The following is a 57,671-nucleotide window of genomic DNA, read 5'->3' as shown; positions in this document are numbered from 1 at the left end:
AGCCGCGATGGCCGCCGCCAGCCCGTCGACGGTGAGCCCACCCGGTTCGCGACAGTGCGTGCCGTCGAACTCGGAGGGGTCGAGCACGTCCAGGTCGACATGAAGATATACCGGCCGTCCCGACACGGCGTCGCGCACCGCGGCGGGATCGGCGGGTGGTGGCACGTGCCGCACGAGACCGTCGGCCACGACCCGGCGTTCCTCCGGGTCGAACACGCGGGTGCCGATGAGCACGGCGTTGCCGGGCTCGACGGCCGGACTGGCGTCGAAGTCGCGGTCGACGACGCGGGCAGGCCCCGCCCCGGGTATCGACCGGCCCGACACCGTACTGCCGGGCGGAGCCGCGTCGGCGGGCAGGACCGCGTCGGCGGGCGGAGCCGTGTGGCGGCCCGACCTCCCGCACAGCGCACCCAGCACCATGCCGTGGAACGCGCCGGACGGCGTGTTGTCGGCGGTGTTGCAGTCCGCATGCGCGTCGAACCATGCGACGGTCAGCTCGGGCCCGTATCGGTGGCGCGCGACTCCCACCGGAACCAGGTCGACACCGCAGTCACCGCCCACCGTCAGCACCGGTCCGCCGGGCCCGAGCGCCGTCAACACGGCATCCCGGTTCCGCACCAGAGCCCGCCGATTGCGCACACCGTCCACAGTGGCCGTGGCGTTCGGAACAACGGGCACCTCGTGCACCTCCGCGCCGAGGACGTCCCCGGCGAGGGCCGCGAGTGCGCGACAGCCGGCGGGAAGCTGTCGTGCGGCATCGACGGAGATCGCTCCCTGCCACTGCGGCACGGCGCGAATCTCCACAGGTGCGCGAGCTTCCACGGACGGTTCCTGCCGCCCCGCCCCGGTTGCCGGCGTCGCCGAACTCATCGCGCACCGGCGCGGTGCTGCCGCGGTGAGATCCCGCGGTGCCGTTTGAACGCGGCGCTGAAGGCGAAGGCGTTGGCGTACCCGACCGTGCGGGCGATCGCCTCGGCCGTGTCGTCGGTGCCGCGCAACAGATCCGCGGCAACGGTGATGCGCCAGTCCGCGAGGTACGACATGGGCGGCGTGCCCACCAACTCGGCGAACCGGCGGGCGAACGCCGCACGGGACACGCCGGTGCGGGCTGCCAGCGCGGCGACCGTCCACGGTGCACCCGGCTCGTCGTGTATCAGCCGAAGCGCCTCACCCACCACGGGGTCTCCCTGGGCACGGAACCAGCCGGGAGCGTCGCCGTGTTGCCCGCCCAGCCACGTCCGCACGGTCTCGACGAGGGCGAGGTCGAGCAGCCGGTCGAGGACGGCCTGCTGCCCGGGCCCGGGTTCGTCGAGCTCGGCGATCAGCAGGTCGAGCACCGGGGAGGCGATGTCGGCGGCCCGCACCAGCGCCACCGCCGGCAGCGCGGCCAGCAGCCGGGCGCCGACGTCGCCGGTGACGCTGTAGGTGCCGGTGACGAGCACGGAGGAATCCGGCGACTCCCGGCCGGACCAGGTGCGCAGGAACTCCTCCGTGAGATCGGTTCCGTCCACTGTGGTCAGCCGGTTGCCGGGGCAGACGACGACCGACGGCGGCGTGTCCACCTCGTCGGCCACGACGTGCGGCGCGGGGCCTTTGACGACGGCGACCTGCCCCTCGTCGATCCGCACGGGCCGCGCGACCCCGGGTTCGCCTCCCACCTCGGGCTCGCGCTCCTCGTCGGGCACGAGCCAGGCGTGGCCGCGCGTCACCGTCACGAGTGCGAGCCGCGATCCGTCGGCGATCCGCAGCGCCCACGGCGGTTCGAGCACGGTCCGGCAGAAGGCGGCCGACCGTGCCCTGACTCCCGCCAGCAGATCGGCCAGAGCATCCATACCGACCAGCGTAGACGATCCGGCATGAAAGCGAGCGGTTCGAGCATGGAACGTCTCGCTCGACGCGACGACCGTGGACACCGTCAGCACCTGAGCCCGACGACCGATCGGAGACCACCATGTACGCCATCACCGGAGCCACCGGACACGTCGGCGGCGCCGCCGCCCGCACGCTCCACGCCCGCGACCTCCCCGTCCGGCGCGTCGTCCGCGACCCCGCCAAGGCGGGCGCGGCCGACGCCGTCGCCGACCTCACCGACCCGGCCGCCCTGACCGAGGCGTTCCGGGGCTGCGACGGCGCGTTCGTGCTCATTCCCCCGCTCCCGAGCGGTTCCGACACCGAGCACCGGCACATGGCCGACACCATCGCCACCGCCGTCCGCGACAGCGGGGTCGGCCACGTCGTCGCACTGTCGTCGTGGGGTGCCCAGCACGAAAGCGGCACGGGGCCGATCCGCTGGCTCCACCACCTCGAACAGGCACTCGGCGGAACCGGGGCCGTCGTCACCGCGGTGCGGTCGCCGCACTTCCAGGAGAAGGTGGAGGCGACGCTCGGCGCCGCAGCCGAAGGCGGGATCCACCCGGTGTTCGGCGACTCCGCGGACGTTCCCACCACGATGGTGGCGACCCGGGACATCGGCCGGGTCGCTGCCACAGCACTCGCCGACCCGCCCGCCACGAGCGAGATCGTGCACCTCGACGGACCCGAGTACACGGAACGGCAGGTGGCCGAGAAGCTCGGGGCCGTACTCGGGAAGCCGCTCGACGTCGCCCTGCTCGCGGCCGAACTGGCGGAGATGTACGACGCCGAGGCCCGCGGACTGTTGCAGCCCGCGGGCGACCGGCAACACCGGTGCGTCACCGAGCTCGGCGACACCCTCGCCGCGCTCGCGTGACGCACCGGCGAGCGGTCAGTCGAGGACGATCAGCAGGTCGCCGCCTTCGACCTGTTGCACCGGGTTGATGGCGAGCCGCCGCACCGTGCCACCCGTGTGCGCGGTGATGGCGGCCTCCATCTTCATCGCCTCGATGGTCGCCACGGTGTCACCCGCCTCGATCACGTCGCCGTCGCCCACCTGCAACGTGACCACACCGGCGAACGGCGCGGCGACGTGATTCGGGTCGTTCTTGTCCGCCTTCTCCGCGGCGGGCACGTCGGTGGCGACGGAGCGGTCGCGCACCGGGATGGGCCGCATCTGACCGTTCAGTGTGGACATCACGGTGCGCATGCCGCGGTCGTCGGCCTCGCCGATCGCCTCGAGCGCGATGAACAGCCGCACACCGGGCTCGAGGTCCACCGTGTACTCCTCCCCCGGGCGCAGGCCGTAGAAGAAGTCCTTGCTCGGCAGCACGCTCGTGTCGCCGTACGCCTCGCGGTGGGTGTCGAACTCCTTCGTGGGCCCGGGGAACAGCAGCCGGTTGAGCGTCGCCCGCCGGTCGGTGCCCAGCGCGGCCCGGTCCTCGTCGGACAGCTCCGATTCGGACTTGGCCTCCGCGCGCCCCTCCAGGGCCTTGGTGCGGAACGGCTCCGGCCAACCGCCGGGCGGGTCGCCCAGCTCGCCACGCAGGAACCCCACGACCGAGTCGGGGATGTCGAACTTTCCGGGCTCGGCCTCGAACTCGGCGGGATCGACGCCCGCGCCGACGAGATGCAGCGCCAGGTCACCGACCACCTTGGACGACGGCGTGACCTTGACGATGTGCCCGAGCATTCGGTCGGCCGCGGCGTACATCGCCTCGATGTCCTCGAACCGGTCGCCCAGTCCGAGCGCCTTCGCCTGCGTACGCAGGTTCGACAGCTGACCGCCCGGGATCTCGTGGTCGTACACGCGGCCGGTCGGCGAGGCCAGACCCGCCTCGAACGGGGCGTAGATCTTCCGCACGGTCTCCCAGTACGGCTCGAGATCACCGACGGCGCGCAGGTCGAGGCCGGTGGGCCGGTCCGAGTGGTCGGTGGCGGCGACGATCGCCGACAGCGACGGCTGCGACGTCGTGCCCGCCATCGACGCGACCGCCCCGTCCACCGCGTCCGCGCCGGCGCGGATCGCCGCCAGGTACGTGGCCAGCTGGCCGCCCGCGGTGTCGTGGGTGTGAATGTGCACCGGCAGGTCGAACTCCCGGCGCAGCGCGGTCACCAGCTGCTCGGCGGCGGGTGCACGCAGCAGGCCCGCCATGTCCTTGATCGCCAGCACGTGCGCGCCCGCCTCGACGATCTGCTCGGCCAGCCGCAGGTAGTAGTCCAGCGTGTACAGCTTCTCGCCCGGATCGGACAGATCCGACGTGTAGCACAGCGCCACCTCGGCAACCGACGTGCCGGTCGCGCGCACGGCGTCGATCGCGGGCCGCATCTGCGAGACGTCGTTGAGCGCGTCGAAGATGCGGAAGATGTCGATGCCGGTGTCGGTCGCCTCCTGGACGAACGCGTCGGTGACCTCGGTGGGGTACGGCGTGTAGCCGACGGTGTTGCGCCCGCGCAGCAGCATCTGCAGGCACACGTTCGGCATGGCCTCCCGCAGCAGCGCGAGACGCTCCCACGGGTCCTCGGCGAGGAACCGCAGCGCGACGTCGTAGGTCGCGCCGCCCCAGCACTCCACCGACAACAGTTGCGGCAGCGTGTGCGCCACGGTGGGCGCGATCGCCGTCAGATCCTTCGTGCGCACGCGCGTGGCCAGCAGCGACTGATGGGCGTCACGGAAGGTCGTGTCGGTGACGCCGACCGTGCCGGAGGAGCGCATCCACTGGGCGAACCCCTCGGGGCCGAGCTCGGTGAGCTTCTGCTTCGACCCCGCAGGCGGCGCGCCCTGCGGCGGCGCCGGGACCTTCGTCTCCGGGTCGACCAGCCGCGGACGCTCGCCGTGCGGCTTGTTGACCGTGACGTCGGCGAGGTACGTCAGCAACCGGGTGCCACGGTCGGCCGAGTGACGCGCGGTGAGCAGGTGCGGCCGCTCCTCGATGAACGCCGTGGTGACCCGGCCCGCCTGGAAGTCCGGGTCGTCCAGCACGGCCTGCAGGAACGGGATGTTCGTCGCGACACCCCGGATGCGGAACTCGGCCAGCGCACGCCGCGCTCTGCCGACCGCGGTGTCGAACGTCCTGCCCCGGCACGTCAGCTTGACCAGCATCGAGTCGAAGTGCGCGCTGATCTCGGTGCCGGAGAACGCGGTGCCGCCGTCCAGCCGGATGCCCGACCCGCCCGGCGACCGGTAGGCGCTGATCATGCCGGTGTCCGGCCGGAAACCGTTGGCCGGATCCTCGGTCGTGATCCGGCACTGCATCGCCGCGCCGCGCAGGTAGATCGCCTCCTGCGACAACCGGAGGTCGGCCAGGCTCGACCCCGAGGCGATGCGCAGCTGCGACTGCACCAGGTCGACGTCGGTGACCTCCTCGGTGACCGTGTGCTCGACCTGGATCCGCGGGTTCATCTCGATGAACACGTGGTTGCCGCTGCGGTCGACGAGGAACTCGACGGTGCCAGCGTTGCGGTAACCCATCTGCCGGGCGAGCTTCACCGCGTCGGCACAGATCCGCTCCCGCAGGTCCGGGTCGAGGTTCGGGGCGGGCGCGAGTTCGACGACCTTCTGGTGCCTGCGCTGCACCGAACAGTCGCGCTCGTAGAGGTGGATGACGTCGCCGCGGCCGTCGGCCAGCACCTGCACCTCGATGTGCCGCGGCTCGACGACGGCCTGCTCGAGGAACACGGTCGCGTCGCCGAAGGCCGACTCCGCCTCGCGGGACGCGGCCTCGATCGCCTCCCGCAACTGCGCCGGGTCCTCGACGCGCCGCATACCGCGGCCGCCACCGCCCGCAACGGCCTTGACGAACACGGGGAACGTCAGCTGCTCGGCCGCCGCGGCCAGCTCGTCGACGTCGGCCGACGGGGCCGAGGAACCCAGCACCGGCACGCCCGCCTCGCGCGCGGCCGCGACGGCGCGCGCCTTGTTACCCGTGAGTTCGAGCGTCTCGGCGTCCGGGCCGACGAACGTGATGCCCGCTTCCTCGCACGCGCGCGCCAGGTCGGGGTTCTCGGACAGGAAGCCGTAACCCGGGTAGACGGCGTCGGCACCGGCACGCTGCGCGGCGCGGACCACCTCGTCCACCGACAGGTACGCCCGTACCGGATGCCCCGGTTCGCCGATCTCGTAGGCCTCGTCGGCCTTCAGCCGGTGCAGCGAATTGCGGTCCTCGCGGGGAAACACGGCCACCGTCCCCGCACCCAGTTCGTAGGCGGCGCGGAACGCGCGGATGGCGATCTCGCCACGGTTGGCGACGAGCACTTTGCGGAACATTCCCGGTCCTTCCGTCCCTCGGATCGGTCCCGGAGCACGTTACCCGCTATCTCCCGCCTCGTGGGAGCTCCTTCCCACAAGGCGGGAACGTTGGGCTGAGTCGCGTGTCCCCAAGGGCACCGCGGTGAGACTAGGACTTCTCCAGGTATTCGGCCCGTTCGGAATCGATGACCTCGGCGACCATGCGGGCGAGGCCGGGGCTGCCCGACAGCTCCGGGTCCACGTCCACGACCTCCTGCGCGACCGTACGTGCGCGCGCGATCACGTCCTCGTCGTCGAGCAGCGACAACAGCTTGAGCGCCGACTTCGTGCCCGACTGCGCCGCACCGAGGATGTCACCCTCCCGGCGCAGCTCCAGGTCCAGCTTCGACAGCTCGAACCCGTCGGTCGTCGACTCCACCGCGGCGAGCCGCTGCCGCGTACTGGTGCCGTCCGGCACCTCCGTCACGAGCAGGCACAGCCCCGGCTCCGACCCCCGGCCGACCCTGCCGCGCAGCTGGTGCAGCTGGCTCACGCCGAACCGTTCGGCATCCATGATCACCATGACGGTCGCGTTCGGCACGTTCACGCCGACCTCGACGACCGTCGTCGCGACGAGCACGTCGACCTCCCCTGCGGCGAACGCGCGCATCGCCGCGTCCTTCTCCTCCGTCGGCTGCCTGCCGTGCAGCACGCCGATCCGCAGGCCGTGCAGCGGGCCCTCCTCGAGCATCGGCACGAGGTCGAGCACGGCGATCGGCGGACGGCGATCGCCCGTGTCGCCCGGCGGTTCGTCCCCGATCCGCGGGCACACGACGTACGCCTGCCTGCCCTTGCCGACCTCCTCGGTGATCCGCTGCCACGCCCGGTCCAGCCACGACGGCTTCTCGGCGACGGGCACGACGGTCGTGGAGATCGGCGACCTGCCCGACGGCAGTTGGCGCAACGCCGAGGTCTCCAGGTCGCCGTAGACGGTCATCGCCACGGTCCGCGGGATCGGCGTCGCCGTCATGACGAGCACGTGCGGGCTGGTGCCGTCGGCACCGCGGGTGCGCAGCGCGTCCCGCTGTTCGACCCCGAACCGGTGCTGTTCGTCCACGACGGCCAGCGCCAGGTCCGCGAACGTCACGTGGTCCTGGATCAGCGCATGCGTGCCCACGACGATGCCCGCCTCGCCGGACGCCGCCTCGAGCAGCGCCTGCTTGCGTTCCTTCGCGCTCATCGACCCGGTGAGCAGCGTGACCTTCGTCGCCGACTCGGCCGCGCCGAGTTCGCCCGCCATGCCGAGATCGCCGAGCAGTTCCCGCAGTGACCGCGCGTGCTGGGCGGCCAGGACCTCCGTCGGCGCCAGCATCGCGGCCTGCCTGCCCGCGTCGACGACCTGCAGCATCGCCCGCAGCGCCACGATCGTCTTGCCGCTGCCGACCTCGCCCTGCAACAACCGGTTCATCGGGTGGGCGGTCGCCAGGTCGCCTGCGATCGCCTCGCCGACCTCCCGTTGCCCCTCGGTGAGGTCGAACGGCAGCCGCGCGTCGAACGCCGCCGCAATCCCGCCGTCGACCCGCGGGCACGCGGGCGCCGGATCACTCACCTCGGACTGCCTGCGCTGCGCGAAGATCAGCTGGATCGACAGCGCCTCGTCCCACTTGAGCCGTTCCCGCGCGGTGTCCAGCTCCTCCTGACTCTCCGGGCGGTGGATCCGGCGCAGGGCCGTGTCGAGGTCGGCGAGCCCGTGCTCGGCCCGCAGCACCTCCGGCAACGGGTCGTCGACCGGGTCGAGCGTGTCGAGCACCTGGCGCACCGCACGCGAGACGGCCCACGACGTGATCCCGGCCGCCGCCGGATACACCGGGATGATCTGCTTGACGAAACTGTCCACGGTGGACGAACTGTCGTCGTCCTCGTCGAACAGCTCGTATTCCGGATTGGACAGTTGGAGATTGCTGCGGAACGCCGACACCTTGCCCGCGAACAACCCGCTCCTGCCGGGCCGCAGCTCCTTCTCCCGCCACTCCTGACCGAAGAAGGCACACGACATCCGGCGCGTGCCGTCCGTGAGCACGACCTCGAGAATCTGCCCCCTGCGGTTCTTCATCGGACGCCGCTTCGTCGACTCGATCCGCGCCAGCACCGTCGCGTACTCGCCGATTTCGAGGCCCACGATGTCGGTGAGCTCGCCCCGGCGCGCGTACCTGCGCGGATAGTGCCGCAGCAGATCGGCGACCGTGTGCAGGTTCAGCGACGCGGCGAGCGCCTTCGCCGTCTTGGCGCCCAGCACATCGGAAAGCCTGCCGGCCATCGTCGTCATGTCACTCGCCTGCCCGTTCGTCGCCCTGCCCGTTCGCCGCCCTGCCCGTCGGGACCCTGCCCGCCGGGGCCCGTCCGTCGGGACCGTCCGACGCGACCCTGTTCGTTGCGGCCCCGTCCCCACGACCGCGTCGGTGTTCCCGCCTCCGGAGTCCGGTTCACTCCACGCCCATCAGCAGCACCGCGTCGGCCTGTCCACCGTAGTAGCACACCAGTTCGACCTCCGGATGACCGACGCGCAGCCGCTCCGTCAGTACGTCCTCGACGTCGGCCGGTGCGTCGAGGCCGGTGAGCACGGTGACGAGTTCCCCGCCGACGGCCAGCATCCGCTCGAGCACGTCGATCGCCGCGTCGAGAACAGCGCCGGGCTCCCCGATCCGCACAACCTCGCCGTCGACGAGCCCCAGCACGTCGCCGGCCCGCACCTGACCCACCCACGTGAGCGCGTCCTCGCCCGCGACGACGATGTCGCCCCGCCGAGTGGCTGCCGCGGCCTCCGCCATGGCGACGACGTCGGCACTCGCCCTGCGCTCGGGATCGTGCACCGCCAGCGCCGCCAGCGCCTGTGCCGGCGACGCGCAGGGCACGACGACCACGTCCCGCTCCGCCAGCACGGGATTCCCCACCGCACGTTCGGCCGCCGCCGTCAGGTCCACGTCGCCGGGCACGACCGTCACGTGTTCGGCGGCGGCCTCCCCGACGAGACCGAGCAGCTCCTCCGTCGTCGGCTCCGCACCGGGGGCCACGGCCAGCACCGGCACTCCCTCGCCACCGACCAGCTCGACCACCCCGTCCCCGCGGAGCACGGCCACGACGGCACGATCGGCGGCGGTGCTCTCCGGTGGCGCCGGCGTCATGAGCGGTTCGACCCGTACCCGGTGCGGTCTGCCGTGGCGGAGACCCGCCTCCAACGCGGCCCCGATGTCGTCGCAGTGGACGTGCACGGCGTGGTTGCCCGATCCGTCCCCGGCCACGGTGACACTGTCGCCGAGTTCGGCCAGATCACGGCGCAGGGCCGCCAGCGCGGCGTCCTCGCCGGCGGGGTCGAGGTCGGCGAGCAGATACATCACCTCCCACGCCTGCGGCGCGGGCAGTGCCGACGTGGCGGCAACCCGGCGGTGCGTCGCGGCGGCCGCCTCCCCCGCGACCACGGCGGCGAGCGCGTCCAGCACCGCCACCAGTCCCCTGCCGCCCGCGTCGACGACCCCCGCCGCCGCCAGCGCGGCCAGCTGCCGCGGCGTCTCCGACAGCGCCTCGGCAGCGGTCACGGCGGCGGTGCGCGCCACGACGTCGAGTGTCACCGGGGTGGCGTCCGTGGGTGTGGCGGGGTCGGCGCCGGCAGCCGTGGCGGTGTCGTCGATGGGCGTGGCAGCGGCCGCGGCGGAGTCGGTGGGGGTACCGGGGCCGGTGCGGGCATCACCCGCGATCGCGGCCACCGCCGTGCCGACGGCGTGCAGCACGCTCAACATCGTCCCCGCGACGGGCCGGGCGACGGCTCCGGTGGCACGTGCGTCCGCGTGCTGCAGGGCCGCGGCGAGGGCCCGGCCGTCGAGCGCCGTGGTGTCCCCCGCCGACTCGGCGAATCCGCGCAGCACCTGCGACAGGATCACCCCGGAGTTGCCGCGCGCCCCCGCGACCGCACCACCGGCCAGCACCCGCAACGCCTCACCCGCGCACGCGACCTCGGGCCGCTCCGTGAGAGCGGTGTGCGCGGCGGTGATCGTGTGGAGGAGGTTGGAACCGGTGTCCGAGTCGGCGACCGGGTACACGTTGATGCCGTTGATCTCGGCGCGCAGCTCCTCGAGGCTCCGTACGCAGGCTCCCGCCCACGCGCGCACGGCCGCCGCGTCCAGGGAGTGCACCGCGTATCCTCCTGCAGGGAAAAGGTGGGTTCGACGCGAGCGTATCGACCCGGATGGAGTCGCGGAGAACGCACCGGCTACCCTGGTCGAGATGCCCGGCATGCCCGGGCGGATTGTGTTTACCTACTTTCTCGAGGAGTGTTCGACGTGGCTGCCGTGTGCGACGTCTGTGGCAAGGGGCCGGGCTTCGGCAAGTCGGTCTCGCACTCTCACCGGAAGACCAACCGCCGGTGGAACCCGAACATCCAGACCGTGCACGCGAAGCTCGGGCTTTCCCAGAAGAAGCGTATGAACGTGTGCACTTCCTGCCTGAAGGCCGGCAAGGTCGTTCGGGGCTGACGCCTCAGAAGACGAAACTCTCGGAGCCCCGGGGATCGGCTGATCCCCGGGGCTCCGTGCTGTGCGCATCCCCTGCACGCCGGCCGTGTTGCGGATTCCGGGGCCCGTGTTGCGGGTCCCGGGGATCGTGTTGCGGATCGAGGACACCGTGTTGCGGGTTCAGGGGATCGTGTTGCGGATTCCGGGGGCCGTGTTGCGTCCGCAGGTGTCCCCCGCCGCCACCCCGAGAGTGCGGCACCGAGCCTGGACACAGGACGTCGAGTGCCTGCGCTCGGCACCCCGTGGCCTGCACTCGGCACCCCGGCATCGTCACCGCACGGAGTCGGCCACCAGTGCGGCGCCCAATACTCCGTAGACGGTCGCCGAGAGCCGCTCGAACAGCGTGCGCACCCGCGGCCGCGCCAGCACCCGGTCGCGGACCGCCCCCGCCAGCTGCCCCGTGACGAGATCCACAACCAGGCCGACCAACTGCAACAGGAGCCCGAGCACGAGCAGCTGCAACGCCGGATTCGCCGCGGCGTCACCCAGGAACTGCGGCAGGAACGCGGTGAAGAAGAGCAGGATCTTCGGGTTCGACAGGTTCACCAGGAAGCCGCGCCGGAACGCCCGCGGCTGCGGCGGAGTATCCACCGCGACCGGGTCACCCGCGGAGCGCCACGTCGTCCACGCCAGATAGCCGAGGTACCCGGCTCCGCACAGCCGGATCACATCGCCGACCTGCGGCATCGCGGCGAGGAGCGCACCGAGGCCGAGCGCCGTCAACACGACGTACACGCTCACCCCGACGTTGACCCCGAACGCCGCCCGCGCCGCCGCACGCCGACCGTCGCGGAGACCGGTGGCGACCATGAACGCCATGACCGGCCCCGGCATGACCATCAGCAACACGACCGCGCCCAGGAACGCGGGCAGCACCGCGACGTCGATGTAACCGGAGAACATGACCGAGAAGGCTACCCAATCGGGTGATCACGCGAGAGCACATGACCACACCACCGGCCCGGAAACCGCAACACGATCCCCTGAACCCGCAACACGGGCCCCGGGATCCGCAACACGATCCCCTCGATCCGCAACACGGCGGTCCTGTGCAGGACGCGCGGGTGGTTACGGGAGTCGCCAGTCGACCGGGTCGGCGCCCTGCGCCTGGAGGAGTTCGTTGGCGCGACTGAACGGCCGCGATCCGAAGAAGCCGTTGTGCGCCGACAGCGGGCTCGGGTGCACCGACTCGACGCACCGCTCGGCGCCGATGAGCGGCTTGAGCTTGCGCGCGTTGCTACCCCACAGGATCGCCACGAGCGGTTGATCACGGGCGGCGAGCGCGCGGATGGCCTGTTCGGTGACCTGCTCCCAGCCCTTGCCCTGGTGCGAGTTGGGTTTGCCCGGCTGCACCGTGAGCGACCGGTTCAGCAACAGCACGCCCTGCCGGGTCCACGGCGTCAGATCACCGTTGGACGGCATCGGATGCCCGAGGTCCTCGCAGTACTCCTTGTAGATGTTGACGAGACTCTTCGGCAGCGGCCGCACGTCCGGGGCGACGGCGAAGCACAGACCGATCGGGTGTCCGGGCGTCGGATACGGGTCCTGGCCGACGATCAGCACGCGCACGTCGGCGAGCGGCTGCTGGAACGCGCGCAGTATGTGCTCCCCCGAGGGCAGATAGGTGCGTCCCGCGGCGATCTCGGCGCGCAGGAACTCCCCCATCGCACCGATGGTGTCCGCGACCGGCGCGAGGGCCTCGGCCCAGCCCGCCTCGACGACATCGGTCAGCTCGCGTCCGGAAGTACCCGTGGAAGTCACGGCCCGGACTCTAGCGCGCCGGTGAATCCGGTCCCACGGTCAGTCGAGCCTGCGCAACTCGGCCCGATACCGCTTCGCCCGCTCGACGTAGCCGTCGACGATACGGGCGATCGCATCGGCCCCCAACGAGGTGTTCTCCCGCGTCCTGGCCGGTACGCCGAGCGCGATGTGCCCGGTCGGCACGTGCCCGCGGTACGACACGACCGCTCCCGCGCCGACCACACCGCCGTCCTCGACGATCGTGCCGTTCAGCACCACGGAACCGGACGCCAGCAGACACCCCGTGCCGATCGTCGCGCCTTCGACGTGGACGTTGTGCCCGATCGCCGATCCCGGGCCGAGGACGGTGGGCTGGCCCTTGGCGACGTGGACGATGCAGCCGTCCTGGATGTTGGAGCGCGCGCCGACCTCGATGCGGTCGTTGTCGCCGCGCAGTACGGTCTGCGGCCAGATCGACGCCTCGGCGCCGAGCCGCACGTCGCCGATCAGTGTCGCGTCCGGGTGCACCCACGCGTCGGGATGGATGTCGGGTTCGAGATCGCCGAGCGCGTAGATCGCCATCCGCGTTACTCCAGTTCCTTCGCCATGCACACGCTGATCGGGTCCTGGGCGTACACGCCGAACTTCTCGATCTCGTCGTAGCCCGAGGAACGGTACAACGCGATGGCCTCGGGCTGTTTGTACCCGGTTTCGAGGACGATGCGGCGGCACCCGTGCTCGGCCGCGGTGCGTTCGAGCGCGGCCAGCATGGCGCGAGCGTGACCGCGGCCACGCTCACCGTCGACGACGAACATGCGCTTGATTTCGGCATCGCCCGCGCGCAGTGACCCTTCGTCGGTGGCGTGCGCGCGCCACCCGCCGCAGGCGACGGGGACGTCGTCGCGGTAGCCGACGAGGAAGATCCCCTGCGGGGGCGCGAACTCCGCCGGGTCGACGGGCGTCACGTCGGGGTCGCCGTAGCGGCTGACGTACTCCTGCTGCACGAGGTCGATCAGCTTGGTCGAATCGGGATGGTCGAAGGCGAGCACGTGTATGTCCACGGGCTCCATGTAACCCGATTCAGCGCCAGTGTTCCCAGCCGATATCGCCGTCGTAGGGTTTGCCGTCGACGGTGACGCCGGTGTCGGGCATCAGCACGGTGCCGATCTGCCGCCAGCCCTGGGGAAGGTCCACGAACGACGGGAAGGTCGCGACGAGCGCGTGATCCTCCCCACCCGTGAGCACCCACCGCAGGGGATCGGCGCCGAGCGCGCCCGCGACGTCGACGAGCTTGCGGTCCACCTCGAGCGACTCGGACGTGATGTCGATGCCGACGCCGGACTCCTCGGCGAGGTGCGCGAGGTCGGCGAGCAGGCCGTCGGAGACGTCGATCATCGCCGTGGCGCCCGCGTCGGCCGCCGCGGGACCGGCGGTGTAGGGCGGTTCCGGCGCCCGCTGGGCGTTGACCACCCCCACCGGCGAGCGGAAACCCCTGCCCAGGACGGCGAGTCCGGCGGCGGCCCAGCCCAGCCTGCCGCACACCGCGACGATGTGTCCCGGCCGCGCACCCGAGCGCGTCACCGGCGCGCGGCCGCCGAGGTCGCCGATCGCGGTGACGCTGACGACCACCTGGTCCGACCGCACGACGTCGCCGCCCACGACGCCCGCGCCCACGCGCGCGGCCTCCGCCGTCAGCCCGTCGGAGATGCCGGTCGCGACGGCCGCGTCGGTGTCGGGCGGACAGCCGAAACCGACCACCAGCGACGTCGGCGTCGCGCCCATGGCGGCGATGTCGGCCAGGTTCACCGCGGCGGCCTTGTGGCCGACCTGCTCGGGACTGGACCAGTCGAGGCGGAAGTGCACGCCCTGCACCAGCACGTCCGTGCTGATCACCACACGCCCGTCCGGTGCCGACACCACGGCCGCGTCGTCGCCGGGTCCGACGACCGTGCCGACGGGAGGCTGCTGCCTGCCCGTGACCTCGCGGATCAGGCCGAACTCGCCGACGTCGGCGACGGTGCCGCCCACGGTCCGCCCTGCTCCGGCATCCGCGGCTCTGCCGCTGTCCCTGCCCTCCACACAACACCTCCGGTGCCCCACCTGCGGTACGTTGCGGCGACGTTACCTATCTTGGGCCCACGGGGGCCGAAACGGACGAAGGGACGCGCCGTGGTGCACGCATACATCCTCATCCAGACCGAGGTCGGCAAGGCCGCGTCGGTGGCAGCCAAGATCGCCGAACTGCCCGGAGTGGCCAGCTCCGAGGACGTCACCGGCCCGTACGACGTCATCGTCCGCGCGGAGGCCGACAACGTCGACGACCTCGGCCAGCTCGTGGTCGCCAACGTCCAGAACGTCGACGGCATCACCCGCACCCTGACCTGCCCGGTGGTGCACCTGGCCCAGTGACGGGTTCCGCCGGCGACAGACCGCCGGGTGATCCGCACCGGGGACGACCGACACCGAGGACCGACATCACCGCATGACCGACAACTCCGACACGCCCGGCCGGGCGGACAGGTCCGGCGACGACGCCGACGTCACGTCCGACGACACCACATCCGGGGACGCCGAGTCCGGGGACGCCGAGTCCTCGGACTCAGCACCCTCGGACACCGCACCCTCGGACGCAGCACCCGCGGATTCAGCAGTCTCGGACGCAGCAGCCTCGGACTCGCCCGGCACGGATACCGACGACGCGGGGACCGCCGATGTCGGCACGTCCGGCACCACCGACACCGGCGCACCGCCCCGGAAGGTGCTCATCGCGGCCGTGGCGCTCGCCGTGGCCCTGGTCGCCGGCGTCGGAGCCGTCGGACTGTTCGGCCGGGACGCCGGGTCGGACACCGGCGGTGACGCGCAGGCCGGCGGCGACACGGGGCCGCTGCCGCTCGTGTCGATCCCCGCACCGGAGGCCGGAAGCGACGCCTGCCGCCGAATGCTCGAGGCCGTACCCGAGGAGCTGACGTCGTCGGGCCGGACACTGGAGCGGCGCGAACTCGCCGAACCCGCACCGCCCGCCGCCGCGGCCTGGGGCCGCGACAATCCGGTGGTGCTGCGGTGCGGCCTCGACAGGCCCCCCGAGCTGACACGCACGTCCTCGCTACGGCAGATCAACGGCGTGCAGTGGCTGCACGTGCCGGACGAGTCCGGCCCGAGCGCCACCTGGTACGTCGTGGACCGGCCCGTCCACCTCGCGCTGACCGTTCCCGAGGGCACGGGAACCGGCCCGCTGCAGCGCATGTCGGACCTCGCCGACGAGCACCTGAAGCAGGTCTCCCCCTTCTGAGGATTCGCCGCGAGCGGCGCGCCCGCGGCGAATCACCCCGCACCTGCGGCGAATCGCCTCGACGTGCGCCGGCCCCTGCGCCTCGGCCCGGGGGCCGGCCGGCCCCCGCATACCCGGCTCGGCGCGGGCCGTTCCGGGCGACCGACTCCCCGCAGACCGGTTCGGCGCAGGCCGGTTCAGCGCAGGCCCGTGCCGCGGGCGATCGCCGTGTCGACCAGAGTGGACAGCAAGGTCGCGTAGTCGACGCCCGTGACGGCCCACATCTTCGGGTAGGCCGACGTCGTCGTGAAGCCAGGCATCGTGTTGACCTCGTTGATGACGAGCTCGCCGGAGTCGGTGACGAAGAAGTCGACGCGGGCCAGTCCCTGGCAGTCCAGCGCACGGAACGCCTCGACCGCGGCCGCACGCAGCCGTTCGGTGACGTCGTCGCCGAGCTTGGCGGGAATGTCGAGTTCGGCGTCCTCGCCGAGGTACTTGGTCTCGAAGTCGTACCAGGCGTCGGCGTCATCGGCGAGCACGCGGATCTCCGCGGGCAGCGACGCCTCGACGCGGCCGTCGGGGAATTCGAGCACGCCGCATTCCACCTCGCGGCCGGTGACCCCCGCCTCGACGAGCACCTTCGGGTCGGTCCTGCGGGCCAGCGCGATCGCGTCGTCGAGCTGCGACCAGTCGGTGACCCGCGTGATGCCGACCGACGAGCCCGCCCGCGCCGGCTTGACGAACACCGGAAGCTCCAGCCGTTCCCGCTCGGACTCGTCGAGGGTGGACTGTCCACGGCGGACCGTCGCATACGGACCGACCGGTAGCTCCTCGGCCGCCAGCAGCTTCTTCGCGAACTCCTTGTCCATCGCCGCCGCGCTGGCGAGCACGCCCGCACCGACGTAGGGAATGTCCGCCATCTCCAGCAGCCCCTGGATGGTGCCGTCCTCGCCGAAGGCACCGTGCAGCACGGGGAACACGACGTCCACCTCGGACAGCACCTCGGACTCACGGCCGGGTTCCACGCTCACGACGCTCTTGCTCGTCGGGTCGCCCGGCAGCACGAGCGCACGGCCGTCGTCGACCGACGGCAGCTCGCGCCCGCGGATCTCGAGGGTCTTCGGGTCGTCGGTGCCCAGCACCCAACCACCCTCGGGGGTGATGCCGACGGGCACGACGTCGAACCGTTCCGGGTCCAGGTTGTCCAGCACGCAGCCTGCGGACACGCAGGAAATCGTGTGCTCGCTGCTGCGGCCGCCGAACACCACGGCCACGCGCGTCTTGCGGCTACTCATGACGGATCACCCTACCGGTGCCTCATCCGGGTCAGTTCAACGAGCGTCGGCACGCATTCGGCGAGTTCGGACCGTGAACACCCCGCGTAGCCGACGAGTACACCGTGTGCCGTCGGGGCGGTCGCGAAGTGCCGTGCGAGGCCGTCCAACAGCACACCGCGGCGTGTGCCCGCCGCGATCCGCTCCCGTTCCTCCTCGGCCGACGACAGCGGCACCACGAGGTGTGCACCCGCGTCGTCGCCGAGCACCGGCACCCCCGCGGTGGCGAACGCGTTCACGAGGATCGACCGCCGGTCCGACAGCTCCCGCCGCAACCTGCGCAGATGTCTGCCCAGGTCGCCGTGCCGAGCGAGCTCGACGACCACGTGCTGGCCCGCGGGCGACGGACGGGTGCCGGTCAGTTCACGATGTTCCAGTACGGCCCGCGTCACCGACGGCGGCGCGACCATCCACCCCGCACCCAGCGTCGGCGTGAGGATCTTGCTCGTGGTGCCGAGGTGCACGACGACGTCGGGCGCGAGCGAGGCCAGCAGCGGCAACGGGGCCACGTCGTAACGCAGCTCGCCGTCGTAGTCGTCCTCCACGACGAGGAAATCCCGCTGCCTGGCCAGTTCCGCGAGCTCGACACGACGGGATGCGCTCATCCGGCAGCCCATCGGGTACTGATGCGCGGGCGAGCAGTACACGACGCGCGCACCGGGCGGGATGCGGTCGGTGCGCATCCCCTCGTCGTCCACCGGCACACCGGCCACCCGCATGCCGGCACGGGAGAACGCCTGCACGGCGCGCTGATACCCCGGTTCCTCGACGGCGACGAGGTCACCCGGCGACAGCACGGCGGCGGCGAGTTCCACCACGGCGGCCGTCGTTCCTCCGGTGGCGAGCACCGACTCGGTACCCGCATCGAGACCGCGGTGGCGCAACAGGTGCTCGGCGACGACCTCTCGGTACTCCCCCAGCCCGGTCCTCGACAGGTACACGGCGGGAGGCGTGTCCGACGCCGCCCGCCACGCCCGCCGCCACGCCGACCGGTCCAGTCCTTCCGCCCACGGCACGCCGGGCAGCAACGCGAGCCTGCCCGAAGGGGGCTCGTCACGCGGGGCCACGGACCGGTGTTCGGGCCGGGCCGTCGGCGGCGACGTCGTGACGTAGGTGCCCGAACCGTGCTTGCCGACGATCCAGCCCTCGGCGTGGAGCTGTTCGTACGCGGCGGCCGTCACGGTGCGGCTGACGCCGAGCCTGCCCGCGAGCGCGCGTGTGGACGGCAACCGGTCCCCGCCGCGCAGATGCCCCGACGACGCCGACTCCCGCAGCGCATCGGCCAGCTGCACGGCCAACGGCACACTCGAATCGCGGTCCAGCGTCATCGGCAACGCCGTCTCACGCTGTGGCGCCGTATCGCGTTGCGGCGTCGCCTCGACGTGCGTCACACCGACTCCCTCACGGTGACTCCCTCACAGCGACTCCTCCACCCGGAGCCGCGAAGTGGCCTTCCGAATCTGTTCGACTGTGGACATTTCACCATGCCAATCCGGTCGGCGATGGTGGGCCTCATGCCGACCTCTCCGCAACCGTCCACCACACCCTCGCCCACCACACCGCCACCCGCAGCGTCGCCGTCCCCAGCTCCGTCATCCGCAGCGCCGTCATCCCCGGCGCAGCGGTCCGGCACACCGCTGTCCTCCACCGAACGCAGCACGCTGACCCGCAAACAGGACCGGGGCGTCGCCGACCGCGGCGAGTTGCACGCCGTGCTCGACGCCGGACTGCTGTGCCACCTCGCGCTCGTGTCCGGCGGCTCGCCACTGTGCGTGCCGACCGGGTACGGCCGCGACGGCGACACGCTCTACCTGCACGGCTCCACCGGCTCCGGCAACGTGCGCACCGCCGCACGCGGCGTGGACATCTGCGTCACGGTCACGATTCTCGACGGAATCGTCTACGCGCGCTCGCTGAACAACCACACGATGAACTACCGCTCGGCCGTGGTGCACGGGCGAGCGCGCGCGGTGACCGAGGACGCCGAACGCGATCGCGCGCTGCAGGTGATCAGCGACCGGCTCGCGCCCGGTTCGTGGGACTACGCGCGCAGACCGGATGCGAAGGAGCTGGCGGGCGTCGCGGTACTGGCCCTCGACCTGACGGAGGCGTCGGTGAAGGTCCGCGGCGGCGACCCCGCCGAGCAGCCCGCCGACGTCGACCGCGACGACGTGTGGGCAGGGGTGATCGACGTCCGCACGGTGTTCGGCTCGCCTCGCGCCGCGTCGTACGTCCCGGCGGACCTGCCCGCGCCACCACACGTCGCCGAACGCCCCGCCCCACGCTGACCGTGCCCAGGCGCCGTCCGAAACGCAGGCGCCGTCCGGAACGCAGAACTCGCCCGTCCGAATGCAGGACACACGCGGAAGGAGTGCAGGACACGCGACGAGGGGCGTGCGCGTCAGCCGGGTTCGGCCACCAGGCCGGTGCGCGCGTCGGCCCGGACCGGGCGGACTGTGCGCCCCTCGAAGCGGTAGACGTGCACGCTGATCGCCGGGTCCGGACCCTCGTTGCGCACATGGTGCGCGTATCCCGGGCCGAACACGCGGGACTGGCCCTCGCCGAGCGTGTGCACCTCGGTGGCCGGTCGCCCGCCGGCACGGCTCTTCGCGGCACCGTCCACCGAGCCGGGTGCGGTGCCGTCCACGGTCCGGCGCGCGACCGTCTCGGTGAGCATCCCGGACACGACGGTGAACGCACCGGTGGCCGTGCCGTGGTCGTGCAGACCGGTGTGCTGACCGGGAAGCCAGCTCAGCAGCCACACCTCGTCACCGTCGACACGGTCGATCAGCGTGGCGAACCGCTCGTCCGGGTCGTAGCGCAGCAGAGTGCGCCAGCGGTCACGGTCGAGTGCGTAGTCGCGGGCGATGCGCACCGGGTGACGTGCGACGCCGGCGGCGGACTCGGGCAGGGCGACGGTGTTCTCGGGAACGGCGAACATGGGAACGCGGACATCCTTGCTGTCGAAAAGGGGATCGTCGAAAGACGTCAGAGCGGTTGCGGGTGCGGCGTCGAGTACGGCGTCGGCTTCACCGGCAACAGCGACAACAAGGCGCGCAACACGTACCGCGACGACCGATGAGCGGTCGCCGTGGGGCGGATACGTTCTGCGTCAGCACGTACGCAAGAAAACCAGCCGGACAGTGGAGCGTCAAGGCGATTCCACGGAGCGAACCGGTGTGCCCGCGCTCACATGCGCTCGGGCTTCTGCTCCCGTCCGAGGAGTTCCGCGCCGACGGTCACGGGGTCGCTGCCCTCGTGGCACACGCGGTACATCGCGTCGGTGATGGGCATGTCGACCCCTGCGCCGTGGGCCAGGTCACGGATCGAACGGCACGACATGACGCCCTCGGCGACCTGTCCTCCCACCGCCTCCTGTGCCTGCTCGATCGTCTCGCCCCGGCCGATGCGCTCACCGAAGGTGCGGTTCCGCGACAACGGGGACGCACACGTGGCGACCATGTCGCCGACCCCAGCCAGGCCCGCGAACGTCATCGGGTCGGCACCGAGCTTCACGCCCAGACGGGCCGTCTCGGCGAGCCCGCGGGTGATGAGGGTCGCGACCGTGTTGGCGCCGAAGCCCAGGCCCGCCGCGATGCCGCACGAGAGCGCGACGACGTTCTTGCAGGCGCCCGCGAGCTCGCTGCCGACCACGTCGGTGTTGGTGTACGGGCGGAAGTACGACGTGAACGCCGCCTCCTGCACCGCGACGGCGCGTTCGTGGTCGCCGCACGCGAACACCCCTGCGGCCGGCTGTCCCGCGGCGATCTCCTTCGCCAGGTTCGGCCCCGCCACGACGACGACGGAATCCTCCGCGACCCCGGCGATCTCGCCCACCACCTGGCTCATGCGCTTGAGCGTGCCCAGCTCGACGCCTTTCGCCAGGCTGACGAGGATCGTGTCGGCGGGCAGCAGCTCGCGCCAGCGGCCGAGGTTGTCGCGCAGGCTCTGACTCGGCACGGCGAGTACGACGGCGTCGGGGCCGTCGAGCGCGGCGGCGGCGTCGGACGTCGCGGTGAGATTGCCCGGCAGCGTCACACCGGGCAGATAGGCGGAGTTCGTGTGCTGCCCGGCGATCTCGGCGGCGACCTCGGGCCTGCGTGCCCACATCGTGACGTCCCGGCCCGCGTCGGCCAGGATCTTCGCGAACGTCGTGCCCCACGACCCGGCGCCGAGCACCGTGACGGTGCGCACGGCGGGCCGCGCGGATCCGGACGCGTCCGCGCCGGGGCCGGACGGCCGCTCAGGCATCGCTGCCGGCCTTCGCGGGCGGCTCCTCACCACGGACGTCGGCCAGCAGCGTCGTGACCTCCGCCATGAGCAGGTCGGTCACCTCGCGCAGCACGTCCGGTGTCGGCTCCTTCTCCCGGTAGGCGCTCAGGTCCACCGGCTCGCCGACGACGTGCGTCACCGTCTTCCTGGGCAGCGGCCGGAACTTCTTCGTGTAGCCGTTGAACACCTCCTGGGTGCCCCAGCGTGCGCACGGGACGACCGGGACGTCGTTCGCCAGCGCCAGCCGGGCGACACCCGTCTGCGAGCGCTTCGGCCAGAACTCCGGGTCCTTCGTGATCGTGCCCTCGGGGTAGATCACGATGACCTTGCCGTCCTCCAGCGCCTGATGCGCCGCCCTGAGGCTGTCGCCCGCCGAGCTCGTGCCGCGGGCGACGGGGATGGAGCCCGCGCCGGTCATGATCTTGCCGAAGATCGGGACCCGCACGAGGCTCGCCTTGGCCAGGAACCGCGGGACCCGCTTGGCCCGGTGCACGAACACCGCGTCGACGGCCGGATCCAGGTGGGAGACGTGGTTCATCACCAGCAGCACCGGACCGCTCCGGGGAATGCCCTCGGAATTCCGGTACACCCGCTTGCTCAGGTACGCCAACGGGTAGAACAACGCCGCCGCGGCACCGACCCAGAAGCCGCCCTTCTCGCGATCCGCCAAGACTCCTCCTCGCACACGTCCACGCTTCGGCGCTCGATCCTCCCACAGGCGCCGGACCACGAGAGATGCGAGAAGATGGCCGATGTGACCGTCACACTCCTCGTGCCGATGAAGCCGCCTCACGTCGGCAAGTCCCGGCTTCGCGGAGCGCTCGCCCCTCCCGTTTCGCCTGGTTCGCCGGACCTCGCAGGCCTGCGAGCCACCGGGACGCACACGTCGCTGGTGCTCGCGCTGGCCCGTGACACCGTGTCGGCGGCGGTCGACACGCCCGGCGTCGACCGCGTGGTGGTCGTCACAAGCGACGTCGACGCGCTCGCGGCCCTGGCCGAGCTGGGCGCCGACGTCGTCGACGACCGCGGCGCCCCGGACCTCAACGCCGCACTGTGCACGGGCGAGCGGCTGGTTCGTGCCGGTGTCACCGCGGGCGCGGCAGGCCCCGACGGCGCAGGAACCGACGGAGGCGCGACACACGGAGGCGCGACACACGGGGCTTCCGCCGCGGCAGGGGCGGCGGCGAGGGGCGACGAGTGCGACGTCGTGGGGGCGTTGCAGGCCGACCTGCCCGCGCTGCGCACCGTCGACCTCGCCGCGGCGCTCGCCGAGGCCGACGGTCGCCGCGCGTACACGGCCGACCGGCACGGCACCGGCACGACGTTGTTGCTCTCGGCGCCCGGGCAGCCGCTCGCGCCCGCCTTCGGCCCCGGTTCGGCCCGGGCGCACGCACGCTCGGGAGCGACGGCGGTCACGGCCGCCGCGCCGTCGCTGCGCTCGGACGTCGACACCCCGGCGGACCTGCGCCACGCGCGCACGCTCGGGCTGGGACCGAGCACCACCGCGTTGCTGCGGCCGTCGGGTTCCGTTCCGGCGGCCGCATACCGACCGGAGGGTTAAACCTGCCCGGCGGACCTGCCCACGAGGCCGGATGTTGGTGGACAATGCGTCCGTGACCAACGACGAGAGCACCCCGCCCGCTGCGAGCTCTCCGGGCGCAAGGCGGGTGACCACCGAACCGCCACCGCAAGCGACCGTCACCGACGGCGCGAACCACGCCCTGCCCGCCGCCCTGCCCGCCGCGACCCCCACCGACCGCACGCCCGACGAACTGCCGGACAACCGGTATTTCAACCGCGAACTCTCGTGGCAGGACTTCAACGCGCGGGTGCTGGCGCTGGCCGAGGACGAGTCCCAGCCGCTGCTCGAGCGGGCCAAGTTCCTCGCCATCTTCGCGTCCAATTTGGATGAGTTCTACATGGTCCGGGTGGCGGGGCTGAAGCGCCGAGACGAGACCGGCCTGTCCGTGCGCAGCGCCGACGGGCTCACGCCGCGGGAGCAGCTGGCCCACATCGCCAAGCGCAACCAGGAGCTCGTCCAGCGGCACAACACCGCCTTCGAGGCGCGGGTGCGGCCCGCGCTGGCGGGTGAGGGCGTGCACATCGTGTCGTGGTCCGGTTTGGACGAGGCCGACCACGAGCGGCTCTCGCGCTACTTCCGGGAGCAGATCTTCCCGGTGCTCACGCCACTGGCCGTCGACCCGGCCCACCCCTTCCCGTACATCTCGGGCCTCTCGCTCAACCTCGCCGTCACGGTGCGCGACCCGGCCGAGGGCACCGAACGGTTCGCCAGGGTGAAGGTGCCGAACAACGTGCCCCGGCTGGTCCGCACCGAACCGCAGCGGGACACCCGGACCGCCACCTTCCTGCCCCTGGAGGAGCTCATCGCCGCCCACCTGGGCGAGCTGTTCTCCGGTATGGAGGTCATCGAGCACCACGCGTTCCGCGTCACCCGCAACGCCGACTTCGAGGTCGAGGAGGACCGCGACGAGGACCTGTTGCAGGCGCTCGAACGGGAGCTGGCGCAGCGCCGGTTCGGCCCGCCGGTGCGGCTCGAGGTCTCGCAGGACATGAGCGAGCACATGCTCGAGCTGCTGTTGCGCGAACTCGAGGTCGATACGCGGGACGTCGTCGAGGTGCCGGGGCTGCTGGACCTGTCGTGCCTGACCCAGCTGCTGGCACTGGACCGCCAGGAGCTCAAGGACCCGCCGTTCGTCCCCGCGACCCCTCCCGCGTTCGGCGAACGCGAGACGCCCAAGAGCGTGTTCTCGACCCTGCGCGACGGTGACGTGCTCGTGCACCACCCGTACGACTCGTTCTCCACGAGCGTGCAGCGCTTCATCGAGCAGGCGGCCGCGGACGACAAGGTGCTGGCGATCAAGCAGACGCTGTACCGCACGTCGGGCGACTCGCCGATCGTCGACGCGCTCGTCGACGCCGCCGAGGCGGGCAAACAGGTCGTCGCGCTCGTCGAGATCAAGGCCCGGTTCGACGAACAGGCCAACATCACGTGGGCACGCACCCTCGAACGGTCGGGCGTGCACGTCGTCTACGGGCTCGTCGGCCTCAAGACGCACTGCAAGGTGTCGCTGGTCGTCCGGCAGGAGGGTTCGACCATCCGCCGTTACTGCCACATCGGCACGGGCAACTACAACCCGAAGACGGCGCGCCACTACGAGGACCTGGGGCTGCTCACAGCGGATCCGGCGATCGGTGCCGACCTGACGGACCTGTTCAACGTCCTGACCGGCTATTCGCACCAGGCGACGTACCGCAACATCCTCACCTCGCCGAGCGGTATCCGGCGCGGGATCCTCGACCACGTGTCCCGGGAGATCGAACTCGCGCAACAGGGGCACGAGGCAGGCATCCGCCTCAAGTGCAACTCGCTCGTCGACGAACAGGTCATCGACGGGCTGTACCGCGCATCACAGGCCGGAGTTCCCGTCGAGGTCATCGTCCGCGGCATCTGTACGCTCAAACCCGGTGTTCCGGGGCTGAGCGACAACATCACCGTGCGTTCGATCCTCGGCCGGTTCCTCGAGCATTCGCGGATCTTCCACTTCCGCGCCACCGCCTCGTACTGGATCGGCAGCGCCGACATGATGCACCGCAACCTCGACCGTCGCATCGAAGCGCTCGTCCAGGTCCGCAACCCGAAACTGACCGCAGAACTCGACGAGATCCTCAGTTCGACGATGGACCGGCACACCCGGTGCTGGATCCTCACGTCGACGGGTGAGTGGCAACCCTCCCCCGCGGATTCGTCCGAGGTCCGCGACCATCAACTGGAAACGCTACGCAAGCACGGAGCAACAGGGTGAGTACCACCACCGGCGCCACAGACGAGATCGTCGCCCACGCGGCGGGTGCTGTGCTGTGGAGGCCCGCCACGGGCGACGAACCGGGTGTCGAGATCGCGGTCGTCCACCGGCCGCGTTACGACGACTGGTCGCTGCCGAAAGGACATCTCGACCCGGGCGAAACCGCGCCGGTCGCGGCCGTCCGGGAACTCCGGGAGGAAACGGGCTACGGCGCCGTACTCGGCGCATTCCTGAAACGGATCGAATACCACGTCGCGCGTGGCAGGAAAGCCGTCGACTACTTCAGTGCACGGGCCGGCGACGGCGCATTCGAGACCAATGCGGAAGTCGACGAACTGCGCTGGGTCGCACCGTCCGACGCGGCCCGGCTGTTGTCGTACGCATCGGATGCCGACGTGGTGGCCTGCTTCGACGCGCTGCCCCGACACGTCACGTCGGTGCTGCTCGTGCGGCACGCCAAGGCGGGCAAACGGGAGTCCTGGACCGGTGACGACGATCTGCGGCCGTTGAGTGACGCGGGTGAACGGCAAGCGAGCGCCCTGCGCACGGTCCTGAACGCGTTCGCCCCGGACCGGGTGGTGTCCGCTCCCCTGTTGCGCTGCGTCCAGACGGTGCGGGGCGTCGCCGAGGACCTCGGCACCGAGGTGGGACACGACGACGCACTCTCGGAGCGCGCGTTCGCCGCCGACCCGCATCGCGCCGTGCAGCGCATCGTCGAGATCGCGGTCGAGGGCGGCACCCCCGTGGTGTGCAGCCAGGGAGGTGTGATCCCGCACGCCGTGGCCGTCCTCGCCGACCGTGGTGGCGTCACGTTGCCACACACCACACCGGACGGTCTCCCGGCGAAGAAGGGCTCGGTCTGGCAGCTCTCGTTCGACCGGGTGGGACGTCTCGTCGCGGCCGGCTACCTGTCGAACCCACTGGCCGCACCACTCGCCGTCTGAGGCGGCCGGAGCGTCCCGCACGGGAAAGCACCGGCCCGAGGGGCCCGACAGAGGCATCGTCGCTCCAGCGGCGGCGTCACACGCCGTCACAGCGCGCCCGGCACAACGGGCTGCCCGTGCCGCGGCTCCCCGTGCAGCGGCACGGCTCCACGGCGATGCCGTCCCGCGCGGTGGCTTGCCGCACGAGGCATTCCTGAACGTGTTTCCCCGCACGTGCTTTTCCGCACGTGTTCTCCCGCACAGCGACGGGCCCCGCACCACCGGATGTGGCGCGGGGCCCGGCTGCGCGTGACGTGAACGACGCCACGTGAGGGTGAGCCGCCGAGCGGCTCACTTCTTCTTGGTGGCCGTCTTCTTCGTCGTGGACGCCTTGGCGGTGGTCTTCGCCGGCGTGGCTGCCGCCTTGGTCGTCTTCGTGGCGGTCTTCGGCGCGGCCTTGGTCGCAGGCTTCTTGGCCGTCGACTTGGCGGCCGTCGACTTCGCAGTCGAGGCCTTCGCGGTCGAGGACTTGGCGGCCGTCGACTTCGACGCCGTGGACTTGGCGGCCGTGGACTTCGACGCCGTCTTCGGCGCGGCCTTCGTGGTGCTCTTGGCAGCGGTCGACTTGGCGGCGGTCGACTTGGCAGCCGTGGACTTGGCGGCCGTGGCCTTGCTTCCGGTCGACTTCGACGCGGTCGACTTCGACGCCGTGGACTTGGCGGCCGTCTTCGGAGCCGACTTGGTGGCCGTGGACTTCGACGCCGTGGACTTGGTCGCGGTCTTCGGAGCCGACTTCGTGGCCGTGGCCCGGGTCGCGGTCGTGGCACGCGAACGGGTGGTCGTGCTGCGCGTGGACGACGCCGTGGACGTCGTGGCACGGGCGGTGGTGCCGCGCGCCGTCGTGCCGGACACCGGCTTGGCCTTCGTGGCCTTCGGCAGCTTCTTCGTGCCGCTCACCACATCCTTGAAGGTGGTGCCCGCGCGGAAGGCCGGGACGTTGGTCTTCTTCACGCGGACGGTCTCACCGGTACGCGGGTTCCGCGCGGTGCGGGCGGCGCGGGCGCGCTTCTCGAACACACCGAAACCGGTGATGTTCACCTTTTCACCCTTGTTGACCGTCCGAATGATGATGTCGACGAGATTGTCGACGGCCTGCGTGGCGACCTTCTTGTCGCCCAGACGCTCGCCGAGCGCCTCGATGAGTTGGGCCTTGTTGGCCATTCCAGTCCTCCAAGAAGAACTACGTGTTACCCGGCCACACCGGCCGACATGCGCACACGGTATTACCTACGCAGCACAATTTCCAAACGGCACGCGGATTTTTCCCTTACCGGATGGGCGATCGCCGCCCGGGAGCGGCGATCGGACCCGGTTCGGAAGGCGGCCGTCCGGCGTCGGATGCCGGCCGGTGGGCCGGGCCGGATTCCCTTGGTGAACAGGGAATCTTCGAGGTTCGCCAGGAGGTGGTGGGCCTGCTGAGGCTGCTCCTACTGCGACTGCTCCGCCGGAAGCGTCACGGGCTTGTGGGCGGGCCTGCCTCGTTCGAACTCGGCGATGTCGTCGGCGTGGCGCAGCGTCAGGGCGATGTCGTCGAGGCCCTCCATCAGCCGCCAGCGCGTGTAGTCGTCGATCTCGAAGGGGGCACTGAAGTCCTTGGCCCGCACGGTCTTCTCCGCGAGGTCCACAGTGACCGTGGTGCCGGGTTCGTTCTCGAGGATCTTCCACAGCAGTTCGACGTCGTCGGGCGAGCACTGCGCGGCCACGAGCCCCTGCTTGCCGGCGTTACCGCGGAAGATGTCGGCGAAGCGGGACGAGATGACGACGCGGAAGCCGTAGTTCATCAGCGCCCACACGGCGTGCTCCCGTGAGGAGCCGGTGCCGAAGTCGGGCCCGGCGACGAGCACGGTGCCGCGGTCGAAGGGCTCGACGTTGAGCACGAACTGCTCGTCGCCGCGCCAGGCGGCGAACAGGCCGTCCTCGAAGCCGGTACGGCTCACACGCTTGAGGTAGACGGCGGGGATGATCTGGTCGGTGTCCACGTTGGACCTGCGCAGCGGCACTCCGATGCCGGTGTGCTCGGTGATCGGTTCCATGAGGGGTGACTCCCGGTGTGTGCGATCGCTCTCGCGTGCGATCGGTGTGAAGTGGTGGTGGGTCAGAGGTCTTCCGGGGACGACAGCGTGCCGCGCACGGCCGTGGCGGCGGCCACGAGTGGCGAGACGAGGTGCGTCCGGCCACCCTTGCCCTGCCTGCCCTCGAAGTTGCGGTTGGACGTCGAGGCACTGCGCTCACCCGGCTCGAGCTGGTCCGGGTTCATGCCCAGGCACATCGAGCAGCCTGCCTGGCGCCACTCAGCCCCCGCGTCGAGGAAGACCTTGTCGAGGCCCTCTTCCTCGGCCGTCTTCCGCACCCGCATCGAGCCGGGGACGACGAGCATGCGCACACTGTCGGCGACCTTCTTGCCGCGCAGCACGTCCGCGGCCGCCCGCAGGTCCTCGATCCGGCCGTTGGTGCAGGAGCCGAGGAACACCGTGTCGACCGCGATCTCCCGCAGCGGCGTACCGGGCTCGAGATCCATATAGGACAGGGCCTTCTCCGCGGCGAACTTGGCACCCTCGTCACCCAGCTGCTCGGGGTCCGGCACGCTCTCGCCCAGCGGGAGCCCCTGACCCGGGTTCGTGCCCCACGTCACGTACGGCGTCAGCGCGTCGGCGTCGATCGTGACCTCGGCGTCGAACTCGGCGTCGGCGTCGGTGCGCAGCTCGCGCCACGCGGCCACGGCCTCGTCCCACTGCGCACCCTGCGGCGCGTGCGGCCGCCCCTTCAGGTACTCGAACGTGGTCTCGTCGGGCGCGATCATGCCCGCGCGGGCACCCGCCTCGATGGACATGTTGCAGATCGTCATGCGGGCTTCCATCGACAGCGATTCGATCGCGCTGCCCCGGTACTCGAGCACGTAGCCCTGCCCGCCACCGGTGCCGATCTTCGCGATGACGGCGAGGATGATGTCCTTCGCGGTCACGCCCGGGCGCAGCGTGCCCTCGACGTTGATCGCCATCGTCTTGAACGGCCGCAGCGGCAGCGTCTGCGTCGCGAGGACGTGTTCGACCTCGGAGGTGCCGATACCGAAAGCCATGGCGCCGAACGCACCGTGCGTCGAGGTGTGGCTGTCGCCGCACACCACGGTCGTGCCGGGTTGCGTGAGACCCAGCTGCGGGCCGATCACGTGGACGATGCCCTGTTCGGCGTCACCCATGGGGTGCAGCCGGACGCCGAACTCCTCGCAGTTCTTGCGCAGGGTGTCGACCTGGGTCTTGGAGACCGGGTCGGCGATCGGCAGTTCGATGTCCACCGTGGGCACGTTGTGGTCCTCGGTGGCGATCGTGAGATCCGGCCTGCGGACCTGACGGCCGGCGAGCCGGAGACCGTCGAACGCCTGCGGACTGGTGACCTCGTGCACGAGGTGCAGGTCGATGAACAGCACATCGGGTTCGGCGCCTTCACCGCGGCGTACCGTGTGCTCGTCCCACACCTTTTCGGCGAGTGTGCGGCCCCGTTTCTCCGCCATCAGGGCTCCTCCATGAACGTCGCTGGGAACTGTGGTCGCTGGGAACTGTGGTCGCTGGGAACCGACGACCATCGGGGAAATGTGGTGGCCGGCCGGACTGTGATCACCCGAACCGTCCCAAATGGTGGACGTCCCAGACTTCGGGATTGTAGTATCGCTGTGTGGGACAGCATAACTCTGAGGCTCAGCAGAGCGGTATCGGTGTCTTGGACAAGGCGATCGCCGTGTTGCAGGCGGCGGCGCAGCAGCCGTGCGGCTTGGCGGAGTTGTGCGCCGAGACGGGGCTGCCGCGGGCGACGGCGCACCGGTTGGCGGTGGGGCTCGAGGTGCACCGGTTGTTGCGGCGGGGTCCGGACGGCCGGTGGCGTCCCGGTGCGGCGTTGGCGGAGTTGTCCGGTGGGACGGCGGATCCGCTGTTGGATGCGACGGCGGTCGTGTTGCCCAAGTTGCGGGACATGACGGGCGAGAGCGTGCAGGTGTACCGCCGGGACGGGGTGCAGCGGGTATGTGTGGCGTCGGCCGAGCCACCGAGTGGGCTGCGGGACACGGTGCCGGTGGGTACGCGGTTGCCGATGACGGCGGGTTCCGGGGCGAAGGTGCTGACGGCGTGGGCGGATGCCCATACGCAGCAGTCGATTCTGGCGGAGGCCGTGTTCGGGGAGCGGACGCTGTTGGAGGTTCGGCGTCGTGGTTGGGCGCAGAGTGTGGCCGAACGCGAGCCGGGGGTGGCGAGTGTGTCGGCGCCGGTGCGGGATTCGTCGGGTGCGGTCGTGGCGGCGGTGTCGGTGTCGGGTCCGGTGGACCGGATCGGCCGGAAGCCGGGCGCCCGTTGGGCGAGCGACCTCCTGGACGCCGCGGAATCCCTCCAGGAACGCCTCTGACCCCGAAACCCGCACCCGGCCACCCCTCACCCCTGCGAGACCGAGCGAGCGCAGCGAGCAACGGCCGCCCACCCGTCGACGAACGCACCTACGGAACCCGAACCGTCGACCGAAGCGCAGCGAGGTCGACGCCCCCTCCCCAACTCAGGCCGGTGAGCGCAGCGAACTCGGCCGACCCACCCACCCCACGCAACCCACGAACGCCACGCGACCACAGGCAGGGGGCCGGAGGGGCGGAGCCCGCCGGGCTGGGGTGTGGGGGCTGCGCACCCACAAGACACAACGAGAAAAACCCTATCTGCGCTTTCCGCAGATAGGGTTTCCCTACTTTTTCTCGTACCCCCGATGGGATTCGAACCCACGCTACCGGCGTGAGAGGCCGGCGTCCTAGGCCGCTAGACGACGGGGGCGTGTTCTTTTGTGTTGGAAGAGAACTTACCAGAGCGGTGTGTTCGCTTCTCAGCTGGGGTACCAGGACTCGAACCTAGACTAACTGAACCAGAATCAGTCGTGCTGCCGATTACACCATACCCCAACGGATACTTCGTCCGAGTCGTTCCGCGGAGCTCGTCGGCTCGCCAGGCCCGTCCCGGGTCCGTATCGCGTTGTTGAAGAAAGCATAGACCACGCTGTGTGGCCGCTTGCAGCCGGGGTCCCGTCCGCGGCGTCCCGGCGCGTTGCCGCAGGTGTCACGGCCGGTGCGGCGTCTCAGCGCGGGGCGGGGACGCCGACGCGCACGAACTCGGAGACGAGCAGTTCGGGCAGGCCGGCCAGCGAGGTGAGGACGTGGATGTCGGCGGGCGCCCCGCTGCGGGCCGCGTCCTCGGTGTCGTCGTCGGCAGTCCGCGGGGCGAGTTCGTGGTCGGGGTCGCGGTGCAGCCAGATTCCGGTGAGACCGGCGTCACGCGCTCCGACGGCGTCGGTGGTGAGCTTGTCCCCCAGGTGCACGGCCTCGCGCGGGTCGCAGCCGAGTTGGAGGCAGACGGACTGGAACATCGCGGGATCGGGTTTGGCGACGCCCAGTTCGCCTGCGATGGCGACGTGGTCGAAGAACCGGGCGAGACCGAGGGATGCGAGCTTGTCGCGCTGGTGGGCCCCGGAGGCGTTCGTCACGGCGGCCAGCTGGATACCGGCGGCGGCGAGCCATTCCAGACAGGGAACGACGTCGTCGAAGAGCCGCCACGACCGGTTCAGCAGCGTCTTGCGGCGGGTCTCGAACGCGGCCGCGGAGGCGAGGTCGACGTCCATGCCGAGGCCGCGCAGGAATGCGTGGGTGCGCCGGGTGTGCATGTCGGCGTAGTCGAGGTCGCCCGCGACGACGCGTGCGACGTGCTCGTCGGTGACGCGTTCCCATTCGTCCCAGATGTCGCGACGTCCGGTGAGCGCGGCGAGCGTGCGCTTGCCCGTCTCCGTGAAGTCGATCAGTGTGTCGTCGATGTCCAGGCACACGACCCGGAGTTCGGGCGGTGCCCAGACGTCGACGTCGTCACGATCGGTGTCGGGGACGGGATGCGGAGCTGTCGGGGAGCCAAGCGCAAAAGCCACTCACGCGAGGCTAGGGGTTTTTGCGTCGGCCCGACTCTGCTGAGGAGGTGATATGGCCGGGTCTGTTTCGGTCCAGCTCGCCTACGCTCAGTTGCCCGGCAGCGCTCGGCGCAGCCGTCCGAGTGACACATCACGGCCGAGCAGTTCCATCGATTCGTAGAGCGGCGGTGACACGGTGCGTCCGGTCACGGCGACGCGCACGGGGGTGAACGCCTTGCGCGGCTTGAGTCCCAGGCCTTCGACGAGCGCGTCCTTGAGCGCCTGCTCGATGTCGGCCGCGGCCCACGACGAGAGCCCTTCCAGAGCCTCGATGGCGGCCCGCAGTGCCGGTTCGGAGTCCGGGCCGAGCGCCTTCGTGGCCGCGGCCTCCTCCGGTGCGAACTCGGCCTCGTCGACGAACAGGAACCGCAGCAGGTCGCAGGCCTCGGACAGCACGGCCACGCGTTCCTGCACCAGCGGCGCGATCGCGGTGAGCTTCGCCTGCTGGTCCTCGGACGGCCGGGCCGGCAGCACGCCCGCGTCGACGAGGTACGGCGTGACGCGCGCGACGAAGTCGTCGTGGCTCAGCGAGCGCACGTGGTTGCCGTTGATCGACTCGGCCTTCTTGACGTCGAACCGCGCGGGGTTGGCGCTGACCTTGGTGATCTCGAACGCCTCGACGAGCTCGTCGACGGTGAAGATGTCGCGGTCGTCGGCGATCGACCACCCGAGCAGCGCGAGGTAGTTCAACAGCCCTTCCGGGACGAAACCGCGGTCGCGGTAGTTGAACAGGTTCGACTGCGGGTCTCGTTTGGACAGTTTCTTGTTGCCCTCGCCCATGACGTACGGCAGGTGACCGAACTCGGGGACGAACTCGGCGACGCCGACGCGCTGCAGGGCCCCGTACAGCGCGATCTGCCTCGGCGTCGACGGGAGCAGGTCCTCACCGCGCAGCACGTGCGTGATGCGCATCAGGGCGTCGTCGACGGGGTTGGTCAGCGTGTACAGCGGCGCCCCGTTGGCGCGCACCAGCACGGGATCGGGGACGGTACCGGCCTTGAACTCGATCTCACCGCGCACGAGGTCGTTCCAGGACAGGTCCTCGTCCGGCATCCGGAGGCGCAGCACCGGTTCGCGGCCCTCGGCGCGGAAGGCCCGCTTCTGCTCCTCCGTGAGGTCGCGGTCGTAGTTGTCGTAGCCGAGCTGGGGGTCCTGCCCGGCGTCCTTCCGCCGCTGCTGGACCTCCTCGTTGGTGGAGAACGCCTCGTAGAGCTCGCCCGCCTCGAGCAGCTTCGCGGCGACGTCGCGGTAGATGTCGCCGCGTTCGCTCTGCCGGTACGGGCCGTACTCGCCCCCGGCCTCGGGCCCTTCGTCCCAGTCGATGCCGAGCCACCGCAGTGCGTCGAGCAGGGCCGTGTACGACTCCTCGCTGTCACGCGACGCGTCGGTGTCCTCGACACGGAACACGAGCTTCCCGCCGTTGTGCCGGGCGAACGCCCAGTTGAACAGCGCGGTGCGGATCAGGCCCACGTGCGGCGTACCGGTGGGCGACGGGCAGAAGCGGGCGCGAACGGCGGCGGGCTTGTTCTCAGTCATAGCCCACCCAGCGTAGCGCTGTTGACTTCCGCCGCCCGCGAGCGCATGCTGAAACTATTCAACGCACGTTGAATAGTTGCGAGTTCGAAGGCCTGCGGGTCGAAAGCCTGCGGTGTCGGAATCCGGAGTGTCGTAGCGCAGACCTGAGGCGTCGTAGCGGGCGAGCACGGAACGGCACGCTGCGGCGAACGAACGTCGACGAGGAAACGAGGTGGTCGGGATGACCGCACGCACGAACTGCGTCATCGCCGGCGGCGGCCCGGCGGGCATGGTGCTCGGACTGCTGCTGGCCCGTGCGGGCGTCGAGGTGACCGTACTGGAGAAACACGGCGACTTCCTCCGCGATTTCCGCGGCGACACCGTGCACCCGTCGACGCAGACCCTGCTGGACGAGCTCGGCCTCGGCGAGGAGTTCGCGGCGCTGCCGCAGAGCAGGCTGGACGAGATCGCCTTCCCCGCCGCGGACGGCACGCCGGTGGTCGTCGGTGACCTGCGCAGGCTGGCCCGCGTGACCCGGCACCCGTACATCGCGCTGACGCCGCAGTGGGACCTGTTGAACCTGCTCGCGAAGGCCGGGGCCGACGAACCGGCGTTCACGCTGCGCATGAACACCGAGGTGACCGGACTGGTCCGGAGCGAAGGCCGGGTCGTCGGCGTGCGTCATCGCGGGCCGGACGGCGAGGGTGAGATCCACGCGGACCTGACCGTGGCCGCGGACGGCCGCCACTCGTCGGCCCGGCGCGAGGTGGGACTGACCCCGAAGGAATGGCCCGTGCCGTTCGACGTGTGGTGGTTCCGGCTCGGCCGTGACGCCGACGACACGACCGCGGCGCTGTCACCCACGATGCACCGGGGCCGGTTCGTCATCGACATCCCGCGCGAGGGTTTCCACCAGCTCGCCTACCTGGGCCGCAAGGGCACCGACGACGAGCTGCGCCGCCGCGGTGTCGGGGCGTTCCGCCGCGACGTCGCGGAGGTCGTACCGCACCTCGCGCACCGCGTGGACGAGCTGGCGTCGATGGACGAGGTGAAACACCTCGACGTGCGGCTGAACCGGCTCCCCCGCTGGCACACCGACGGGCTGCTGTGCATCGGCGACGCCGCGCACGCGATGTCCCCGATCGGCGGCGTGGGGATCAACCTCGCGGTGCAGGACGCGGTGGCGGCCGCGACGCTGCTGGCCGAACCGTTGCGCCGCGGCGGGCCGACGACGGCCGAGCTGGCCGCGGTGCGCAGGCGCAGACTGTTGCCGACGGCGGCGGTGCAGACGTTGCAACGGATGCTGCACCGCATGGTGGCCGCACCCGTCGTGGAGGGCAGGCGGCTGGGCCCGCCGAAACCGGCCCAGCGGCTGCTGCGCCGGTTTCCGGCGCTGTCGTTCGTCCCCGCCTACCTCGTCGGCATCGGGCTGCGGCCCGAGCATGCGCCCGAGTTCGCCCGCAGAACGCGGTGACTCAGGCGTTCTCCACGGGGTTGGTGAGTGTGCCGATCCCGTCGATCGTGATCGACACCTCCTGGCCCGCGACGATGGGGCCGACGCCCGCGGGCGTGCCGGTGAGGATGGTGTCACCGGGCAACAGGGTCATCACCGACGAGACGAACTCGATCAGTTCGGGGACCTTGTGGACCAGCTCCGAGGTGCGCGAGTTCTGTTTGGTCTCGCCGTCGACCGTGGTGCGGATGGGCAGGTCGGCCGGGTCGAGGTCGGTCTCGATCCACGGGCCGATCGGGCAGAACGTGTCGAACCCCTTGGCGCGGCCCCACTGCCCGTCGGAACGCTGGAAGTCGCGCGCGCTGACGTCGTTGGCGACCGTGTAGCCGAGCACGGCCTGCCGAGCCTGCGACGCGGGCACGTTCTTCACGGGCTGGCCGATGATGACGGCGAGTTCGCCCTCGAAGTCGACCTGTTCCGACTGCTTCGGCCTGCGGATCGGCGCGTTCGGACCGATGACGGTCGTCGACGGCTTGAGGAAGATCATCGGCTCGGCCGGGACCTCGTTGCCCATTTCGCGGGCGTGGTCGGCGTAGTTGCGGCCGACGGCGATCACCTTCGTGGGCAGGATCGGCGAGAGCAGGCGGGTGTCGGCCAGCGGCCTTTTCCTGCCGGTGTAGTTCGGCGTACCGAACGGATGGTCGGCGATCTCCGAGACCATCGTGTCGTTGCTGTCGCCGTCTCCGTCCACCGAGACGAAGGCGACACCTTCCGGGTGAGCAATCCGAGCCAAACGCACGGTCCCCATCCTAAACAGGGGCGCGGAGCGCCTCCGTTTGGGCGGCGGTGGGAGACGGGCGGGCGTACCTGCGGCGCGGAGCGCTCGATTGCCCCCAAGGGCACCATAGTGGCGTTGAACGCGCCTGATCTTCCCCTCGTTCGTGAAGGCGCGCGAAGGGAAGAATCGGCGCGTTGGATGCACCGAAGGTGCCCTTGGGGCAGGAACCCGCCTCGGGGTCAGGATGCCTCGGGGGTCACGCGAAGGGCCTTGTGGGCGAGGGCGTCGCAGAGCGCGAGCCAGCTGGCTTCGACGATGTTCTCGTGCACGCCGACCGTGGTCCATTCGCGCTCGCGGTCCGACGACTCGACGAGCACGCGCGTGACCGCGCCCGTGCCCTGCCGGTTGACGAGGATGCGCACCTTGTAGTCCGACAGGGACATCTCGTCCAGCCACGCCAGGTGCGGCGACAACGCCTTGCGCAACGCCGCGTCGAGCGCGTTGACCGGACCGTTGCCCTCGGCCGTGGCGATGACCCGCTCCCCCGCGACGTGGACCTTCACCGTCGCCTCGGAGACGATCTCGCCGTCGGTGCGGTGGTCGAGCACCACGCGGTAGGACTCGAGGGCGAACGGCGGGCCCACGGGTTCCCGCCCGTCCGAGCCGGCGATCTCGCGCCGCATCAGCAGTTCGAGCGAGGCGTCCGCCGCCTCGAACGACCAGCCGCCCGCCTCGAGGTCCTTCACCTTGTGCACCGTGTTGCTGAGGGCGCGGGGATTGCCCGCGAGGTCCACACCGAGTTCCTGCCCCTTGAGTTCGAGGCTCGCCTTGCCCGCCATCTCCGTGACCAGCACGCGCATGTCGTTGCCGACCTGTGCAGGGTCGATGTGGTTGTACAGCAACGGGTCCACTTTGATCGCGCTCGCGTGCAGCCCCGCCTTGTGGGCGAAGGCCGACGACCCGACGTAGGCCTGGTGGGTGTCGGGTGCGATGTTCGCGATCTCGGCCAGCGCGTGCGAGACGCGCGTCAGCTCGGCGGCCCCTCCGGTGGGAAGAACCTCCATACCGAGCTTGGCCACGAGATTGCCGGTGACGGCGAACAGGTCGGCGTTGCCCGCCCGTTCGCCGTAGCCGTTGGCGGTGCACTGCACGTGGGTCGCGCCCGCCTGCACCGCCGCGATGCTGTTGGCCACCGCGCAGGACGTGTCGTCCTGGCAGTGGATGCCGATCCGCAGCCCGGTGCGCTCGCGCACCTCCCGCACGGTCTCGGCGAGTCCCAACGGAAGCTGTCCCCCGTTGGTGTCGCACAGGACGGCGACGTCGGCGCCTGCCGATCCCGCCGCGTCCAGCACGCGGAGCGCGGTGTCCGGATCGTAGGCGTAGCCGTCGAAGAAGTGCTCCGCGTCGAGGAACACCCGCCGTCCCTCGCCGACGAGGAACTTCACCGTGTCGGCGACCATCGCGCACGCCTCGTCGACGTCCACCCGCAACGCGCGCTCGATGTGGCGGATGTCCGATTTGGCCACGAGCGTGACGACCGGCGCCTGCGCGTCGAGCAGGCCGCGGACCTGCGGGTCGTCACCGGCCGCCACACCCGAGCGCCGTGTCGACCCGAACGCGACGAGCGCGGCGTGCTTGAGCGGCAGCTCCCCCGCTGCGGCCCGGGCGAAGAACTCGGTGTCCTTCGGCATCGCACCGGGCCAGCCGCCCTCGATGAACCCGACACCCAGTTCGTCGAGGTGCCGTGCCACGGCGATCTTGTCGGCGACCGAGTACGAGATCCCCTCGCGCTGCGCACCGTCGCGCAGCGTCGTGTCGTACAGGTGGAAGTCGTCCCCGAGCGGGGTGCCTGCGGGTTCCGTGCGGGTCACGGTTCGTCTCCTCGTCGCGGTGCCTGACAACAGCGGAATGGCCGGTAGCGGGGCCGGTGGCGAGCCGAGTGCGGCCGGCTGCGGCCACAAAAAAGACCCCCCGCTCGAAGATGCGAGAGGTCTGCGCGCCGGGTGCCTACGGGGCACTTACCCGGCGCGCCTGCCAATAATGATCACGCGAAACGTGTCCATGGCGGCCAAGCATGCCACATCACCGACAGCCGCGTCCAACCACTGGGCGCAGCTCCCACGATCCGGACACGTCGCCGGCCGTTCCGCCCCGTCATCCGATGCGTTCGGAACACCGCCGGGCCTGGAGGTCACCGGGCCCGGACATGCGAGGGCGCCCCGACCGTCGGCCGGGGCGCCCTCGCGAGAGTTCGGCGGGTGCTCAGAGAGCGGGACGCGGCGCCGCGTTGGACGACACCAGCGCCGCGAGCCGGTCGCCGATCGCCGTCGTCGTGCCCGGCGACGCCTGGTCCCGCGTGGCCAGATCGAAGGCGACCGACGCCTCGATGCGACGGGCGGCCTCCTTCTCCCCGAGGTGGTCGAGCAGCAGCGACACCGACAGCACGGTCGCCGTCGGGTCCGCCACGTTCTGCCCCGCGATGTCGGGAGCACTGCCGTGGACGGGCTCGAACATGCTCGGGTTGCGCCCGGAGATGTCGAGGTTGCCGCTGGCCGCGAGGCCGATACCGCCGGTCACGGCGGCCGCCAGGTCCGTGATGATGTCGCCGAACAGGTTGTCGGTGACGATCACGTCGAACCGGCTGGGATCGGTGACCATGTGGATCGTCGCGGCGTCCACGTGCGAGTACGCCACCGACACCTCGGGGTACTCGAGCGAGACCTCCTCGACGATCCGCGACCACAACGACCCGGAGTGCTCCAGCACGTTGGTCTTGTGCACGAGCGTGAGGTGCTTGCGCGGGCGCTCGTTGGCACGGCGGAAGGCGTCCGACACGACCCGGCGGATGCCGAACGCCGTGTTCAGGCTGACCTCCGTGGCGATCTCGTGCTCGGTGTCCTTGCGCAACAGTCCGCCGTTACCGGCGTAGGGCCCCTCGGTGCCCTCGCGGACGACGACCATGTCGACCTCGCCCGGGTCCGCCAGCGGACCCTGCACGCCCGGGTACAACCTGCCGGGCCGGAGATTGACGTGGTGGTCGAGCTCGAACCGCAGGCGCAGCAGCAGACCACGCTCGAGGATGCCGCTCGGCACACTCGGGTCGCCGACCGCACCCAGCAGGATCGCGTCGTGCTCGGCGAGTTCGCCCAGCACCGACTCGGGCAGCAGTTCACCCGTCGAGTGCCAGCGGGACGCACCGAGGTCGTAGCTCGTCGTCTCGGCGTTCGGGACGACCTCCCCGAGCACCTTGAGTGCCTCGGAGACCACTTCGGGCCCGATCCCATCACCCGGGATCACAGCGAGCCGCATCCTCACACCTCCGTCAGACCGGGCCCCATCGACCACGGGTACCCCATTCGCATCCAAAGCCAGCGACGGCAGGTTACCGGGCGTCGACGAACTGTCGACCCACGACCACCCCAACGGCCCATGCGACCCGGTCGCGGGTCCCCCGGCCGGTGGCCTCACGACTGTGCCCGGGACCCCGTGGGTGGGGTCCCGGGCACGGCATCCGTCCAGCGGGTGTCCGCCTACTGGGACGGCCGCCACGCGAGCGGCCGCGGACGCCGGTCAGCCGTCGTTCGTCGACACCGGGCGGTGGTCGAGCTCGTGCACGCCGATCGTCGAGGCACGCCTGCCGGAGGCGTTGTGGTGGCTCAGCACCAACAGCCCCTCGGCCGACTCCGCCGAATCCGGATGCCGGGTCACCGTGAACCTGTCACCCCGGCCCGCCACGTACGACAGCGCCGCACCGTCGGCACCCGCCACCGTGTACTCCGGGTTCAGCGGGTCGAACGTGATCGGCTCGTCGATCGTGTCGACGTCGCCGGTCTCCGGGTCGCCGTAGTACCCGGAGACACCGACGGTGTAGCTGATCTCGCGCGAGTCGGCCGACGGGTCGATCCCCAGCGCGTTCAACGACACCGGCAGCACCGCCACGTTGCTGTCGAACGTGTTGGTGTCGACGTCGCCGAACTGGCCGTTGACCGGTTGCAGGTCCACAGTGGAACCGTCGGAGAGTCGAACGGTCTGGGCGACCAGCACGTCGGTGGACGGCATCGGCATGGCGTACGTCTCGTAGTCGGGCCGGCCGTCACCGTCGGTGTCGGTCTGCACGTACGGGATCGTGTGCCCGCCGAGGCTCGACCAGTTGCCCCACGTGGACAGTCCGAACGCGAGCAGCGCATCGTCGCCCTCGCCCACCGACGTGGCACCGACGTGCCGTAGGTCACCGCCCTCGGCCGTCTCGTTGACGGTGCACCCGCTCGTCTGCTCCCCGACGCACGGCGGCAGCTTCGGCGACCGGGCGTGCAGCTCCATGATGCTCATGAGCGAGCGGTACGCCTCGCTGCCGGATCCCTGGTCCAGACCGCGTCCGCGCACCCGCACGTCCGCGGTGTCGGAACCGCCGCGGAAGGCGATGTTGCGGGAGTGATGCAGCTTGGCCACCGGCTTCGGCGCGGCGTGCACCGGCAGTCGCAGCGTCGCACCGTCGCCCTCGGGCTGCAGCACCATGCGGCCCGCTGCCTCGGCGACGAACTGCCGCGGCACGTCGAGCTGGTTGCGCTCCAGCGTCGGGTCGATCGTCTTCCGCATCGCCGACGGGTCGATCCGCAGTTTCACGGCCACGTGGGCACTGCCGCCCGCGGGCACGGTGACCGATTCCTTCGAGAGCGCGTAGCTCACGCCCGGCATCGTGGATGAGGCCTCGTAGCCGACCGAGTACGTCGCGGTCTCGTCGCCCTTGTTGACGATGCGGACGACCTTGCGCTTCGTGGTCGGCTGGGCGACCTCGAGCACGCCGAACGACACGCTGACGGCCTTGCGGTCCCGCAGCGAGTACGCCATGACGTCGTTGTCGACCGCGGCCCGGGCGTCGATGCGGCCGGCACCGACCCGCTGCGGTCCGACGACCGTGCCGCCGGAGGTGACCTCGTGGGCCGCGGTGTTCATGACCGAGTTCTTGACCTCGGTCGCGGTCCAGTCCGGGTTCACCTCGCGGACGAGCGCCGTGATGCCCGCCGCGTGTGGCGAGGCCATCGACGTACCGGACATGGCGGTGGCGGAGTCACCGCTGCCCATCAGCGCCGAGGCGATCGTGTCGCCCGGCGACGCGAGGTCCGGTTTCACCGTCGGTCCGCGCACCCCGCGCGAGGTGAACGAGCTCGGCGTGTCCTCGATGGACTCGTCCTCGGTGGGCAGCGACATGCGGTCGTCGCCGGTCATGGTGATCTCGAGCGTGCCGCCGTCGAGGGCAGGGCGCAGCTTCTCCGTGGCCTCGCCGGTCAGCTGGAACACGGGCACGTCCTCGTTGCCCGCGATGGCCGCGCCGAAGTTCTGCAGCCCCGAGGTGAACACCACGCCCGCGGCACCGGCAGCCGTGGCGTTGTCGGCACGGGCGCCCGAGCCGCATTCCCGCGTCCCGTCGTTGTCGTCCCATTCCAGCCAGGCGATCTTGCCGTCGACCGCGGCCGCGTCGGACTCGGAGTACTCGCCGCAACCGTTGGCGTTGCCCTCCGACAGCGCCACGACCGGCTTCGTGATGTCGAGGGAGTCGTAACCGGTATAGTACAGGCTGAACTGTCCTGCCACCCGACCGGCCACATCGGACGGCGCGGCCACCTCGACCGCGTCTCGCAGCACGTACGAGTCACGGATGCTCGCGACACCGAGACCTTCCGGCGTGTTGCCGGGGCTGCCGCCGACGTCGTACAGGTCGCCGCCGTTGCCCGCCGACATGACCGGCAGCACGTCGTTGGCGACGAGCTTGCGCACGAAGTCGGCCTCGGGGTCGTCCGGCGCGCCGTAGTCGCTGCCGACCGACATGTTGACGACGTCGAGCTTGTCGGAGAAGTCGCCGTCGCCGTTCGGGTCGAGCGTCCAGTCCATCGCCTGCGCCATGACGGCCGTGGACCCGGCGCAGCCGAACACCTTGATGTCGTACAGCTCGGCCTTCGGGGCACTGCCCGGCGCGACCTTCATGTCCATCAGGTCGTCGCCGTCGAGCTCCGAGTAGTCGCCGGTGAACGTCGAGCCGTCGGCGTCGACACCGAACCCGGCGGCCGTGCCCGCCACGTGCGTGCCGTGGTCCATGCAGGGCAACGGGTTCGGGTCCGGCTTCGGGGTCTCGGAGCCGTTCTCGCCCGAGGCGTCGTAGTCGTCACCGACGAGGTCCGTGCCGCCCGCGACCTTCGCCGAGGGGAACAGGTCCGAGGGCGCTTCCTTCTCCGGGTCGACCGACTCGTAAGCCTCCGTGGTGCCGGGGCCGCCGAACGTGGCGTGCGTGTAGTCGATACCGGTGTCGATGACGCCGACCGTGACGTCCTCGCCGTAGTGCCCGGTCTGCTGCCACACGTCGACGGCCTTGGTCAGCTGGTCCGCACCGGCGTTCTGGTGCTTCTTCGGCACGATCGGCTTGACCGACACGACGTCGTCGCGGCCTGCCAGGTCACGCAGCCGCTGCGCGTCCGCCGAGACGATGGCACCGGGCACCGCGTTGGCGGTGCGCGCCAGCACCGTCGTGCGCGCATCCATGGTCCTGAGGTTGCCGACGACCTTGTCGACGGTGCCCAGCGCGGACTTCCTGGCGCGGTTGGCCGCCGCGGCGGCGGCCTTCTTGCCGTTGGACTTCTCGTTGTTGAACGCATCGACCGCGGCCTGCTTCTTCACCTCGACGAAGGCCGACACACGGCCCTGCGCGTCGGCCAGCCGCGGGGAGATGCCGTCGTCGGCGAGGCCCGGGTCGAGGTCGGACGAGGCGGTCGGCAAGGGATCGATACTCGCCGCGTCCTGCGCCGACGCCCCGCCTGCCGCGAACGTCGCGGCCAACAGGGCGGTCGAACAGGTCGCGAGCAGTCGTGCTCGCCAGCGATTCATATTGGGGCGCCCCCAATGGGTCGGGAGGTTGACAATCGATAGTCAGCCAGCCAACACCACCGGGGGCGTCACCCAATAGCGTAATTCGTAGCGTTTTATCCGAATGTGATGGTTCGGACCTGTTATAGGCCTCCCGTCACGGGAAGGTCGTCACGGGAAGGTGATCGACCGGATCTTGCGGGCCGACACGGCGGCACCGATCGGGTCGAGCAGGGCCTGGTCGACCGGACGGTCCACCCGCAGCAGCATCACGGCGTTCGACCGGTCGGCCGTCTGGCTGATCTGCGCGGCGTCGATGTTCACCCCGGCCTCACCCAGGACGGTACCCACGCGGCCCATGGTTCCCGGCTTGTCCGGGTACTCCATGAGGAGCATGTTGCCCTCGGCGCGGATGTCGAAGTGCCTGCCGTCGATCTCGATCAGCTTCTGCACCTCCTCCTTGCCGGTAACCGAACCCGACACCGTGTGCGCCGTGCCGTCGTCCTGCACGGCACGCACGGTCAGCTGGCTGCGGTAGTTCGGGCTCTCCGGCTCCGTGGTCACCGACACCTGCACGCCGAGCTCCTCGGCCAGCCGCGGTGCGTTCACGAACGTCACCTGCGACTCGACGACGTTCGCGAAGACGCCGCGCAGCGCCGCCAGCTGCAGCACGCTCACGTCCTCGCCCGACAGCTCACCGGAGGCCACGACCGACACCGACTGGGGCGCCTTCGCGCTGAACGCCGACAGCACCGTGCCGAGCTTCTGCGCCAGCGGCAGGTACGGCCGCACCTCGTCGGTGACCGCGCCGCCCGCGACGTTCACGGCGTCCGGCACGAACTCGCCGCGCAGGGCCAGCAGCGTCGACTTCGCGACGTCGGTGCCCGCGCGGTCCTGCGCCTCGCCGGTGGACGCGCCGAGGTGGGGCGTGACGACGACGTTGGGGAGGCCGAACAGCGGGCTCTCGGTGATCGGCTCGGACTCGAACACGTCGATGCCCGCACCGCCCACGTGACCGTCCGACACCGCCTTGGCCAGCGCCGCCTCGTCGATCAAGCCACCACGGGCCGCGTTGACGACGATGACGCCCTTCTTGGTCTTCGCCAGGGCGGCCGCGTCGATCAGGCCCTTGGTCTCGGGCGTCTTCGGCAGGTGCACGGTGACGATGTCGGCGCGCTCGAGCAGCTCCTCGAGGCTGACGAGCTCGACGCCGAACTGCTTGGCCCGTGCCGCCGAGGCGTACGGGTCGTAGGCCAGCAGCTCCGTGTCGAACGCACCGAGGCGCTGCGACACGAGCTGGCCGATCTTGCCGAACCCGACGACACCGACGGTCTTGCCGTTCAGCTCGACACCGGTGTAGGAGCTGCGCTTCCATTCGCCGCCCTGCAGGCTCTGGTCCGCGGCGGGGACGCGGCGCAGCACCGACAGCAGCAGGGCGATGGCGTGTTCGGCGGCGGAGACGATGTTCGACGTCGGCGCGTTCACCACGAGCACGCCGTGCTCGGTGGCCGCGGGCACGTCGACGTTGTCGAGACCGACACCGGCGCGCGCGACCACCTTCAGCGAGCTGGTGGCGTCGAGCACCTCGGCGTCGACCTGCGTCGCGGACCGTACGAGCAGCGCGTCGGCGGCCTTCACCGCCTCGAGCAGTGCCGGTCGGTCCGTTCCGTCCACGTGCCGGATCTCGACCTCGTCCCCGAAGACGCTCACCGCTGAGGGAGCGAGCTTCTCGGCGAGGAGGACGACGGGCTTGGTGGAAGTGGTCACGTTGCGCCTTTCGTAGCTCGACTCACTGGTCTTGCGCGGCAGACACTCTCGCTCTCGCGGCATCGCTCACCGCAGGTCGGCCGAGCCGCCTGCACGTCCGCCGCCCCGGCGACGCGGACCTCCGTCTCGCGCCGCGGCGCAGCGCGCCACGGGCTGCGTGTCACGACCTGCGCCTGCCCCGCACTCGCCGATCGATCTGCCGGGTGCCGATCGCGGGCCGCGGCGATCGTCGACGTGGTCGAGGTCACGTCGGTGTGCCCTCGATCGGGAGGAGTGTATCCGCCTGAGTTAACGCAGACGCAATGCTCGAACGACAATTCGGCGCCATCGGGGAAGGTCGTTCGCGCGTCGTCGCTGGTCACGGCGGCCGATTTCGAACTTCGTTCGTCAGGTCACTATGCCCGATTCAGAGGCCGGATCAGGCGCCGGCCGCATCGATCAATCCTGCGGACGGTCGAACTCGCCGTCACGCGCCCCGGCCAGGAACGCGTCCCATTCCGAGGGGGTGAACACGAGCACGGTCCCCTCCCCCGCGCGGCCGCCGTCGACGCCCTCCGTGCCTGCCCGGCGGTCGTCACCGTCACTCGCGCCGCGGAGGGCGGAGCGCAGCACGACGTACGTCACGCCGTCGCTGTGGGGAACGAACGCGTACTCGACGGGACCTCGTTCGGCACCGGACTCGTCCCGCAGTCGCTCCCAGCGGACGGAGTCCAGGTCCAGTGCGGCCGACACTTCGTGTTTCGCCAGCTGGTCGCGGGACGGGCCGACGGTCCCGCCCGGGCCCGAGGCCGATGACGCGCCAGGGTCAACGCCGTCGATCATCACCTCGCACGGTAGCCCTGAGCAGCACAAACCCCCAAGACGTCGAGAGGACGTCCTGGGGGTTCGCGGCGAAAAAACGGACCTATCGAATGAATCAGGCCGTCTCGGTGATCGGGCGGTCCACCCACGACATGAGGTCGCGCAGCTTCTTGCCGGTCTCCTCGATCGGGTGCTGCTCGCCCGCCGCACGCAGCTTGGCGAAGTTGGGCCGGTTCGCCTCGTCCTCGCCGACCCACTCGCGGGCGAACGTACCGTCCTGGATCTCCGCCAGCACGGCCTTCATGTTCTCCTTCACCTCGGGCGTGATCACGCGCGGACCACGGGTGAGGTCGCCGTACTCGGCGGTGTCGGAGATCGAGTAGCGCATGCGCGCGATGCCGCCCTCGTACATGAGGTCGACGATCAGCTTGAGCTCGTGCAGCACCTCGAAGTAGGCGATCTCCGGGGCGTAACCCGCCTCGGTCAGCACCTCGAAGCCCGTCTGCACCAGCGCCGACGCGCCGCCGCAGAGCACCGACTGCTCACCGAACAGGTCGGTCTCGGTCTCCTCGGTGAACGTCGTCTTGATGACGCCGGCACGCGCACCGCCGATCGCGGCCGCGTACGACAGCGCGAGGGCCTGGCCGCCACCGCTCGGGTCCTGCTCGACGGCGATCAGGCACGGCACGCCCTTGCCGTCGACGAACTGCCTGCGCACCAGGTGACCCGGGCCCTTCGGCGCCACCATCGCGACGTCCACGTCGGCGGGCGGCTTGATGAGGTCGTACCGGATGTTGAAGCCGTGGCCGAAGAAGAGCGCGTCACCCGACTTCAGGTTCGGCTCGATGTCGGCGGTGTAGATCTCGCGCTGCTTGGTGTCGGGCGCGAGGATCATGATCACGTCGGCCCACGCGGAGACCTCGGACACCGTGCCGACCTGCAGGCCCTCCTCCTCGGCCTTCGGGCGCGACTTCGAACCCTCGGCCAGGCCGATGCGGACGTCGACGCCGGAGTCGCGCAGGCTCAGCGCGTGCGCGTGGCCCTGACTGCCGTACCCGATGACGGCGACCTTACGGCCCTGGATGATGCTGAGATCGGCGTCGTCGTCGTAGAAGATTTCGACTGACATGAGGGGCGGTACTTCCTTTCCCATCGCATGATGTGCCCGCGACGCGCCGTCGGCGGCGCCCGGGCTCGGCGGCCGCGGTGGCCGCAGGTTCTATCGGGTTGAGTTCGCGGTGATCGACCGGGCGCCCCGGCCGAGCGCGACCATGCCGGATTTCACGAGCTCCCGCACGCCGTACGGTTCCAGCATGCGCATGAGCGCGTTCAGTTTGTCGTGCGTGCCGGTCGCTTCGACGGTGACGGCCTCCGGCGAGACGTCGACCACCTTCGCGCGGAACATCTCCACGGTTTCGAGGACCTGACTGCGCACGGTGGCATCGGCCCGCACCTTCACGAGCAGCAGGTCGCGCTGCACGGAGCTGGCGGGGTCGAGTTCCACGATCTTGATGACGTTCACGAGCTTGTTGAGCTGCTTGGTCACCTGTTCGAGGGGTTGTTCCTCGACGGCGACGACGATCGTCATCCGGGACACCTCGGGGTTCTCCGTGGGCCCGACGGCGAGGGACTCGATGTTGAAGCCCCGGCGGGAGAACAGGCCGGAGACACGGGCGAGCACGCCGGGGACGTTCTCCACCAGGACGCTCAGCGTGTGCATGCTCATGACTCTTACTGCTCCCCTCGCACGTCGGTGACGGCCCTGTCGGCGACGATGCCGTCGGCCGCGGGGCCGTCGGCGACGTCGTCGTCGTCGAACAGCGGCCGGATGCCGCGGGCCGCCATCACCTCGTCGTTGCTGGCACCCGGTCCGACCATCGGCCACACCTGAGCATCCTTGCCGACGACGAAGTCGATCACGACAGGGCGGTCCTCTATCGCCATCGCCTGCTTGATGACGTCGTCCACCTCCTCCTTGGTCTCACACCGCAGACCCGCACACCCGAGCGACTCCGCGAGGAGCGCGAAATCGGGAATGCGGTGCTTGTGCGTACCGAGGTCGGTGTTGGAGTACCGCTCGTCGTAGAAGAGGTTCTGCCACTGCCGCACCATGCCCAGGTTGCCGTTGTTGATCACGGCGACCTTGATGGGGGCACCTTCGAGCGCGCACGTGGCCAGTTCCTGGTTGGTCATCTGGAAGCAGCCGTCGCCGTCGATCGCCCAGACCTGCGCGTCGGGGTGGCCGAACTGCGCACCCATCGCCGCGGGCACGGCGAAGCCCATCGTGCCGAGCCCGCCCGAGTTGATCCACGAGCGCGGGTTCTCGTACTTGATGAACTGCGCGGCCCACATCTGGTGCTGGCCCACGCCCGCCGCGTAGTAGGCGTCGGCGCCGACGAGCTCGCCGATGCGTTCGATGACGTACTGCGGCGAGAGTGCGCCGTCGTCGGGCCATTCGTACCCGGCGGGGAACGTGTCGCGCCACGAGTCGATCTGCGTCCACCACGCCGTCAGGTCCGGCTTGTCGCCACGGTCGTGCTCGAACTTCACGGCTTCGATGAGCTCGCGGATGATCTCCTTGCAATCACCGACGATCGGCACGTCGGCCTTGCGGTTCTTGGAGATCTCGGCCGGATCGATGTCGGCGTGCACGACGGTGGCCTCCGGCGCGAACGAGTCGAGCCTGCCGGTCACCCGGTCGTCGAACCGCGCGCCGAGCGCCAGCAGCAGGTCCGCACGCTGCATCGCGGCGACGGCGGACACGCTGCCGTGCATGCCGGGCATGCCGACGTGGTGGTCGTGCGAGTCGGGGAACGCGCCGCGCGCCATGAGGGTCGTCGCGACCGGGATGCCGGTCAGCTCCGCCAGTTCGCGCAGTTCCTCCGACGCCTCCGCCTTGAGCACGCCACCGCCCACGTACAGCACGGGCCTGCGCGACTGCGAGATCAGCCGCGCGGCCTCGCGCACCTGCTTGCCGTGCGGGCGGAGGGTGGGCCGATAACCGGGCAGCGTCATCTCGGGCGGCCACGCGAACGACGTCGTCTCCTGGAGCACGTCCTTCGGGATGTCGACCAGCACCGGGCCGGGACGGCCCGTGCTCGCCAGATGGAACGCCTCCGCGACGACCCGCGGGATGTCGGCGGGGTCGGTCACCAGGAAGTTGTGCTTGGTGATCGGCATCGTGATGCCGCAGATGTCGGCTTCCTGGAACGCGTCCGTGCCGATGAGCGCCCGCGTCTGCTGACCGGTGATCGCCACGAGCGGCACCGAGTCCATGTTGGCGTCGGCCAGCGGCGTGACCAGGTTGGTGGCACCGGGGCCCGACGTCGCCATGCACACGCCGACCTTGCCCGTGGCCTGGGCGTACCCGGTGGCGGCGTGACCTGCGGCCTGTTCGTGCCGCACCAGCACGTGGCGGACCTTCGTCGAGTCGAGAAGCGGGTCGTAGGCGGGCAGGATCGTGCCGCCCGGAATGCCGAAGACGACCTCCGAGCCGACCGCCTCGAGCGCCCGTACGAGCGACTGCGCGCCGGTGACGCGGACGGGCGTGCCCGCGGGCGGGGTGGGCTTCGGGCGGGGTGCGTTCGGCTGGGCGGACTTGCGGGACGCCTCGGTGGCGTCCGTGGCTCCGGCGTCTCCGGCGGAGCCGGATTCCGATCGCGAGGTCGCGCTAGTCATCGATGTCTGCCTCGTGTCCTGGTGCTCTCGAGCGTGCTGAGTCGATCCTGCTGGGCTCGTCGGCTTCTCGTGTCGGGTTCTCGGTCGGATGGTCGGTTCGGTGTGCTGCTCGGTTCGGTGTGACGGTCGATTCGGTGTGACGGTCGGCCGTGGCGGCCGGGTGAGGCCGTGGTGCGAGGCGTCCGTGGTGTTCGCCTGACTTCACCCGATCGGGGCTGCACCGCCGTCACCTCGACGACATCGCAACCTCGACATCAAAAAACCCCCGCCGACCGGGGTGGTCGTACGAGGGTCGCGCGTTGATGCAGAGGCGGCTTCCTAAGCGTCGCTCTCGGCGTCAACGCGCTCGGGAAGTACGAGAATCGTCTGCGGTGTCACGCCGGTGACGGTAATCGGGCCGCGGTGGGAGTGTCAACTCTGCGGGATCGTGATTCCGGATACTGGAACACTGATCCACTCGGCGGACACCGGCACCTCCGGGCGGACGCCACCGCGTACCCACAACCGCCGTGTCGCTCCACCCGTCGCCCGACCACCGCCCCTCAACGACACGCTCCCGCGCGACTGTGTTGTCAGGCCGTGTTGCAGGTTCCGGGGCCCGTGTTGCGGGTTCCGGAGCCCGTGTTGCGGATCCCCGCGCTCGTGTTGCGGTTTCCGGGGCTCGTGTTGCGGATCCCCGCGCTCGTGTTGCGGTTTCCGGGGCTCGTGTTGCGGTTTCCGGGGTTGGCGCCTCGGACCCCGTGACGCGGGACGCCGCCCGTCATCGACCCGCCGGCGCGTGGGCGTCGCGATCGTTCTCCCTGCGCAAACCCGCCCGGAATGCCGGAAGGCCATGCGGCGGTGGCACCATCGGGGTGTGGCAGACGAATCAGGTGAACCGCAGCAGCAGTCCGGGACACAGGTCCGCGAGCGCGCGAGTCGCGACGAACACGTCGTGCGCAAGCAGCGCCGCGCGGTGTTCCGTGTCCCGCCGGTGTCCCTGCTGACCATCCCGATCCTGCTGTTCTGCATCACGCCGGTGGCGTTCACCGTGCCCGGGCTGCAGTTGCTGTACCTGATCCCGGTGGCCGTCGTGGTCTGGGTGGTGCGCGTCCGCACGGTCGCCACTCCCGAGGGGCTGACGGCCCGCACCCTCACGACCTCCCGGTCGATCCCGTGGGACGACCTCTCCGGCCTGTCGGTCACGGAGAAGGCGGCGATCCGGGCGGCACTGCCGGACGGCACGACCGCAGCACTCCCCTACGTCCGCCTGCATCACGTGCCGGTGCTGTCGCTGTTGTCCGACGGCCGCATCCCCGACCCGTCCGGCGCGCTGGCGGGCGACAGCGACGGCAAGGCCGGGTCCGGCGCCGACACCACCGAGACCGCCGCCCGCGGCACCGGCGCCGGCACCGACCACGACTCCGAGGACACCGACGAGGCGGAGCGGCCGACGAACCCGGCCTGACGCCGACACGACCCGGCGCACCTCACCCGCCGCCGAGTCCCGTCAGCACGGCGCGCAGGGCGTTCCGTGCCGTGCGGAGCTCGTCGAGCGACACGGCCGACACCGCCTCCGCCCGCGGCGCGTCCGTATCGGCGACCAACTGCTCGAGCCTGCCCAGCCCCGCCTCGGTCGCCCGGTACAGCGATGAGCGCGCGTGCTCCGGGTTGCCGTGACGCGCGGCGAGCCCCGCCTGGACCAGTTCACCAGCCACACGCTGGACAGCCTGCCGGGTGAGCCCGAGCCTGGACGCGATGTCCGGCACCGTCGCGTCACCGCCGGACAGCACGCTGAGCACGTGCCACTGCGCGACGGTCACCCCGCGCGCGGCCGCGTCCGCCTCGCTGATCCGCCGGCTCACCGCGGCGAGTTCGTACACGTCCGCGATCAGCGCGCGATAGGCCTGTGCCTTGGCCGACGGGTCATCGGTGCCGGACGAACCGGAGGACGTCCCACTTGACAACATGTTGTCATTCTAGTCGACTCGTCGCATGACCGCAGCAGCGCACCGCGGACTGAGCAGGGCCGCCGCCGTCCCCCTCGCGTTCGGCTCGATCGCGGGCTCCGGCGTTCTCAGCCTGCCGTCGGCGGTCTACGCCGAGACCGGCCCGAGCAGTCTGCTCGTGTGGTTCGTCTCCGGTGTGCTGTGCCTTCCCATGCTCGTCATGTTTCGCGACACCGTGCGGATGTCCCCGAACGGTGACGCGTTGCAGACGCTGGTGACCCGTGGCCTCGGCGACCCGATCGGCCGGGCCGTGCCGTTGATGTTTTTGTTCGTCGTTGTCGTCGGCCTGCCGACGGGATGCGTCGTGGCCGGCCGTTACGTCGAACGCGGGCTCGGTGTTCCCGGCGCGACCGGAGTCGTCGCGGTGGCGCTGCTCGCCGCCGCCCTGCTGATCAGTTCCCGCGGTGCGGGCGCCAAGCAATGGACCCAGCTCGTGGGCAGCGCCGCGCTGACGCTCACCGGTCTCGCGCTCGTGCTGCTCGGCACACTGGGCAGCGGAGCACGGTCCGAACCACCGGACCTGATCCCCGGCGCCGAGGCCGCGCACGTGCTGCTGCCCGGTGTGCTCTTGGCGTTCTGGGCCTTCGTCGGCTTCGAGAACATGACGTTCCTGGCCCGCGAACTCCGCGCACCGCATCGGGATTTCCTCCCCGTGAGCGGGGCGGCACTCGCGCTGTACGGCACGTTCGCCGTCGCCCTGACCGTGACCGTCGCCCTCAGCGTCGCCCGCAGCGGCGTCGACCCGGTCGCGGGCCTGTTGCAGATCGCAGACACGCCACCGGTGCGCGCGGTCGTCGCCGTCGTGGCCGTGTCGGCGATGCTCATCAACGCCGTCGCCTGGGTCCGCGGGCTGAGCGCACTGCTGCGGCTCGCGGCCGCCGACGGCACGCTTCCGCGCCGCACCCCCGCTCCGGTGGTGACGATGGGCGCGCTGTTCTCCGTCACCTTCGCCGTTCTCCTGCCGAACCAGGACCTGACGGTGGACGCGCTCGCCGCGAGCAGCGCGGTGTTCGTCCTGATCTACGCGGTCTGCATCGTGGGCTACGTCCGGTCGTACGGTCTCAACGCACGCACGCTCACGAACGCCGCACTGCTCGTCGTCATGGCCGTGTCACTCGTCCAGTCCGGCGGCCGCAGTCTGTACGGCGTCTGCGTGGCCGTGTGCTGTCTCGCCTGGTGCGCGTGGCGGCACCGGCGTGCCCGCGTGCACATCTGACCCCGCTCCCACCGGAACGGCGTCTCGCGGACACGGTGGCCGCTCGACCCGGCGTCGCACAGGTAGGACCCACACGGCGTTTCCCACAGTGCGGACGCCTCACGCTCCGATCCCCGCATGTCGGGCCGCCACCTGTCCACGCCGTGGGAGCCCGGGCGTAACCTGTCGACATGCCTGCTCTGCGTTCCCGTACCACCACTCACGGCCGCAACGCTGCCGGGGCACGTTCCCTGTGGCGAGCGACCGGGATGACCGACAGCGACTTCGGCAAGCCGATCGTCGCGATCGCCAACTCGTACACGCAGTTCGTGCCCGGCCACGTACACCTCAAGGATCTCGGTGAGATCGTGGCCGAGGCGGTCGGCGAGGCGGGCGGCGTCGCGCGCGAGTTCCACACGATCGCCGTCGACGACGGCATCGCCATGGGCCACTCGGGCATGCTCTACTCGCTGCCCTCGCGCGAGATCATCTCCGATTCCGTCGAGTACATGGTCAACGCGCACCAGGCCGATGCGCTCGTGTGCATCTCCAACTGCGACAAGATCACGCCCGGCATGCTCAACGCCGCGATGCGGCTGAACATCCCGACCGTGTTCGTGTCCGGCGGGCCGATGGAGGCCGGCAAGGCGGTCGTCGTGGACGGCGTCGCGCACCCGTCGAGCGACCTGATCACGACGATCTCGGCATCGGCCAACGACGCGGTCGACGAGCAGGGGCTGTCCGAGGTCGAACGGTCCGCGTGCCCGACCTGCGGCTCGTGCTCGGGCATGTTCACCGCGAACTCGATGAACTGTCTCACCGAGGCACTCGGCCTGTCCCTGCCGGGCAACGGCTCGACGCTGGCCACGCACGCGGCGCGGCGCGCGCTGTTCGAGAACGCGGGCCGCACGGTCGTCGAACTGGCCAAGCGCTGGTACGCCGAGGACGACGAGTCGGCCCTGCCCCGCAGCATCGCGTCGAGGGAGGCGTTCGAGAACGCCATGGCGCTGGACATGGCGATGGGCGGGTCGACGAACACCGTGCTGCACGTCCTCGCCGCCGCGGAAGAGGGCGAGATCGACTTCTCGATCGACGACATCGACCGCATCGGCCGTTCCGTGCCCTGCCTGTCCAAAGTGGCGCCCAACTCGGACTACCACATGGAGGACGTGCACCGGGCAGGCGGAATCCCCGCGATCCTGGGCGAGCTGTACCGCGGCGGACTCCTCAACACCGGCGTGTCCTCGGTGCACTCGCCGTCGATGGAGCAGTGGTTGTCCACGTGGGACATCCGTGCCGAATCGCCCTCCGAGGAAGCGGTGGAACTCTTCCACGCCGCGCCGGGCGGGGTGCGCACGACGTCGGCGTTCTCGACCGAGAACCGCTGGTCCTCGTTGGACACCGACGCCACCGGCGGCTGCATCCGCGACGTCGAGCACGCCTACACCGTCGACGGCGGTCTCGCGGTGCTGCGCGGCAACCTCGCCGACAGCGGCGCGGTGATCAAGTCCGCGGGCATCGACGAGGAGCTGTGGCACTTCGAGGGGCCCGCGCGGGTCGTGGAGAGCCAGGAGGAGGCCGTCTCGGCGATCCTCGGCAAGCAGGTGCAACCCGGTGACGTGATCGTCGTCCGCTACGAGGGGCCGTCCGGCGGTCCCGGCATGCAGGAGATGCTGCACCCGACGGCGTTCCTCAAGGGTGCGGGACTCGGCAAGGTGTGCGCACTGATCACCGACGGCCGCTTCTCCGGTGGCTCGTCGGGCATCTCGGTCGGCCACGTCTCCCCCGAGGCCGCGGACGGCGGCACGATCGGCCTGGTCGAGAACGGCGACCCGATCCGCATCGACGTCCACGAGCGGACCCTCGAGCTGCTCGTCGACGACGAGGTGCTGGCCGAGCGGCGCGCCAAGATGGACGCGAGCGAACGGCCGTGGCAGCCCGCAGAACGCGACCGTCCGGTGACGACGGCGTTGCGCGCCTACGCCAGGATGGCGACGTCGGCCGACCGCGGTGCCGTGCGCAACCTGGGCGCGTAGGCCACCGGCGCGGGGGTCCACGAACGACAGCGGCGCCGCACCCCCGGCGAGGGGTGCGGCGCCGTTTCTCGTTCCCGGGTACGCCCGGAGGCGGGACGCTCCGGCATCTGCGCCGGAGGTGACACGGCTGGCTACCGGAACATCACGATGATCACGATGGACGCAGCGGCGGCGAGGAGAAGTCCGAACAGTCCGAAGACGCCGGGCTTGCGCCGCCACGGCGTGTTCTTGTCGATCGCGATGCGGCCTGCGCCGGTGAACAGCAGCGCAAGTGCCGCGACGCCGACCAACAGGTCCAGTTCGGCCTCGAAGTAGCCGCTGCCGAGCTGGAACTTCGACACGACGATGTTGATCGCGACGCCGAGGACCGCCGCCGCGCCGATCGGGGTGAACAGGCCGAGGGCCAGCAGCAGTGCACCACCGGTCTCGGCGAGGGCCGTGATCCACGCGAGCAGGGTCGTCTGTCCGGTGTAGCCCATGGCGGTCAGCGCGTCGGCGAAGCCGCCGATGCCGGGTCCGTCGAACAGGCCGAACAGCTTCTGCAGGCCGTGGGCGCCCATCACCATGGCGAGGCCGAGCCGCAGCACGAGCAGGCCGACGTCGAGCCCGGCGTGCCAGCGGTCGGGTTCGGGGGCGGACTCCTCGACGTCCGCGAGCATGCTGTCGTTGCCCTGCCGGTCGAATCCGGACTCGTCGTACGCGCCGGAGTCGAACTTCGTCGTCGGGGAATCGAAGTTGTCGGGTGTGCTCATAGCCGCGCAGAGTAGAGCATCACCGCGACGACCGGGTGAACGCCACGGCACACCCGGTGTCGCGATGGTGACGTCTCGTCACACGTGCGGGTCGAACGCGATGTCGCCGGGCTTGGCCTTCTGCAGGTTGCTCTCGAAAGCGCCGTCGGAGATCGCCAGGCTCGCGCTGCCGAAGTCCGCGGAGGTGAGGGTGTCCCGGATGCCCTCGGGGAAGTGGTCCCAGCCCACCAGGTCCGGGTACTGCCACGTGCCGTGGTGGTTCTCGGGCGGTTCGTCGCCTGTGGACGCGGTGCGGAAGCAGTGGGTGCCCGCACCGTCCTTGTGGTAGACGATCTTCGGGTGCGTGCCCTGCCACTGCACCTCGGACGCCGGGTGGGTGGCGTAGTCGCCGTGGGCCGAGACGGAGACGTACTCGGCGCTGTCGCCGCCGCGCACCCAGACGACGACGTGCTCGATGTCGTGCCGGTGGCCGAACGCGTCGAGCCCGGGGACGGCCTGATCCTTCTCGAAGTACAGGTCGTACAGGTAGGCGCACCAGTCCCCGTCGCAGCGGGACCGCGAGTAGGCGTTCGTGTTGTCCAAATCGGATGCGTCGCGGCAGTTGCCGTTGAGCGCTCCGGAGTTGTCGAGTCCCCCGTTGAGGGTTCCGTCGGGCCCGATGGCGGGCGTCGGGTAGCAGCCGTCGGTGTCGTAGTCGAACGCCGGTTGCCAGCGGCCGTCCGCCTCCACGACGTGCCGGATCGTCGAGGTCCCGGTGCGCGCGGGGCTTCAGTCCGGCCCCGTCTCCGGCACGCTGTGCGCCCCGCCGGGTGCCACGAGCGTGCAGCTCCTCGTGGCCGGCTGGACCTACAACCGGCACTTCTGGGAGACCTCCCCCGAACCGGGCGGCCGGAGCTACGTCGAAGCGGCGAACGCCCGCGGCTACGCGACGCTCGCCATCGACCGGCTCGGCACGGGTGCGTCGCTGCACCCGCTGAGCGTGTACGACACCTTCGGCAACGACAGTGCCGCGGTGCTCGAGGTGGTGAAGGCACTGCGCGACGGCAGCCTCGGCACGGCGTTCTCGACGGTCGTCGGCGTCGGCCACAGCTACGGGTCGGTCGTCACCGCCGAGGTCGCCGGTCTCGACCACGACGCCTACGACGCCTACGACGCCTACGACGCGATCATCACCACCGGGTTCACGCACCTGCTCAACTACGCCAACGCGTTCGGCCGCATCATCGCCCACGACTACCTCGCGGCGGGCGACGAGAAGTTCGCCGGGTTGAACCTCGACCCGCTCTACGTGACGAGCCAGCCGGGCACGCGCGGGGTGTTCCAGCACGGGCCCAACACCCACCCGTCGCTGCCCGCGATCGACGAGAGCACGCTCAAGGACACCGCGAGCCTCGTCAAGGCCGCGACGGTGCTCACCTACAGCGTCCCGAACTCCAACCACACGCTCGACGTGCCTACGTTGGTCGTCAACGGCGATCGGGAACCGTTCTTCTGCGGCCTGCAGTCGGCGACGTGCACCAGTGACCAGGCGCTGCTCGATCACGAACGCCGGTGGTACGCGCCCGGCGCTCCCGTCGAGGCGTACGTCGTGCCCGGCACCGGGCACAGCGTCACGCTCGAGCGCACCGCACCGCTGGCCATGGAGCGCATGCTCGGCTTCGCCGACCGTGTCGCCGGACGTGGCGGCGGCGTCACGGGAACACCCGCGGGCACCCTGCCGGAGGTGCCGGAGCCGCCGCGGCCACCGGCCCCGGGGCCGGTGGCCGCGCTGGCGAACCGTGCGCTGCTCACCGCAGCCAAGCCGATCGCCGACGAGTTCACCGATCTCAGCGACGGCGTGCCGGGCCTCGGCGACGCGGAGAACCCCGTGCCCGCGACCGCGCGCCTGCTCGCCCGTCTCGCGAACGTCCTGGGCAGCTGAGGACAGGCCCGGGCTCCGTGCGTCCGGGGCCCGGGCCGCCCCCTGGCATCGAACCCGCGGTCGTGGTCAGATGGACGGTGATCACGGGTTCCGCCGCACGACAAGAACCTGCGCCGAAGGAGGCGTCCGTGGGCAGTGCATACGTTGTCGGCACGTTCGACACCAAGGGCGACGAGTTGCGCTACGTCGCCGAGCTGATCCGCGAGACCGGGGTGACCGTGCGCACCGTCGACCTGGCCACCGGCGATCCGGCCACCGGCGGGGAAGCCGCCGGGGCCGCGCCTTCCGGCGTCGACGTCCCGGCACGCGAGGTCGCCGCCTGGCACCCCGACGGCCCCGACGCGGTGTTCACGGGTGACCGCGGAAGCGCCGTCGCCGCGATGACCGAGGCGTTCGCCCGGTTCCTGCCCGCCCAGCGCGACCTCGACGGTGTCGTCGGGCTCGGCGGATCCGGCGGCACGGCCCTGGTCACGCCCGCGCTGCAGGCACTGCCCGTGGGAGTCCCGAAGTTCATGGTCTCCACCATGGCTGCGGGCGACGTCGGCGCCTACGTCGGCGCGAGCGACATCGCCATGCTGCACTCCGTCACCGATGTCGCCGGGCTGAACCGCATCTCCCGCCGCGTGCTCGGCAACGCCGCGCACGCGCTCGCAGGCGCCTGCGCCCATCCCGTGCCCGCGGGTGACACCCGCCCCGCCGTCGGGCTCACCATGTTCGGCGTCACCACACCGTGCGTCGACGCCGTGGCCCACCGGCTCGGCGACACGTACGACTGCCTGGTCTTCCACGCGACCGGTACGGGCGGTGCCGCGATGGAGAAGCTGGCCGACGACGGCCATCTCGCGGGCGTCCTCGACATCTCCACGACCGAGATCTGCGACCTCGTCGCGGGCG

At 70.7% G+C, this 57,671-nt stretch carries 47 protein-coding genes and 2 tRNA genes (2 of these 49 only partly in view); 15 read left to right on the top strand and 34 right to left on the bottom strand.

Annotated elements, in window-relative coordinates; genetic code table 11:
- Both LY13_RS14955 and LY13_RS14950 read right to left on the bottom strand, forming a co-directional pair.
- Positions 1 to 804 carry the 5' portion of an arginase family protein gene (locus tag LY13_RS14955; RefSeq protein WP_253829060.1) on the bottom strand. 123 nt of this gene lie to the left of the window's left edge, so 804 of the gene's 927 nt are visible here — the first part of the coding sequence; it begins with the start codon at positions 802 to 804; its stop codon lies off the left edge, out of view.
- 62 nt (positions 805 to 866) lie between these two features.
- On the bottom strand, positions 867 to 1,832 hold the full coding sequence (locus LY13_RS14950) for an AraC family transcriptional regulator (protein WP_253829030.1): 966 nt from the start codon (positions 1,830 to 1,832) through the stop codon (positions 867 to 869).
- Positions 1,833 to 1,951: 119 nt separating this feature from the next.
- On the opposite strand from LY13_RS14950, the gene LY13_RS14945 reads away from it, so the two are divergent.
- Positions 1,952 to 2,728: an NAD(P)H-binding protein gene (locus LY13_RS14945; protein WP_253829029.1), complete on the top strand. Its 777-nt coding sequence runs from the start codon at positions 1,952 to 1,954 to the stop codon at positions 2,726 to 2,728.
- A 15-nt stretch (positions 2,729 to 2,743) separates the two neighbouring features.
- On the opposite strand, the gene LY13_RS14940 is transcribed toward LY13_RS14945, so the two are convergent.
- The 3 genes from LY13_RS14940 to LY13_RS14930 form a co-directional block, all read right to left on the bottom strand.
- Complete coding sequence (locus LY13_RS14940) at positions 2,744 to 6,118, bottom strand: pyruvate carboxylase (protein WP_253829028.1); 3,375 nt, start codon at positions 6,116 to 6,118, stop codon at positions 2,744 to 2,746.
- Between the two features lie 130 nt (positions 6,119 to 6,248).
- Entirely contained in the window at positions 6,249 to 8,405 is a 2,157-nt protein-coding gene (gene recG, locus LY13_RS14935) for an ATP-dependent DNA helicase RecG (protein ID WP_253829027.1), read from the bottom strand.
- A 157-nt stretch (positions 8,406 to 8,562) separates the two neighbouring features.
- Positions 8,563 to 10,266, bottom strand: a complete 1,704-nt coding sequence (locus tag LY13_RS14930; RefSeq protein WP_253829026.1) for a DAK2 domain-containing protein — start codon at positions 10,264 to 10,266, stop codon at positions 8,563 to 8,565.
- A 147-nt stretch (positions 10,267 to 10,413) separates the two neighbouring features.
- On the opposite strand from LY13_RS14930, the gene rpmB reads away from it, so the two are divergent.
- On the top strand, positions 10,414 to 10,605 hold the full coding sequence (gene rpmB / locus LY13_RS14925; protein ID WP_075846683.1) for a 50S ribosomal protein L28: 192 nt from the start codon (positions 10,414 to 10,416) through the stop codon (positions 10,603 to 10,605).
- A gap of 309 nt (positions 10,606 to 10,914) precedes the next feature.
- Here the strand turns inward: rpmB and LY13_RS14920 are convergent, their stop codons facing one another.
- The 5 genes from LY13_RS14920 to LY13_RS14900 form a co-directional block, all read right to left on the bottom strand.
- On the bottom strand, positions 10,915 to 11,547 hold the full coding sequence (locus LY13_RS14920) for a LysE family translocator (RefSeq protein ID WP_253829025.1): 633 nt from the start codon (positions 11,545 to 11,547) through the stop codon (positions 10,915 to 10,917).
- A gap of 165 nt (positions 11,548 to 11,712) precedes the next feature.
- Complete coding sequence (locus LY13_RS14915; protein WP_253829058.1) at positions 11,713 to 12,375, bottom strand: uracil-DNA glycosylase; 663 nt, start codon at positions 12,373 to 12,375, stop codon at positions 11,713 to 11,715.
- Positions 12,376 to 12,444: 69 nt separating this feature from the next.
- On the bottom strand, positions 12,445 to 12,966 hold the full coding sequence (locus LY13_RS14910; protein WP_253829024.1) for a gamma carbonic anhydrase family protein: 522 nt from the start codon (positions 12,964 to 12,966) through the stop codon (positions 12,445 to 12,447).
- Between the two features lie 5 nt (positions 12,967 to 12,971).
- Entirely contained in the window at positions 12,972 to 13,445 is a 474-nt protein-coding gene (locus LY13_RS14905) for a GNAT family N-acetyltransferase (RefSeq protein ID WP_253829023.1), read from the bottom strand.
- Positions 13,446 to 13,464: 19 nt separating this feature from the next.
- Positions 13,465 to 14,463, bottom strand: coding sequence for a thiamine-phosphate kinase (locus LY13_RS14900; RefSeq protein WP_253829022.1), 999 nt, complete (start codon positions 14,461 to 14,463; stop codon positions 13,465 to 13,467).
- Positions 14,464 to 14,553: 90 nt separating this feature from the next.
- Between LY13_RS14900 and LY13_RS14895 the strand changes: the two genes are divergently transcribed.
- Positions 14,554 to 14,793, top strand: a complete 240-nt coding sequence (locus LY13_RS14895; RefSeq protein ID WP_183656361.1) for an Lrp/AsnC ligand binding domain-containing protein — start codon at positions 14,554 to 14,556, stop codon at positions 14,791 to 14,793.
- Positions 14,794 to 15,142: 349 nt separating this feature from the next.
- Positions 15,143 to 15,673 (top strand): DUF3515 domain-containing protein, encoded by a 531-nt coding sequence (locus LY13_RS14890; protein ID WP_253829056.1) that lies wholly within the window; start codon positions 15,143 to 15,145, stop codon positions 15,671 to 15,673.
- 176 nt (positions 15,674 to 15,849) lie between these two features.
- On the opposite strand, the gene LY13_RS14885 is transcribed toward LY13_RS14890, so the two are convergent.
- Both LY13_RS14885 and pdxR read right to left on the bottom strand, forming a co-directional pair.
- Complete coding sequence (locus LY13_RS14885; protein WP_253829021.1) at positions 15,850 to 16,947, bottom strand: D-alanine--D-alanine ligase family protein; 1,098 nt, start codon at positions 16,945 to 16,947, stop codon at positions 15,850 to 15,852.
- A gap of 11 nt (positions 16,948 to 16,958) precedes the next feature.
- On the bottom strand, positions 16,959 to 18,314 hold the full coding sequence (pdxR, locus tag LY13_RS14880; RefSeq protein ID WP_253829055.1) for a MocR-like pyridoxine biosynthesis transcription factor PdxR: 1,356 nt from the start codon (positions 18,312 to 18,314) through the stop codon (positions 16,959 to 16,961).
- 186 nt (positions 18,315 to 18,500) lie between these two features.
- On the opposite strand from pdxR, the gene LY13_RS14875 reads away from it, so the two are divergent.
- A complete protein-coding gene (locus LY13_RS14875; protein WP_253829020.1) occupies positions 18,501 to 19,274 on the top strand; it encodes a pyridoxamine 5'-phosphate oxidase family protein in 774 nt (257 codons plus the stop codon).
- A 113-nt stretch (positions 19,275 to 19,387) separates the two neighbouring features.
- On the opposite strand, the gene LY13_RS14870 is transcribed toward LY13_RS14875, so the two are convergent.
- The 3 genes from LY13_RS14870 to LY13_RS14860 all read right to left on the bottom strand — a co-directional run bounded on the left by LY13_RS14870 (position 19,388) and on the right by LY13_RS14860 (position 21,928).
- Positions 19,388 to 19,927: a cysteine dioxygenase gene (locus tag LY13_RS14870; protein ID WP_253829019.1), complete on the bottom strand. Its 540-nt coding sequence runs from the start codon at positions 19,925 to 19,927 to the stop codon at positions 19,388 to 19,390.
- Positions 19,928 to 20,175: 248 nt separating this feature from the next.
- Positions 20,176 to 21,237: an NAD(P)H-dependent glycerol-3-phosphate dehydrogenase gene (locus LY13_RS14865; protein WP_253829018.1), complete on the bottom strand. Its 1,062-nt coding sequence runs from the start codon at positions 21,235 to 21,237 to the stop codon at positions 20,176 to 20,178.
- On the bottom strand, positions 21,230 to 21,928 hold the full coding sequence (locus LY13_RS14860; protein WP_253829017.1) for a lysophospholipid acyltransferase family protein: 699 nt from the start codon (positions 21,926 to 21,928) through the stop codon (positions 21,230 to 21,232). The genes LY13_RS14865 and LY13_RS14860 overlap by 8 nt, the downstream gene beginning before the upstream one ends.
- Positions 21,929 to 22,012: 84 nt before the next feature.
- Here LY13_RS14860 and LY13_RS14855 point away from each other — a divergent pair, with 84 nt between their 5' ends.
- The 3 genes from LY13_RS14855 to LY13_RS14845 are packed head-to-tail and all read left to right on the top strand — an operon-like array spanning position 22,013 to position 26,026.
- Positions 22,013 to 22,819 (top strand): CofC family guanylyltransferase, encoded by an 807-nt coding sequence (locus LY13_RS14855; RefSeq protein WP_253829016.1) that lies wholly within the window; start codon positions 22,013 to 22,015, stop codon positions 22,817 to 22,819.
- Positions 22,820 to 22,850: 31 nt separating this feature from the next.
- Positions 22,851 to 25,082, top strand: coding sequence for an RNA degradosome polyphosphate kinase (locus LY13_RS14850; RefSeq protein ID WP_253829015.1), 2,232 nt, complete (start codon positions 22,851 to 22,853; stop codon positions 25,080 to 25,082).
- Complete coding sequence (locus LY13_RS14845; protein ID WP_253829014.1) at positions 25,079 to 26,026, top strand: NUDIX hydrolase; 948 nt, start codon at positions 25,079 to 25,081, stop codon at positions 26,024 to 26,026. The genes LY13_RS14850 and LY13_RS14845 overlap by 4 nt, the downstream gene beginning before the upstream one ends.
- A gap of 330 nt (positions 26,027 to 26,356) precedes the next feature.
- Here the strand turns inward: LY13_RS14845 and LY13_RS14840 are convergent, their stop codons facing one another.
- The 3 genes from LY13_RS14840 to leuC form a co-directional block, all read right to left on the bottom strand.
- Positions 26,357 to 27,226 (bottom strand): HU family DNA-binding protein, encoded by an 870-nt coding sequence (locus LY13_RS14840; RefSeq protein ID WP_253829013.1) that lies wholly within the window; start codon positions 27,224 to 27,226, stop codon positions 26,357 to 26,359.
- Positions 27,227 to 27,492: 266 nt separating this feature from the next.
- On the bottom strand, positions 27,493 to 28,098 hold the full coding sequence (gene leuD / locus LY13_RS14835) for a 3-isopropylmalate dehydratase small subunit (RefSeq protein WP_253829012.1): 606 nt from the start codon (positions 28,096 to 28,098) through the stop codon (positions 27,493 to 27,495).
- Positions 28,099 to 28,160: 62 nt separating this feature from the next.
- Positions 28,161 to 29,573, bottom strand: coding sequence for a 3-isopropylmalate dehydratase large subunit (gene leuC, locus LY13_RS14830; RefSeq protein ID WP_253829011.1), 1,413 nt, complete (start codon positions 29,571 to 29,573; stop codon positions 28,161 to 28,163).
- Between the two features lie 161 nt (positions 29,574 to 29,734).
- Between leuC and LY13_RS14825 the strand changes: the two genes are divergently transcribed.
- Complete coding sequence (locus LY13_RS14825; protein ID WP_253829010.1) at positions 29,735 to 30,454, top strand: IclR family transcriptional regulator; 720 nt, start codon at positions 29,735 to 29,737, stop codon at positions 30,452 to 30,454.
- Positions 30,455 to 30,791: 337 nt separating this feature from the next.
- Here the strand turns inward: LY13_RS14825 and LY13_RS14820 are convergent.
- From LY13_RS14820 to gltX, 4 genes are all read right to left on the bottom strand, one after another.
- Positions 30,792 to 30,864: transfer RNA gene (locus LY13_RS14820), tRNA-Glu, on the bottom strand.
- Between the two features lie 53 nt (positions 30,865 to 30,917).
- A tRNA-Gln gene (locus LY13_RS14815) sits at positions 30,918 to 30,989 on the bottom strand.
- 173 nt (positions 30,990 to 31,162) lie between these two features.
- On the bottom strand, positions 31,163 to 31,903 hold the full coding sequence (locus LY13_RS14810) for an HAD family hydrolase (RefSeq protein ID WP_253829053.1): 741 nt from the start codon (positions 31,901 to 31,903) through the stop codon (positions 31,163 to 31,165).
- Between the two features lie 183 nt (positions 31,904 to 32,086).
- Positions 32,087 to 33,574 carry a glutamate--tRNA ligase gene (gene gltX, locus LY13_RS14805; RefSeq protein WP_253829009.1) on the bottom strand — a complete coding sequence of 496 codons (1,488 nt, stop codon included), beginning with the start codon at positions 33,572 to 33,574 and terminating at the stop codon, positions 32,087 to 32,089.
- 220 nt (positions 33,575 to 33,794) lie between these two features.
- Here gltX and LY13_RS14800 point away from each other — a divergent pair, with 220 nt between their 5' ends.
- Positions 33,795 to 35,027 (top strand): FAD-dependent oxidoreductase, encoded by a 1,233-nt coding sequence (locus tag LY13_RS14800; RefSeq protein WP_253829008.1) that lies wholly within the window; start codon positions 33,795 to 33,797, stop codon positions 35,025 to 35,027.
- Position 35,028: 1 nt separating this feature from the next.
- Here LY13_RS14800 and LY13_RS14795 read toward each other — a convergent pair whose 3' ends face one another.
- From LY13_RS14795 to LY13_RS14755, 9 genes are all read right to left on the bottom strand, one after another.
- The gene (locus tag LY13_RS14795; protein WP_253829007.1) at positions 35,029 to 35,805 is read right to left on the bottom strand and encodes a fumarylacetoacetate hydrolase family protein; all 777 of its coding nucleotides are present in this window, start codon (positions 35,803 to 35,805) and stop codon (positions 35,029 to 35,031) included.
- A 218-nt stretch (positions 35,806 to 36,023) separates the two neighbouring features.
- Positions 36,024 to 37,655, bottom strand: a complete 1,632-nt coding sequence (cimA, locus tag LY13_RS14790) for a citramalate synthase (RefSeq protein ID WP_253829006.1) — start codon at positions 37,653 to 37,655, stop codon at positions 36,024 to 36,026.
- 391 nt (positions 37,656 to 38,046) lie between these two features.
- A complete protein-coding gene (locus tag LY13_RS14785; protein WP_253829005.1) occupies positions 38,047 to 39,093 on the bottom strand; it encodes a 3-isopropylmalate dehydrogenase in 1,047 nt (348 codons plus the stop codon).
- Between the two features lie 261 nt (positions 39,094 to 39,354).
- Positions 39,355 to 42,660, bottom strand: a complete 3,306-nt coding sequence (locus LY13_RS14780; RefSeq protein ID WP_253829004.1) for a S8 family serine peptidase — start codon at positions 42,658 to 42,660, stop codon at positions 39,355 to 39,357.
- 150 nt (positions 42,661 to 42,810) lie between these two features.
- The gene (gene serA / locus LY13_RS14775; RefSeq protein ID WP_253829003.1) at positions 42,811 to 44,406 is read right to left on the bottom strand and encodes a phosphoglycerate dehydrogenase; all 1,596 of its coding nucleotides are present in this window, start codon (positions 44,404 to 44,406) and stop codon (positions 42,811 to 42,813) included.
- Between the two features lie 438 nt (positions 44,407 to 44,844).
- Entirely contained in the window at positions 44,845 to 45,228 is a 384-nt protein-coding gene (locus LY13_RS14770) for a DUF397 domain-containing protein (protein ID WP_253829002.1), read from the bottom strand.
- Positions 45,229 to 45,322: 94 nt separating this feature from the next.
- A complete protein-coding gene (gene ilvC, locus LY13_RS14765) occupies positions 45,323 to 46,336 on the bottom strand; it encodes a ketol-acid reductoisomerase (protein ID WP_253829001.1) in 1,014 nt (337 codons plus the stop codon).
- Positions 46,337 to 46,426: 90 nt separating this feature from the next.
- Complete coding sequence (ilvN, locus tag LY13_RS14760; RefSeq protein ID WP_183656297.1) at positions 46,427 to 46,933, bottom strand: acetolactate synthase small subunit; 507 nt, start codon at positions 46,931 to 46,933, stop codon at positions 46,427 to 46,429.
- Positions 46,934 to 46,938: 5 nt separating this feature from the next.
- Entirely contained in the window at positions 46,939 to 48,885 is a 1,947-nt protein-coding gene (locus LY13_RS14755) for an acetolactate synthase large subunit (protein ID WP_253829000.1), read from the bottom strand.
- Between the two features lie 856 nt (positions 48,886 to 49,741).
- On the opposite strand from LY13_RS14755, the gene LY13_RS14750 reads away from it, so the two are divergent.
- Entirely contained in the window at positions 49,742 to 50,332 is a 591-nt protein-coding gene (locus LY13_RS14750; protein ID WP_253828999.1) for a PH domain-containing protein, read from the top strand.
- A gap of 22 nt (positions 50,333 to 50,354) precedes the next feature.
- On the opposite strand, the gene LY13_RS14745 is transcribed toward LY13_RS14750, so the two are convergent.
- A complete protein-coding gene (locus LY13_RS14745) occupies positions 50,355 to 50,834 on the bottom strand; it encodes a MarR family winged helix-turn-helix transcriptional regulator (RefSeq protein WP_253828998.1) in 480 nt (159 codons plus the stop codon).
- 25 nt (positions 50,835 to 50,859) lie between these two features.
- On the opposite strand from LY13_RS14745, the gene LY13_RS14740 reads away from it, so the two are divergent.
- Both LY13_RS14740 and ilvD read left to right on the top strand, forming a co-directional pair.
- On the top strand, positions 50,860 to 52,089 hold the full coding sequence (locus LY13_RS14740; protein WP_253828997.1) for an APC family permease: 1,230 nt from the start codon (positions 50,860 to 50,862) through the stop codon (positions 52,087 to 52,089).
- A 170-nt stretch (positions 52,090 to 52,259) separates the two neighbouring features.
- Complete coding sequence (gene ilvD, locus LY13_RS14735) at positions 52,260 to 54,104, top strand: dihydroxy-acid dehydratase (RefSeq protein WP_253828996.1); 1,845 nt, start codon at positions 52,260 to 52,262, stop codon at positions 54,102 to 54,104.
- Positions 54,105 to 54,235: 131 nt separating this feature from the next.
- Here the strand turns inward: ilvD and LY13_RS14730 are convergent, their stop codons facing one another.
- On the bottom strand, positions 54,236 to 54,856 hold the full coding sequence (locus tag LY13_RS14730; RefSeq protein WP_253828995.1) for a DoxX family protein: 621 nt from the start codon (positions 54,854 to 54,856) through the stop codon (positions 54,236 to 54,238).
- 78 nt (positions 54,857 to 54,934) lie between these two features.
- A complete protein-coding gene (locus LY13_RS14725; protein ID WP_253828994.1) occupies positions 54,935 to 55,585 on the bottom strand; it encodes an NPP1 family protein in 651 nt (216 codons plus the stop codon).
- 25 nt (positions 55,586 to 55,610) lie between these two features.
- Here LY13_RS14725 and LY13_RS14720 point away from each other — a divergent pair, with 25 nt between their 5' ends.
- Together LY13_RS14720 and LY13_RS14715 are read left to right on the top strand one after the other, a co-directional pair.
- Positions 55,611 to 56,777, top strand: coding sequence for an alpha/beta hydrolase (locus LY13_RS14720; protein WP_253828993.1), 1,167 nt, complete (start codon positions 55,611 to 55,613; stop codon positions 56,775 to 56,777).
- Between the two features lie 128 nt (positions 56,778 to 56,905).
- Positions 56,906 to 57,671, top strand: the 5' portion of a protein-coding gene (locus LY13_RS14715) for a Tm-1-like ATP-binding domain-containing protein (RefSeq protein WP_253828992.1). It continues 491 nt past the right edge of the window; the window shows 766 of its 1,257 coding nt (coding positions 1-766); its start codon is at positions 56,906 to 56,908; the stop codon falls past the right edge of the window.

Source organism: Prauserella aidingensis (genome assembly GCF_024171865.1).
Lineage (GTDB): Bacteria > Actinomycetota > Actinomycetes > Mycobacteriales > Pseudonocardiaceae > Prauserella > Prauserella aidingensis.
The sequence above is the reverse complement of the archived record's forward strand: the minus strand, read 5'-3'. Positions and strand labels throughout refer to the sequence as shown.

Bases quoted from the DNA above. Each gene is read 5' to 3' on its own strand.
- LY13_RS14850 (WP_253829015.1), top strand. From the start codon at position 22,851: ATGTTGGTGGACAATGCGTCCGTGACCAACGACGAGAGCACCCCGCCC.
- LY13_RS14785 (WP_253829005.1), bottom strand. From the start codon at position 39,093: ATGCGGCTCGCTGTGATCCCGGGTGATGGGATCGGGCCCGAAGTGGTC.
- LY13_RS14920 (WP_253829025.1), bottom strand. From the start codon at position 11,547: ATGTTCTCCGGTTACATCGACGTCGCGGTGCTGCCCGCGTTCCTGGGC.
- ilvC (WP_253829001.1), bottom strand. From the start codon at position 46,336: ATGTCAGTCGAAATCTTCTACGACGACGACGCCGATCTCAGCATCATC.
- LY13_RS14885 (WP_253829021.1), bottom strand. From the start codon at position 16,947: ATGAGTAGCCGCAAGACGCGCGTGGCCGTGGTGTTCGGCGGCCGCAGC.
- LY13_RS14950 (WP_253829030.1), bottom strand. From the start codon at position 1,832: ATGGATGCTCTGGCCGATCTGCTGGCGGGAGTCAGGGCACGGTCGGCC.
- LY13_RS14945 (WP_253829029.1), top strand. From the start codon at position 1,952: ATGTACGCCATCACCGGAGCCACCGGACACGTCGGCGGCGCCGCCGCC.
- LY13_RS14875 (WP_253829020.1), top strand. From the start codon at position 18,501: ATGCCGACCTCTCCGCAACCGTCCACCACACCCTCGCCCACCACACCG.
- LY13_RS14730 (WP_253828995.1), bottom strand. From the start codon at position 54,856: ATGAGCACACCCGACAACTTCGATTCCCCGACGACGAAGTTCGACTCC.
- LY13_RS14910 (WP_253829024.1), bottom strand. From the start codon at position 12,966: ATGGCGATCTACGCGCTCGGCGATCTCGAACCCGACATCCATCCCGAC.
- leuC (WP_253829011.1), bottom strand. From the start codon at position 29,573: ATGGCGGAGAAACGGGGCCGCACACTCGCCGAAAAGGTGTGGGACGAG.
- LY13_RS14740 (WP_253828997.1), top strand. From the start codon at position 50,860: ATGACCGCAGCAGCGCACCGCGGACTGAGCAGGGCCGCCGCCGTCCCC.
- ilvN (WP_183656297.1), bottom strand. From the start codon at position 46,933: ATGAGCATGCACACGCTGAGCGTCCTGGTGGAGAACGTCCCCGGCGTG.
- ilvD (WP_253828996.1), top strand. From the start codon at position 52,260: ATGCCTGCTCTGCGTTCCCGTACCACCACTCACGGCCGCAACGCTGCC.
- LY13_RS14755 (WP_253829000.1), bottom strand. From the start codon at position 48,885: ATGACTAGCGCGACCTCGCGATCGGAATCCGGCTCCGCCGGAGACGCC.
- leuD (WP_253829012.1), bottom strand. From the start codon at position 28,098: ATGGAACCGATCACCGAGCACACCGGCATCGGAGTGCCGCTGCGCAGG.
- recG (WP_253829027.1), bottom strand. From the start codon at position 8,405: ATGACGACGATGGCCGGCAGGCTTTCCGATGTGCTGGGCGCCAAGACG.
- LY13_RS14800 (WP_253829008.1), top strand. From the start codon at position 33,795: ATGACCGCACGCACGAACTGCGTCATCGCCGGCGGCGGCCCGGCGGGC.
- LY13_RS14870 (WP_253829019.1), bottom strand. From the start codon at position 19,927: ATGTTCGCCGTTCCCGAGAACACCGTCGCCCTGCCCGAGTCCGCCGCC.
- LY13_RS14840 (WP_253829013.1), bottom strand. From the start codon at position 27,226: ATGGCCAACAAGGCCCAACTCATCGAGGCGCTCGGCGAGCGTCTGGGC.
- gltX (WP_253829009.1), bottom strand. From the start codon at position 33,574: ATGACTGAGAACAAGCCCGCCGCCGTTCGCGCCCGCTTCTGCCCGTCG.
- LY13_RS14865 (WP_253829018.1), bottom strand. From the start codon at position 21,237: ATGCCTGAGCGGCCGTCCGGCCCCGGCGCGGACGCGTCCGGATCCGCG.
- LY13_RS14940 (WP_253829028.1), bottom strand. From the start codon at position 6,118: ATGTTCCGCAAAGTGCTCGTCGCCAACCGTGGCGAGATCGCCATCCGC.
- LY13_RS14745 (WP_253828998.1), bottom strand. From the start codon at position 50,834: ATGTTGTCAAGTGGGACGTCCTCCGGTTCGTCCGGCACCGATGACCCG.
- LY13_RS14770 (WP_253829002.1), bottom strand. From the start codon at position 45,228: ATGATCGACGGCGTTGACCCTGGCGCGTCATCGGCCTCGGGCCCGGGC.
- pdxR (WP_253829055.1), bottom strand. From the start codon at position 18,314: ATGACGCTGGACCGCGATTCGAGTGTGCCGTTGGCCGTGCAGCTGGCC.
- LY13_RS14780 (WP_253829004.1), bottom strand. From the start codon at position 42,660: ATGAATCGCTGGCGAGCACGACTGCTCGCGACCTGTTCGACCGCCCTG.